This window comes from Bacillus sp. LJBS17 (assembly GCF_019334685.1).
GTDB classification, from domain to species: Bacteria; Bacillota; Bacilli; order Bacillales; family Bacillaceae; genus Bacillus; species Bacillus subtilis.
In genome coordinates this window covers 3831950-3889620 of record NZ_CP079759.1, presented here as the reverse complement: position 1 = coordinate 3889620, position 57671 = coordinate 3831950, and the positions used below count along the sequence as shown (strand labels likewise).

The following is a 57671-nucleotide window of genomic DNA, read 5'->3' as shown; positions in this document are numbered from 1 at the left end:
ATATTTCTGAGCTGCTCGAGAATACAGAAATGTTTATGGTTAGCTTGATTGATGCGGCGCTGGCAGCGCAAAATATGAGCATTGCCGCTGAATCCATGGGGCTTGGCATTTGCTATATCGGCGGCATTCGGAATGAATTGGACAAGGTGACAGAGGTGCTGCAAACGCCTGACCATGTGCTCCCGCTTTTCGGACTGGCAGTAGGCCATCCTGCGAACCTTTCCGGCAAAAAACCGAGATTGCCAAAGCAGGCCGTTTATCATGAAAATACGTATAATGTGAACACAGACGATTTCCGTCATACTATGAATACGTATGACAAAACCATTTCTGATTACTATAGAGAAAGAACAAACGGGCAGCGGGAAGAAACGTGGTCCGATCAAATACTGAACTTTATGAAGCAAAAGCCGCGTACGTATTTAAATGACTACGTGAAAGAAAAGGGCTTTAATAAAAACTAAAGCAAACCTCTCCGTCTGGAGGGGTTTTTATGTTTCACGTGTAACATATTCCGACAAATAGGGACATGCTTTCACAAATAAATGGCGAATGATAGGGGACACTGATAAGCAGTGTGAGCGGCTTTGGAGAAAAAATAGGGGATCAGTGATACGATGAGGATGAGGTGGTAGGGATGGTTTCATTAAGTATATTAGATCAATCTCCAGTATCAGAGGGCAGCAATGCAGAAACGGCCTTACAGCAAACCGTTGCGCTTGCCCAAGCTGCTGAGGACCTTGGATATAAGAGATTTTGGGTTTCTGAGCATCACTTTTCAAAACGGCTGGCAGGGTCCAGTCCTGAGGTGCTAATCAGTCATATAGCAGCGAAAACAAAGCGAATTCGTGTTGGATCAGGAGGAGTCATGCTGCCGCATTACAGTGCTTATAAAGTAGCTGAAAACTTTCGTGTTCTGGAGGGGCTGACACCAGGAAGAATTGACCTGGGGCTTGGCAGAGCACCGGGGGGAATGCCGATTGCATCATGGGCGCTGAATGACGGTGGTAAGCGCAATGCTGATCAGTATCCGCAGCAAATTAAGGAGCTGACCATGTATTTGCATGATTTGGCGGATGACAAACACCGTTTTCCGAATCTGACCGCTGCGCCGCATATTTCAACGGCTCCGGATGTGTGGCTGCTCGGCTCATCTGGAGAAAGCGCGCTGCTCGCAGCTGAATCTGGCGCTGGCTATATGTTTGCCCATTTTATCAATGGAGAGGGCGGAGAGGGTACTGTCAGACAGTATAAGAGGCGATTCAAACCGTCTGTGTTAGGAGATACGCCTCGAGCGGCAGTTGCTGTTTTTGTTCTTTGTGCTGACACGGAGGAGAAGGCAGAGGAGCTTGGGGCTGTGCTTGATTTTACACTTTTGGCGGGAGAGCAGGGTATTCCTTTAGAGGGAGTTCCTTCGTATGAAGCTGTTCGGAAAAATACGTATTCTCCTTATGAACAGAGACGAATTGCTGATAATCGAAATCGAATGATTGTTGGTACGAAAGAACAGGTTAAGGAGCGGCTGTTAGCTTTGAGTAACGCGTATGAAACAGAGGAAATCATGGTGGTGACCATCATGCATCATTTTGAAGATAAGCTCCGATCGTATCGCTTATTGCAGGAGGCGTTTGCTGACTGATCTTTAAAAAGCCCTGCCGAATCGGCAGGGCTTTTTCTTATTCAACAGTGAAAGGTTCTTCGGTCAAAACCTGGCTTGACTTGCCTTTGTTCGCGGCATATGCGAGCAAGTAATACTCTCCGGCCGGAAGTTTGGTTCCGCCATTAATCGTGCCGTCCCAGTCAAAGTACTGGTAACCTTTATCTTGGTTTTTATAAATGCCGGCTTGGCCTGCGAAATCAAGGTTGCTGTCATAGACGAGGAACGCCAGCTCTTCCGCTCCCGCAGGAAGGTAGGTTTCAATTTGATAGGTACCTTGTACAGACCCTTCGCTGACAGAGACAGATGTGACTCTCGGATAATCGGGCTCTTTCACAATCAGCAATGTAGGTACCTTAGCGACCGTTTTTCCGCCTTCTCTGACGATAACCGTTCCTTCATAGGTGCCAGCTTTTGTTTTCTTCGTATTGACCTTTACTTTTGCAGTGGCTTTCCCGGTTTGATGTGCCGGAATCACAACACGGCTTGTGCCGGATGTGGAAATGCCGCTGCCATTAAATGAGTATTCAAGTGTGTATGACTTTCTAATGGAAGATTGATTTTCAATCGTAAACGTTTCATTTTTTGTTTCGTTTCCGTTTTCCTTCAAGAACGTGCCGTATGAATAGCTTCCAGGTGAGACGAGCGAATCGGCTTTGATTGCGTTCATGATTCTTGCGCTGCCTGCGCCTTGAGCGTTATGCGGATATACTTCCCCATCGCTATCCTTTAAAGTGACAGCGGTATTCATGATGGCGGCTTTAATCTGTTCAACGCTCCACTTTGGTTTGGCTTGTTTAATAACGGCAACCGCTCCGGCAATATGAGGCGATGCCATGCTTGTTCCTTGTTTTGATCCGTAGCCGTATGGATGGTCAGGATCGTGTGTTGGGATCGTGCTCACGATATTGACCCCTGGCGCGGAAATATCAGGCTTAATCATCCACGTATCCATAACAGGGCCGCGTGATGAGAAATCAGCGACTTGTTCACCGAGCGCTTTTGAGACCGTCAACTTGAATGTTGTTTTTGTCTCACCAGCTTTCAGGGCGCTGACGAGTTTTTCGCCGTCTTCTAATGAAAGCTTAATCGTTGGGACAGACATGCCTGGCACATTGGCTTCAATTTCTCCAGAGAGGTTGTTATACACAACCATGCCGATTGCACCGGCTTTTTTAGCGTTATCCGCTTTATCCACAAATGCAATGCTGCCTCGTTTGACAACGGCGACTTTGCCTGTCAGGTCTTTCCCTTCAAAATCCTTTGCTTCGCCGATTCCCGCTTCGACAAGCTCAACTTCTTTGTTATTGAGCGCTTTGACGTCGTCCTCTTTGTTGTAGCCCATCACTTTTGCTGAAGAGTAGGAGCCGAAAGTGACGGCGTATTCATTGAGCGGCAGCTGAGTCGCACCGACAGAAATCGCTTCTCTTGATGTGCCCGGCGATCCGACTGTCCAGCCGTTCGGTCCGCTGTTGCCGTTTGAGGTAACAGCGACAACGCCTTCTGACATGGCCCAGTCAAGCGCTGTGCTTGTCGCCCAGTCCGGGTTGTTTAAAGAGTTTCCGAGAGACAGGTTCATCACATCTGCCCCGTCCTGCACTGCACGTTCCACGCCCGCGATGACGTTTTCCGTTGTGCCGCTTCCGCCAGGCCCTAACACACGATAAGCAAGAAGTGTGGCATCAGGCGCTACGCCTTTAATCGTTCCGTTTGCAGCCACAGTTCCGGCTACGTGTGTGCCATGGTCAGTTGCCTCGCCCCTCGGATCGCCGGTTGGTGTTTCTTTTGGATCGTAATCATTGTCCACAAAATCGTATCCTTTATATTGTCCAAAGTTTTTCTTCAGATCTGGGTGATTGTATTCAACCCCAGTGTCAATAATCGCCACCTTGATGCCTTTTCCTGTGTAGCCTAAATCCCATGCATCGTTTGCTCCGATATAAGGCGCACTGTCATCCATTTGCGGAGATACGGCGTCTTCGGAGATTGTGACGTCTTTATCCTTCATATTGTCTGTTTTATATGTGACGTTCGGGTACACTGCCTTAACGTCTTTTACCGCTAGAAGTTTTGGAATCTCATTAGCTGGAAGCTTCATAGAGAAGCCTGAGAATACCTGCTCATATTCCCGGTTTACTTTTCCGTTTTTCACCGCTTTGATTGCTTTGTTTTTTGCTTTGGTGCGAGCGGTTTTCAGCTTGCTTTTCGATTGGCTTTCTCCCGCTTCCTTCGCTTCTGCCAAGGATTTTTCTTTTAATTCCACTATAACGGTTGTTTTTTTGCTTGTCGTCATATCGATATCACCGAATACCTCGGCTTTTTCCAGATCAGCCGACGTTTTTGAAGAAGCCGGAGCTGCCTGAACGCCCGTAATGCCTGTGGATAACGCAAAAAATAAGACGAAACTTACAAGCAGAAAGCGAATGATCCCCTTTTTCAATGTGTTTCCCCCTTTGTATTTAGAAAAAATGTGAAAGATCTAGTATATATTTCTTGAAAATTCAAAAAAATCCTTGTGTCATTTGGACCATTTATTGGATTTTGTTTGTGTATAACGAAGGAGTTATACACAGAACCCTGTGTATAAGTGAATAAACCTGTGTATATATATAGTTAGGAATATACGTTCGTATACAAAATATAGATAGAGTTTGTGGACATGTGGATATCTCTTGTGATTAAGTTGTTCTTATCTTTGGGATAACTTGTGTATAAAGTTTTCAAAGCGGTTCTCCAATTTTCATTTCAATTCTTTCAGCTTTCAACAAAACTTCTAAAAACTAGTTGGTTTTTTCACTCATATTGTGACAAAGAATTCTCTTTCCACGGTCTATCATAGAGTCATGAGTTTTGCTAGAGCCGCTAGTTTGCGAGAAAAGAAATCGGCCGTCTTTTCTTGCGGGCTGCGGCTGAGAAAACGGGCTGCTAAAAAGGCTGCCTGCCAAAAAGAAGCGGAGGGATGTTTTTCTATGAAACGTTTGCTTGTATCTTTACGGGTGTGGATGGTCTTTTTGATGAACTGGGTGACGCCGGACAGAAAAACTGCGGCTGCCGCGGTTTATTCGGCTCAGCGTACATACCAAAGAAAGGCGGCTGTGCAGGCCGCAGGACTCGTTTCGTTTTATGAATGGCGGATGGCTGTGAATGAGGAAGAAAAGCAGAAAGCGAAAGCCGCCGCGCTTTATAAAAGAAGATGTTTGCAAGCCTTCAAGGAATCGCCAAAGCAGGAGAGAGCGGGCCCGCATCTTTACATGGCGGTCAAAAGGAGGTAAAATCCCAGTCAAAAGCAAATTGGCGGGAGAGATAACCTCTTGAAAATCTATAAAGTATTAAACAACAATGCGGCTTTAATAAAAGAGGATGATCAGGAAAAAATCGTGATGGGGCCGGGAATCGCTTTTCAAAAAAAGAAAAATGATCTCATCCCTATGAATAAAGTGGAAAAAATCTTTGTCGTGCGCGACGAGAATGAAAAGTTCAAACAAATCCTGCAAACACTGCCGGAGGAGCATATAGAAATAGCTGAGGATATCATCAGCTATGCGGAAGGAGAGCTCGCGGCGCCGCTGAGCGATCACATTCATATCGCGCTTTCCGACCATTTGTCCTTTGCGATCGAAAGGATTCAAAATGGGCTGCTTGTGCAGAATAAATTGCTGCATGAGATAAAGGCGCTCTATAAAAAAGAATATGAGATCGGCCTGTGGGCGATCGGACATGTAAAAGAGACATTGGGCGTGTCTCTGCCTGAAGATGAAGCGGGTTATATTGCCCTTCACATCCATACGGCGAAGATGGATGCGGAGAGCATGTATTCAGCGCTGAAGCATACGACCATGATCAAAGAAATGATAGAGAAAATAGAACAATACTTTAATCGAAAGGTGGATGAAAACAGCATTTCCTATCAACGCCTTGTCACGCATTTGCGATACGCGGTCAGCCGGTTGGAATCAAATGAAGCGCTCCATCGTATGGACGAGGAGATGCTTTATTTCATCCAAAAAAAGTATTCATTCGCCTATCAATGTGCGCTGGAGCTGGCGGAGTTTTTGAAAAATGAATATCAATTACATTTGCCGGAATCCGAGGCCGGCTATATCACGCTGCATGTCCAGCGTCTTCAAGATCTCTCGGAATAACCGCTTTGACTTGCAGGGAGTGATCTCTGGAAGTTTTTTTATTGATCAGGATTCAGTGTGTAGTACATCCAGCCCATCATAACTATTCCCGCGGTCAGATTGCCGAGCGTAACGGGGATTAAGTTTCTGACTGCTCCCATCAGTGTCACTGTATCAGGGTGCTCGATCAAAAGCGAGATGGCGAATGTGCACATATTGGCAATGCTGTGTTCAAAGCCGGAAATAAAGAAGCAGAAAACGAAAAGCATCATGGTAAAAAGCTTTGCTCCTTCCCCTTTGAGAGACATTGGAATGAAAAAGGCGAGGCACACAAGCCAATTGCACAGCATTCCTCTGAAAAACAATTCGGAAGCCGGCGGCTCCATTTTGTGCTCTGCCAAATGAATCAAAAAGGAATGAACAGAAGGCTCCTCAAAAAGTCCCGTCGCGCTGATCAGGATGGCAAACAGAATGGCGCCGATTAAATTGCCGGCATAGCTTGACATCCACAAGTATAGGGTGTCGCGCCAGCTGATTTTTTTCCGGAGCGCGGTATAGGTGAAATAAAAGGTGTTGCCGGTAAATAAATCTCCGCCTCCGTAAGCAATCATCAGAATAGCGGCCCCGAAAGTGACAGCGGCTGCCGGAAAGGCAAACGGAGAATCAGCCATAAAGAAATAGCTGCCTGTTTTGCTTGCGGCTGTAATGCCAAAACCAATAAACATACTGGCCAAAATGGACCGAAGCACATAACGGATTTTGCTTGAAGCGAATATGTTTTGTTTTTTCAAAGCATACTGTTCAACCTTTTGTAATGCTTGAGTTTCCATTGTCTTTTCCTGCTTTCTTTCATGATTGAGCATAGTATAGCACGATATTGTGAAGTATTTCACAATTAATTTTTACGAATTTTTGTCTACATGTTATATCAAACTATTTAACTAAAAAAATAGTTGACGAAAACGCTATCATGATTTATGATGAAAGCGTATTCTTAATCTGAATAAGCGGGATTGTGACTGGTAAAGCAGGCAAGACCTAAAATTTGCGTAAATGAAAAAGGATCGCTGTGTCCTTTATTCGTTGGCGAATTTTAGGTCTTTTTTGTTTAAATAAAAGGGGGAGAAATAGATGGATTACAAAGAGACTGCAAAACGCCTCATTGAGCTTCTCGGAGGGAAAGAAAATATTATCAGCGCGGCTCATTGTGCAACAAGACTGCGTTTAGTGATGAAAGATGAATCAAAGATAGATCAAGCACAAGTAGAAGAGCTTGATGGCGTTAAAGGGGCTTTCAGCAGCTCTGGCCAGTACCAGATCATTTTCGGAACAGGCCTTGTGAATAAAGTATTCGATGCCTTTTCTAAAGAAGCTGATATCGAGCGTGAAGAACACGTCAATCATCAGGATGCGGCAAAAGAAAAGCTGAATCCCGCTGCGAGATTTGCGAAAACGCTTTCTAATATTTTTGTCCCAATTATCCCGGCTATTGTGGCCAGCGGCCTGTTAATGGGATTGCTGGGTATGATCAATGCGTTTCATTGGATGAGCAAGGATTCTGCAGTTTTTCAGCTGCTTGATATGTTTTCAAGTGCAGCATTCATTTTCTTGCCGATTCTAATCGGAGTAAGCGCTTCAAAAGAATTTGGCAGCAACCCGTACTTGGGAGCGGTCATTGGGGGAATCATGATTCATCCAAACCTTTTGAATCCATGGGGTTTGGCTGAAGCGACACCTGATTATATGCATCTTTTCGGATTTGATATCGCGCTTCTAGGCTATCAGGGAACTGTCATCCCTGTTCTGCTAGCGGTTTATGTGATGAGCAAGGTAGAGAAATGGACGAGAAAAGTGGTTCCACATGCGGTGGATTTGCTTGTTACACCATTTGTTACTGTGATTGTCACCGGGTTTGTTGCTTTTATCGCGATTGGCCCTCTAGGCAGAGCGCTTGGCTCCGGCATTACGGTTGCTTTAACTTATGTATATGACCATGCCGGTTTTGTCGCAGGTCTGATTTTCGGGGGCACGTATTCACTCATCGTGCTGACAGGCGTTCATCACAGCTTCCATGCGATTGAGGCAGGGCTAATTGCAGATATAGGCAAAAACTACTTGCTGCCGATCTGGTCAATGGCGAATGTCGCACAGGGCGGGGCAGGTCTTGCCGTCTTCTTTATGGCGAAAAAGGCAAAGACAAAAGAAATCGCGCTTCCGGCAGCATTTTCCGCTTTTCTCGGCATTACTGAGCCCGTCATATTCGGAGTCAATCTGCGCTACCGAAAACCGTTTATCGCCGCGATGATCGGAGGCGCATTGGGTGGGGCATATGTCGTCTTTACACATGTAGCTGCAAACGCTTACGGGTTAACGGGAATTCCGATGATCGCCATTGCGGCTCCGTTTGGCTTCAGCAACTTGATTCACTATCTGATTGGCATGGCGATTGCGGCAGTGTCAGCGTTCATTGCAGCATTTGTCATGAAGATTAATGAGGATGAGGAGAGGAAAAAATGACAGCACATGACCAGGAGCTTCGTCGCCGGGCTTATGAAGAAGTGGAGAAAAAAGAGCCCATCGCTAACAGCGATCCGCACCGCCAGCATTTTCATATCATGCCGCCGGTTGGGCTGCTGAATGACCCGAATGGCGTGATTTATTGGAAGGGCAGCTATCATGTATTCTTTCAGTGGCAGCCGTTTCAGACGGGGCACGGCGCAAAATTTTGGGGGCATTATACGACACAGGATGTTGTGAATTGGAAGCGGGAAGAGATTGCGCTGGCTCCGAGTGATTGGTTTGATAAAAACGGCTGCTACTCGGGCAGCGCTGTCACGAAAGACGATCGGCTCTATCTGTTTTACACAGGAAATGTCAGGGATCAGGATGGAAACCGGGAAACGTATCAATGCCTTGCTGTATCTGACGACGGACTGTCCTTTGAGAAAAAGGGTGTCGTCGCCCGCCTCCCTGAAGGATACACGGTGCATTTTCGCGATCCGAAGGTATGGGAGCATGAAGGCACATGGTATATGGTGATTGGTGCGCAAACAGAGAATTTGAAAGGGCAGGCTGTATTGTTTGCTTCTGATAACCTGAGTGAGTGGAGATTTCTTGGCCCGATAACCGGCGCGGGCTTCAACGGGCTGGACGAATTTGGATACATGTGGGAATGCCCTGATTTGTTTTCCCTTCAAGGATCGGATGTGCTGATTGTTTCGCCTCAAGGGCTTGAGGCTGACGGTTTTCGTTATCAGAACGTATATCAATCAGGTTATTTTGTCGGCCGTCTCGATTATAACAAGCCTGAACTGAAGCATGGTGAATTTACGGAGCTTGATCAAGGTTTTGATTTTTACGCGCCGCAAACACTTGAAGACGATCAGGGAAGGCGGATTTTGTTTGCATGGATGGCGGTGCCTGATCAGGATGAAGGGTCCCATCCGACCATTGACTACCACTGGATTCACTGCATGACGCTGCCGAGACAGCTGACGCTTTCAGGCCAGAAGCTGATTCAGCAGCCGCTGCCTGAGCTAAAAGCCATGCGCAGAAATGAGAAAAAAATACACATCAACATGCATGGATCATCTGGTGCGCTTCCGGTGGAAAAACCTGAAAGAACTGAGATTCTACTGGAAGACATTCATACGGAGTCTGGCTTTTCAATCAGTATCCGCGGAACGGCTACGTTTTCCTTCCATAAAGACGAGGGGATTGTTACGCTGGAACGAAAGAGCTTTGACGGAAAAAGAACAGAAGCGAGACATTGCCGCATCAAGGATTTGCATACCGTACACATGTTTCTCGACGCGTCATCTATGGAAATCTTTATAAATAACGGAGAAGAGGTCTTTAGTGCAAGATATTTTCCTTTCCCGGGAAATCATGAAGTAACAGCCAGTGCGACCGGGAAATCTGAAATGAATGTCGGAATTTGGACACTTATGTAGAAAATCCTTCTATTTTCTTATGTGAAATCTGAGCCATCTGTGCTATTCTTCAACGATAACCTACTATTTTTTTCTGTAAAAGGAGTTGTTTTCTTGAATATACATGAACAGAAGATAACACCGGAATGTTTGGAAAAGGCTGCTAACCAAGTTGAAGATAAGCGAGAAGAATATAAGGATGTGCTGCTTCAGCTGAAAAAAATGCTTGGCGGAACAACGCCGCACAGTGAAACGGCGGAAATTCTCACGCGGGCATATGAACAAATGAAGGAATATGCACTTTTTGTTCAGTCGATAGAAACATTTTTGAGGAAATCTGCAAACAATTTAAAAATCAAATAAACAGGCTGCCGATGGGATCGGCAGTTTTTTCTGTGAAAAGTCTTCGGTGATTTAAAAAGGGCTGCCTCTCTGTAAGGCAGCCCCTTTTTTTATGATTGTTGATTCAGGCGCAGTGCAGAATGCTTCGTAGGACCAACATACTGGTTTAGCGGGAAGGATTCTTTAATGGCCGCTGTGATGAATTCTTTCGCTGCGTAAATGGCTTCTTTGACTTCCGCACCTTTGGCAAGCTCCGCTGTCACGGCTGCTGAGAATGTACAGCCTGCGCCATGTGTATAAGGCGTATCGATCATTTCGCTTTCAAGGACTTCCGCTGTTTCTCCGTCATAGAGAACATCAACGGCTTTCTCGTGTTTGAGTTTGCCTCCGCCTGTAATAACGACATATTGAGCGCCGAGTGCGTGAATTTTTTTCGCGGCTTCGATCATATCGTCAACTGTTTTTAGTTCATCCATGCCGCTGAGCTGGCTGGCTTCAAACAAGTTTGGCGTAATGACAGTGGCTAGCGGAGCCAATTGCTCACGCAGGGCTTGGGCGTGCTCCGGATAAAGGACTTCATTAGCACCTTTGCAAACCATAACCGGGTCAATTACCACATTTTTTAATTGTTTTTCTTTGATCGTTTTTGCCGCAAGCTCGATAATGTCAACGGTTGGCAGCATTCCTGTTTTCATGGCGTCCACACCGATGCCGTCCGTAATTGTTGCAAGCTGGGCGCGGATTGTATCAGTATCGATCGGGAATACTTGATGGTCCCAGCTGTTTTTTGGGTCCATCGCAACGATCACCGTTAAGGCGGTCATCCCGTATACGTTTTTTTCTTGAAATGTTTTTAAATCAGCTTGAATCCCAGCACCGCCGCTTGAATCTGAGCCGGCAATGGTGAGTGCTTTATGCATAGACATGTCTTGAACCTCCATCATGTTTTGTCTTTCATTATAGTTAGATTTTCTCTGTATCACAATATAGAAGATCTATAGGAATCATTTGACAATCTCAACGGGCTTTCGTAAAATGCTACATAAGAAAACTAGGTAGGGGTTTTGAGATGTTAAATCGTGAGCTGGTTAAGGGAAGCACGGTTATATTGGTATTGACGCTTCTGAACGAGCGGCCGATGTACGGCTATGAGCTTGTAAAAGAAATGGGAAGCCGCAGCGGAAATGAACTGCAGATGAAAGAAGGGACCTTGTATCCTTCTCTTCACAAGCTTGAACGCCAAGGGTATATTTCTTCCTACTGGGAGAAGCAGGAGAAAGGACCGGACCGCAAATATTACCGGATTACAGACGAGGGCAAAGAAGTGCTGGCGGAACGCACGAAGGAATGGAGCGTATTTTCAGCCATGATGGACCGAATACTGAAGTGGAGCGGACAAAATGGATAAAGAAACATATGTATCCGAAATCAAAAGCGGGCTTAAAGGGCTTCCTGAGGGTGAGGCGATGATAGAAGAGATTGAGAGCCATATTGAACATCATCTGTTTCGCTCTTTTCAGGAAGGAAAGAGTGAGGAGGAAGCTATGCAGACTTTATTGCAGGCGTTTGGAACACCAACTGACATTGTTTCTTCGTTTAAGAAAATACAGCCAGTAACGTTCCGTGCGTTTTTGATGTTCCATCTTTTCTGTAACAGTGCCCTATTCGCTGTCGGCATTGCGATTACAATAATGCATGTATGGCTTGAATCACCGTTTGTTCAAGCAGTATGGAAAGGCATTTCTGTTTCTGTTTGGCTGATCTTAGCTGCATATATGATCTACTGGGTGCTGATTGGGTATCAAGGCGTGAAGGAGTTTGGAAAACGTGGAGAAAAGCTTGTTCTACATACGATTCTGATCTCAATGGTGCCAAACGTCATTTTTATGCTTGTTTTTCTATTCAATGTAATTCCTGCTGCGCTGTTTCAATCCTTGTTGACACCTTGGTTTGTTGGAACTTGTGCTTTTGCAACGCTGTTATTTCCGTTATTTGGCCGAATGGGCTGTTATATTGGCAGGCGTCAGCTTGTCTGATTTTTTAGGTGTATACATAGAATTTCTATGTAAAGGAGGTGTATGTCGTGAGGATTAGCTCTTGTTTATATGGTTTTGTAGCTCATGGGGCAGTATTTTTGTTTACTGGTGGCTGCATGCTCTTGGCTATGGCAGCCAGCTTGCCTTTTGTTTTTCTGCTTGATCGGCTGCCTGATGTCGTCTTTACAGCAGGTGCCATTCTTACGCTGCTATGTTCATATGCTTATGTCTGGTTTTGGGCGGTCCGATTTGCATATAACCAGAAAATGCGCCTGTTTGAGGTTCAATTGGGGTCCTTTGTGTTGCTAGCCCTCATGATATCTTTGTTTTTATTGGATGGATCTAGTATGAAAGACATCATGATGAATTGGGACGATGCAGGCTGTGCTTTTGTGCCGCCGGCTTTTACATTTTTGTGTCTTTCTTATGCACTGGTGCTGCTGCCGGTCTATCAATCTAAGCTGTGGCGTCTTATCCTTCCGAATGGCGTCCGCATGAAAGATATCTTTCATGTCTTTGGAGATCTGATGCTGATCATGGTGCTTCTGATCGGAGCCACTTTGCTGTTTCTATCATTGTAGTATGCCGTTTCAGTAGGATATTCCCACTGATCTCCCGTCCAATATATGTTTTAATAGTACATGACTATGAAAATGAGAAGGAGAGCATCATGAAGATTTCTATCGTAATTGTGACCTATAATCGGATTCCGGCTTTGTGTGAGCTTTTGGAGTCGATTTCCCGCCAGACCTTGAAGCCGTATGAAATTATTATTGTGAATGATGCCGGGGAATCGGTCGTGCCGGTCAAAGCACTGTATCCGGAGCTGCCGATTGCTGTCATCAATTTAGAAAAGAACTCGGGGCATGTGGCTGCGAGAAATGCCGGTGTAAAAGAGGCGTCTGGCGATTGCATTATGCTGTGTGATGACGATGATTTCTTTACGCCAGGGCATATCGAGAAAATGGCAAAGGAAATAGAAACGGCAGACTTCGTTCATTCTGATGCGGAAATAGTTTCGTTTGAAGAGAAAAACGGAACAAGATATCCAGTGTCACGGAAATTGTTTGCTTACACCGCTGACTATGAGGATATGAGAGTGTTTTCTACATACGTGCCGTCGGGCAGCATGTACAGACGTTTTCTGCATGATGAAATCGGGTATTTCGATGCTGATGTGCACAATTACTGGGATTGGGATTTTTATCTGCGCGCGGCCAAGGATTACCGGGTGAAGCGTGTCCCTTGCGCCAGTGTGATTTATGCCTTCAGTGACGCGGGAGACAATCAGTCTGCGGACCTTGGCGCCAAGCGGAAGCAATATTTGGATCGTTTAAGTGAAAAGCACGGACTCGGGGAGCTGCCGACGAAAAACTTTGCCGTCCTGCTTGAAGAGCCTGAGATGAAGAGGCGGGAAGCAAAAAGTGAAATGGTTTGGGATGGCGAGCCTGTCTATTCCAGACTTCATCGTTCGTAAGGGGGCCTGAATCTTGAAACAGCTTTTACAAGACAGCTGGTGGAATCAGCTAAAGGAAGAGTTTGAGAAACCGTATTATCAAGAGCTCAGAGAAATGCTGAAGCGGGAATACGCGGAGCAAACGATTTATCCGGACAGCCGGGATATTTTCAATGCGCTGCATTATACATCATATGATGATGTCAAGGTCGTCATTCTCGGACAAGATCCGTATCACGGGCCGGGACAGGCTCAAGGTTTAAGCTTCTCTGTCAAGCCCGGTGTAAAGCAGCCGCCTTCGTTAAAAAATATTTTTCTTGAACTGCAGCAGGACATCGGGTGCAGCATCCCGAATCACGGGTCGCTTGTGAGCTGGGCAAAGCAAGGCGTTCTTTTGCTGAATACTGTGCTGACAGTAAGGCGCGGACAGGCGAATTCCCATAAGGGAAAAGGCTGGGAGCGACTGACGGACCGAATTATTGACGTGCTGAATGAAAGGGAGCAGCCGGTTATCTTTATTTTGTGGGGCCGGCATGCCCAAATGAAAAAAGAACGGATCGACACGTCCAAGCATTTTATCATTGAATCGACGCATCCCAGCCCGTTTTCGGCGAGAAACGGATTTTTCGGGAGCAGACCGTTTTCCCGGGCGAATGCCTATTTGGAGAAAATGGGAGAGGCACCGATTGATTGGTGTATTAAGGATTTGTAAAAAGCGCAGGTGATCTGCGCTTTTTATTTGAGTATTTTTCGAATCATTCGCAGCCCGTTTTTGGAGGAAGGATAACGAAATGCGAAGTCGAAGCGGTTCGTTTGTTTGACGACGCTTTTTTTGTGCGTGAATGTGTTAAAACTGTCAAACCCGTGATAGCTGCCGATGCCGCTTTCCCCGACGCCGCCGAATGGCAAATACGGCGTCGCCACATGCATTAACGTATCATTGACACAGCCCCCGCCAAACGACAGATTTCCTAAAACAGCGCGCTCAATTTCTTTGTTTGTGGTGAAGAGATACAGGGCGAGCGGCTTAGGGCGCGATTGGATTTTTTCAATGACTTCCCCGATATTGCGGTATGTAAAGAGCGGAAGAATCGGCCCGAAAATCTCCTCCTGCATCACTGGAGAGTCATCCCTCACTTGTTCGAGAATGGTCGGCGCAATTTTGTGATGATTGGGATCAGATTGTCCGCCTGTGAGTGGGATGCCGTCATTCAGAAAGCTGAGCAGCCGCTGATAGTGCCGTTCACTGACGATTTTGCCGTACTGCGGATTCCGTTCCGGCTTAGGACCGTAAAATTCTCTGATCGCACGCTTCATTTCTTCTGTGAGCTTCGTTTTGATGTCCTCGTGTACAAATAAATAATCCGGTGCGATGCAGGTTTGTCCCGCATTTGTAAATTTCCCGAAGACGATGCGTTTGGCGGCAAGCTGAATGTCAGCATCTTTATGGACGATGCAGGGACTTTTGCCGCCGAGCTCCAAGGTTACGGGAATTAATTGTTTGGCGGCGGCCTCCATGACGACTTTTCCCACGGCTACGCTGCCGGTAAAGAAAATGTAGTCAAAGGGCTGCTGTAATAATGCCGTGCTGACGTCGGGCCCGCCTTCTGCCATAGCGACATAATCGGTTGGAAAAACGCTGCTGATGAGTTTGGAAAGAATAGCAGAAACAGCCGGCGTATATTCCGATGGCTTGAGAACGACCGTGTTCCCCGCCGCAATGGCTCCAATCAACGGAGAAAGCGCCAGCTGCAAGGGATAGTTCCAAGGCGCAATCACCAAAACGGTTCCATACGGCTCAGGGATGATGATGCTTTTGGAGCCTAGATGAGTCAACGGCGTTTTGACTCGTTTCGGCTTGGACCATTTTCTCAGCCGTTTCATGACAAAGCTGATTTCCTCCAAGACGATTCCGATTTCTGTTGAGTATGCTTCTTGCTCGGATTTATGGAGATCCTGGTAGAGAGCGGCTATGAGATCGGCTTCATGAGTTCTGACGGCTTGTTTCAGCTTTCGCAAAATGTTCAGTCTCGATTCAAGCGGTCTCGTATGTCCCGCCGCAAAATAGGCTTTATGCTTGCTGATGATAGAGGGGATGCTGTTCATTCCTTTTCTCCTTTTTGTAAGGTATGGTGATTTATTATGTGAAAAATCTCTTCTGCTTGTCAATCGCGCAAGGTTTGTCAGAAAAAATAACAAACTCATATCTGCGTTTACAGCAGGAATTTGATAAAATGCAGGAAGACAACATTTATTTTTTTGGAGGGTGCTTCATGAACATTCATATATCTGCATTAATTCAAAAGATGGAAGAGGAGCTGAAAAAAGCAAAAACAGCTGAACGGGATGAGGAGCTGAAGCGTTATGTAGCGGTTGTCCGTTCTCTGTGTGATGTCGTGCTTGATCAGCCGGAGAACGTGAGCGCGCCCCGCATACAGCCGAGCGTTACGCCAAGTCCTGCCGCGCCGCCATCGACAGACCAGCTGATGATGGAAAAAATGATGGGGAGCGCGGGATTAAACAAATATCGAAAGCAAGAAAAAGAGAAGCAGGAAGAGGATGGAAACGGAGAGTCTTTATTTGATTTTTAAAGAGAGAGGTTGAGCTTACGTGAAATTGGTTCTTGGCGCGCTGCAATGGACAGCGTTAATTATTGCTGCGGCGATAGTTGTTCCGGTGGCGGTTGCCCAGTCGTTTCATCTGGATCACTCAGATTCTGCAAGATTGATTCAAAGCACTTTTTTTGTACTGGGAATTGCCGCCGTCATTCAGTGTTTGAAAGGCCACAGACTGCCGATTAATGAAAGCCCAGCCGGCTTGTGGTGGGGAGTGTATACGATCTACGCAGGGCTGACGGGAACTGTGTTTGCGACATATGGAGACACACTGCGGGGTTTGCAGGGAGCTCTTCTTGTAAGCGCTGTATGTTTCTTTTTGTTAAGTGTTTTCAAGGTCATTGACAGACTTGCAAAATTGTTTACTCCGGTTGTAACGGGCGTCTATTTATTGCTTCTTGTCATGCAGCTGAGTCAGCCCATTATAAAAGGAATTCTCGGAATCGGTTATCGACAGGACGGGGTGGACGGTCTTGTATTTGGCCTGGCGCTTGTTGTGATCGCTGCCGCCTTTATAATGACAAATTCGAACATCATGTTTTTTAAGCAATATTCTATTTTATTAGCCTTGTTCGGCGGATGGGTGCTGTTTGCGGCTGCCGGAGCGGCAAAGCCGATTGAAATGCCGGACCGGCTGTTTCAGCTGCCTTCCCTGTTTCCTTTTGGGACACCATTATTTAACAGCGGCCTGATCATCACTTCTATTTTTATTACCATCTTGCTGATCGTGAATATGCTGGCGAGCATGAAGGTCGTGGACATCGCCGTGAAAAAATTCAGCAAACAGCCTGATGGAAAGCATCATGAACGCCATGCCGGTTTTGCAGCTTCATTCAGCCATCTGCTTAGCGGTTTGACGGGAGCCATTGCGCCTGTTCCGATTTCGGGAGCCGCAGGTTTTATTGAAACGACCAAAATGCCTTCTAAAAAACCGTTTATGCTCGGCAGTATTCTGGTTATCGTGATCAGCGTAATCCCGTTTTTTATGAATACGTTTGCGAGCCTGCCGTCACCCGTTGGATTTGCGGTGAATTTTGTTGTGTTCTCCGCAATGGGCGGTCTGGCCTTTGCCGAATTTGATTCATATGAGAAAGAAGAATCAAAAAGGGTGAGGTCTATCATCGGCATCTCGCTGCTGACAGGGGTCGGTATCATGTTTGTTCCTGAAACTGCGTTAAAGGGATTGCATCCGGTATTTATTTCTCTATTAAGCAACGGCCTCGTATTAGGGACGCTTGCTGCAATAGCGGCTGACCAGTTCCAGCTTTGGCGCAGGAGAAAATCCGACAATCTCGTGTCAACGGAGAACAAACATTGAATTTTGGTGCAGGTGCGATAAGATAAATGATATGAGTTTAACGAAAAGGCGGGAGAGATAGATGAAAGTTTTTATCATATTAGGGGCCATTAACGCCCTGCTTGCCGTGGGACTCGGAGCATTCGGCGCTCACGGATTAGAAGGGAAAATACCTGATAAATATCTTCAGGTTTGGCACACAGGCGTGCAGTATCATATGTATCACGCCCTTGGGTTATTCGTTGTAGCGTTTCTGGCTGATAAATTATCCGGCATAGGCAGTGTCACAACAGCCGGATGGCTGATGTTTGCGGGAATTGTGCTGTTTTCCGGAAGCTTATATATTCTAAGTGTGACGCAAATCTCCATTCTTGGAGCGATCACCCCGCTCGGCGGTGTGGCGTTTATTATTTCTTGGATTATGATCGTTGTCGCAGCCGTCAAATATCTATAAACAAAAAAGCCAATCCTCATCATATGAGTGATTGGCTTTTTTCTTATCTTGGCGAATAGGACGCCATGGAATATGGATACGTATAAGCAATTTCTTCATCAAATGTAATGTAATCGAGGTAGATTGTCAGGAGCAGGTAGCGTGTTCCTGATTTCGGGTCGCTGATAATAATGTGATCCCGGCCCGCAGCTTCGATGACGCCGCGAAAAATCTTCGAGCCCCATTCCTTGCTGTTTTCAAATGTCATATAAATGGTGGCCGTTTTTCCCCGATTCAGGCGCAAAATATTCTCGATGTAAGATTCCTCAACAGGCAGCATGCCGGGAACGCTTTGGCCCGGTCCTGACGGTGTAGGCCCCGATGGAATTTGAAAACCGCCGCCCTGCTGCTGGCCCGGGAATCCAAATCCCTGCTGTCCTTGCTGTCCTTGCTGTCCCTGCTGCATTGGCATCATTGGCTGCATCCCCATTGGCTGCATTTGTGAGCCTTGGCCTTGCTGCGGGTACGGGTTGGCGCCAAACTGAGGCTGATACCCCTGCATATTATCAAATGCCTGCATTTGCTGATATTGATTTTTTTTCGGTTTCATATCGTTCCTCCTTTTTATGAAAACCATTCAAAACATGTTCTGGATGTATAGGTGAACGCTCCGCGATGACTCACCTCCGATGGAAAACGATCTTAGTCGCTGGTGCGATTTTTATCTCTTTCACCTTATGAGGCTGATGCTTGGATTATGCTGAAAAAGAACAGCGGACCGATCAGATTTCGCTCTGGGCATCCGCTGTTTTTCAGAGACATACACAAACTTTTCGCATATTGGTTTGTATCCCTAGCGCAACTTGAGCATAAGCAACATAAGATAACGATAGTTTCAGGTGTGAAGTTCCAAGAAGGAGGTGTAGGATTTGCCGAAAGTATCAGTCATTATGACGAGCTATAACAAAAGCGATTATGTGGCAAAGTCCATTTCTAGCATACTCTCACAAACGTTTTCAGATTTTGAATTGTTTATTATGGATGACAACTCCAATGAAGAGACGCTGAATGTAATCCGTCCTTTTTTGAATGATAACCGAGTGCGTTTTTATCAAAGCGATGTATCTGGAGTGAAGGAAAGAACAGAAAAAACGAGATACGCGGCACTGATCAATCAGGCGATTGAGATGGCGGAGGGTGAATATATCACCTATGCGACGGATGACAACATCTATATGCCGGACCGCCTCCTGAAAATGGTGCGGGAGCTCGATACCCATCCTGAAAAAGCTGTGATTTACTCAGCCTCCAAAACCTATCATTTAAACGAGAATCGCGACATTGTAAAAGAAACTGTCAGGCCTGCCGCTCAAGTGACATGGAACGCGCCGTGCGCAATTGATCATTGCTCGGTGATGCACAGGTATTCGGTGCTTGAGAAGGTAAAGGAGAAGTTTGGCTCCTATTGGGATGAAAGCCCGGCGTTTTACCGTATTGGAGATGCCCGGTTCTTTTGGAGAGTCAATCATTTTTATCCGTTTTACCCACTGGATGAGGAGCTGGACCTGAATTATATTACCGACCAATCGATTCACTTTCAGCTGTTTGAATCAGAAAAAAATGAATTTGTCAGGAACCTTCCTCCGCAGCGAAATTGCCGAGAGCTGCGTGAATCATTAAAAAAGCTTGGAATGGGGTGAGAGCTTGTCGGCCTATTTAAGCAATTATTGGGTGCTGTACCGGAAGTACGTGGAGCTTTTTGACAAACTTCGCTACAAAGGGATTCCGCTTGGGCTTATCAGTAATTTTTATCAATACATCAGCCCTGAGCTGAGGGTGATGATGGAAGAAGAACCGGAATTATTCGGATCGGTGGATCAGCATATCGATGAGGGACAGATTCAGCCGTTTTTTGAAGAAAGAATCCGAAAAATCGTTAAAACAAATGTCAAACCTGTTAAAGGGAAAGTCATTTTGCACTTTGATTACCTGCGTTTTTCAAACGAAAATTACTATCAATTTGATCCTGAAAAAACGGCTGTTTTGGCCAGATGGAGTTTGCCGCATTATTGTGATCTGCCTGTAATTAGCAAGCGGGAGATTGCGGATTCATGCCAAAAAGGCGATTCGAAGCAGTATCTCGAAACAGCCTGTTCGCTTCTCGCCCCTTATGATGATCACCCGGCATTTGGTGATCAAGCGTTTCGCGACCGGCTTTTCAAAGATATTCCTTTATTTATAGAGGCCATTGATACAGTTGATGCGCTGTTTGAACAGGAAAAGATTTCAGCTGTTATTGTCGGAACGGCAGAAGACATTTACAGCAGGGTGCTCGCTCTCATGTGTCAAAGAAAAGGGGCCGTCAGCATTTGTCTTCAGCATGGCGCATTGATGGGAGATGAAGCCTTCATTCCTGTTTTTACAACCTATCAAGCTGTTTTTGGTGCGTATGAAGCAGAGTGGTTCATACGAAAAGGCTGTAAACCCGAGCAGATTCTCGTAACGGGACATCCCCGCTTCGATCAGATTTTTAACAGAACGCCTATGGATATGTCCATATTCTATCGAAAACTTGCTTTTCAGCCGACTAAAAAAATTGTGCTCATTGCCACTCAGCCCTTTTCAGAAGATTTTTATTCCGGTGTGCTGCAGGGGCTTTCTGATCAGAAGCAGCTGCAGATTATTATCAAACCTCACCCGTGGGAAATCGGAAAAAACAAGCTTGATCTGTATCACGAGGCGGCGAAAAAACATAAGGCATGCAGAGTCATCAAAAAGGAGCTGGAGCTTTATGATTTGCTGCCGTATGTTGATGCCGCAGTGACACAAACCTCGACAGTCGGTCTTGAAGCAATGCTGTTTCAAAAGCCTGTGCTGATCGGAAAATCGTCCGGAAATCGCTCGTATCCGTATTATGAGTCTCTTGGCGATTTTATGTTTGACCAGCCGGATGAACTGGCGCACACCTTGGTTGAAGTTCTTCGAAGTCCCGACGTGCATCAAAAAGCAGAAGAGGCGCGCCTGGCATTCATAGCGGCTAATTATCCGGTGGCAGAATCAACAAATGCTTTATTTGCGGAACTGAAAGCCAAAACAGGAGTTGATTACAGGCGGGAAGATACTGAATAAAATGATAGGAGCGCAAAGAAATGGTGCAAAAGAGAAATCATTTTCTCCCTTACTCATTGCCGTTAATCGGTAAGGAAGAAATTCAGGAGGTTACAGAAACGCTTGAATCGGGATGGCTCTCTAAAGGCCCGAAGGTTCAGCAGTTTGAAAAAGAGTTTGCCGCGTTTGTCGGGGCGAAGCACGCCGTGGCGGTGAATTCATGTACCGCAGCTTTATTTTTGGCTTTGAAAGCAAAAGGGATCGGACCCGGGGACGAGGTCATTACCTCTCCGCTTACGTTCAGCTCGACTGCCAATACGATTATTCATACGGGAGCGACGCCTGTGTTTGCGGATATTGACGAAAACACGCTCAATATTGACCCGGTAAAGCTTGAGGCGGCCGTCACACCGCGAACGAAAGCAGTTGTGCCCGTCCACTTTGGCGGGCAGTCCTGCGATATGGATGCAATATTGGCTATTGCCCAAAATCATGGTTTATTCGTGCTGGAGGATGCGGCACATGCGGTATATACGACTTATAAGCAAAGAATGATCGGTTCTATCGGGGATGCAACGGCATTCAGCTTTTACGCCACCAAAAACCTCGCGACAGGGGAAGGCGGCATGCTGACGACTGATGATGAGGAGCTTGCCGATAAGATACGGGTGCTAAGCCTTCACGGCATGAGTAAAGCCGCATGGAACCGTTATTCTTCAAATGGCAGCTGGTACTATGAAGTCGAATCGCCCGGCTATAAGATGAATATGTTTGATTTGCAGGCGGCCCTCGGACTTCATCAGCTGAAACGGCTGGATGATATGCAGAAACGGAGAGAAGAGATTGCCGGCCGCTATCAAACCGCTTTTCAGCAGATTCCTGGGCTGATCACGCCGTTTGTCCATGATGACGGCAGGCACGCCTGGCATCTATATGTTCTGCAAGTTGATGAAAAAAAGGCCGGGGTTACGCGCAGCGAAATGATTACGGCTTTAAAGGATGAATACAATATCGGCACTAGCGTTCATTTTATTCCAGTACACATTCATCCGTATTATCAAAAGCAATTTGGATATAAGGAAGCGGACTTTCCGAATGCCATGAATTACTATAAACGAACCCTTTCTCTCCCGCTCTATCCATCAATGTCTGACGACGATGTAGATGATGTCATTGAAGCTGTGCGGGATATCGTAAAAGGGGCTGATTAAGTGTATACGGTAAAAGAAAATGTTTCCAAAGAGGCAATTGAGGAATTTCTCCAAAGCAGAAAGCTTACACTGGATGTTCCGTATCAATTTTCCCTCGGCCTTTTTGAAAACAGCAAGCTCCAAGGCGTATTGCTTTACGAAGATTCTTTGTGGGAAAGCAAGGTGCTTCAGAAGAAAGTCATGAACGTCAAACTTCTTGCGGCAAATAGTACCGGGCAGCTAAAGAGGCTGTTTGAAGCTTTTTATACTGTACGCCAAATGGATGAAACGGATTTTATCTTTGTCCGTGTTCCGGCTGAAGATATCGGAGCCGCGCATGTGATACAGCAGCAGCCATCCTCTTACTTTGTCGGGAGTTTGCTGAAGCTGGCGATGCCTCCGTCTTTTTATGACAAAACACCGCCATTTTTTGAACTGGGCCCGCCTGAGCCCGGAGACACAGAAGCGATATGTGAGCTGGCCCGAGACTCGTTTACAAAAAGCAGATATTTTCAGGATCCTCATCTCAGCCGCGATGCAGCAAACAAAATATTTCAGGAGTGGACACGAAACAATTTGAATGGAAGGGCGGCGGTCAATATTGTCGCTAAACACAATGGCGAGGTCATCGGCTATCTTCAGGGCTTATCAAGAGATGATGAGTGCATTCTCGATTTGATGGCTGTAAAGCCGGGATTTGAAGGGAAACGTATTGCGTTTCATTTATTGGCGAATCTCATAGAACAACCGGAGACCCAGAAGCATAGAACGGTAACAGCGGGGACGCAGCTTCACAATGTAAGGGCGATCCGCCTTTATGAACGAATGGGTTTCACCGCTGAACAATCGTATTACTATTATCATATTTGGCCGGGCAAGGAGGCGAAATAATGGCAGCGTTTCAGATCGCGAATAAAACTGTAGGCAAAGACGCTCCTGTTTTTATTATTGCTGAGGCGGGGATTAATCATGACGGGAAGCTTGATCAGGCTTTTGCGCTGATAGACGCCGCGGTGGAAGCGGGAGCGGATGCCGTGAAATTTCAAATGTTCCAAGCTGATAGGATGTACCAGAAAGATCCTGGTTTGTACAAGACGGCAGCGGGCAAGGACGTCTCTATTTTTTCTTTGGTTCAATCTATGGAAATGCCTGCTGAGTGGATTTTACCGCTATTGGATTACTGCCGCGAAAAGCAGGTGATCTTTTTAAGTACGGTATGTGACGAGGGGTCAGCTGATCTGCTTCAGTCTACCTCGCCGAGCGCTTTTAAAATCGCATCCTATGAAATTAACCATCTCCCGCTGCTTAAATATGTCGCCCGGCTGAACAGGCCGATGATTTTCTCGACAGCCGGAGCTGAAATCTCTGATGTTCACGAAGCTTGGCGCACCATCAGGGCAGAGGGAAACAATCAAATTGCCATAATGCATTGTGTGGCGAAATACCCAGCACCGCCGGAGTACAGCAACCTCAGCGTCATTCCGATGCTTGCCGCCGCTTTTCCTGAGGCGGTAATCGGCTTCTCCGATCATAGCGAGCATCCGACAGAAGCGCCGTGTGCCGCGGTTCGGCTCGGAGCAAAACTGATAGAAAAGCATTTTACGATCGATAAAAATCTGCCGGGTGCCGACCACTCGTTTGCATTAAATCCGGATGAATTGAAAGAAATGGTCAATGGCATCAGGAAAACGGAAGCTGAGCTGAAACAGGGGATCACAAAGCCGGTCTCAGAAAAACTGCTTGGCAGTTCATACAAAACAACGACCGCCATCGAAGGAGAAATCAGAAACTTTGCATACAGAGGCATTTTTACAACAGCTCCGATTCAAAAAGGTGAAGCCTTTAGTGAAGACAATATCGCAGTGCTTCGGCCCGGACAAAAGCCGCAGGGGCTGCACCCGAGATTTTTTGAACTGCTGACCAGCGGTGTTCGGGCTGTAAGAGACATTCCGGCCGACACAGGCATTGTCTGGGATGACATTTTACTGAAGGACAGCCCGTTTCATGAATGATATTCTCTTTATCATTCAAGCAAGAATGGGTTCAACAAGGCTTCCGGGAAAAGTGCTTCGGCCGCTCGGATCGAATCGTTTACTTGATATTCTCGTTCACCGTGTCCGGCAAAGCGCGTTTTACCAAAAGGATCGGGATAATCTTGTCATCGCCACGTCTGACAAAGAAACTGACGACATATTAGAGGCGCACTGTATCAAACAAGGCTTTCGTGTTTTCCGCGGGAGCGAAGAACGTGTCCTCGATAGGTTTGTGAAGGTCATAGAAGCTGTTAAACCGTCAGTCATCATCCGGTTAACGGGTGATAATCCGTTTGTCGATCCGGAGCTGCTCGATGTAATGATTAAGGCGCATTTTGATCAAGGGTCGGATTATACGTATATCCTGAATGCCCCATTAGGGATTTGCGGCGAAGTGGTCAACGCCAACCTGTTAATTGACATCAGCCGTATTCAGAATATGGAGGATCAATATCAGGAGCATGTCACGTTATATATAAGGAATCATCCAGCTCTTTATCGTGTGCAGTTTTTAGAGGCGCCGGAACGATTTCGCGCCCCTCAATATCGGCTGACCATTGATACAAAGGAAGACTATGAATCGATAAAGGCTCTCTATCAAAAAGCAGGCGAGCGCCCCGATGTATCCGCCTCAGAGCTTATCACCCTTCTGAACCGGAATCCCGATGCGGCAATCGAACGAGAGGCTGAATAGCCATGCATGTTGGGATCTTCGCAGACGGCGGCTATGAAAAGGGAATGGGCCATGTTGTCCGGATGAAGAGACTTGCGGAGGGGCTCAAACAGCGATGCTTGATTACGTTTTATACGAATCAGGATTCTGAAGCGTTTCTTCATGAAGAGCATTGGCAGGTCATCGTAAAGCCGGAGCTGCAGCAGCACGAGTTTATTCTCCGGGAAATAAAAAGCAAGAAGCTTGATTTGCTTTTGTTTGATATTCTAGGCGCGCCTGCAGAGCTGTTAAAGAAAATAAAGACGGAGACAGATGCGAAAATTGTTCTTTTTGAAGAGAAAAACGGTAAATCGATTCAATATAGTGACTCAGTCATTAACGGAATTTACGGTGACATCAGAAGCAGGGTGTACGTTCAGGGAAACACACGCATCTATGAAGGTCCGGACTATCTTATTCTTCACCCCGCCTTTCAGGCCGCAAGGGAGGATTACACACTTAAGAAAGACTGCCGCAATATCCTTGTTGCATTAGGAGGAAGTGATCCGAAGCAGCTTATTTTTAAAGTGCTGGCTGCCGCTGATCAAGTCCCCGACATAAAAGACAAAAACATAATGTTTGTGATGGGGAGCGCTTCACCGCATCAAGAGGCAGTCCGAAGGCGGATCGAAAAGAAGCCGCAGTACAAGATGATCGAACAGACAAATGATATGGCAGGTTTGATGAAACAAGCGGACGCAGCCATTGTCGCCGGCGGCATCTCTCTATATGAAGCCATTTGCATCGGCGTGCCGTGCCTTGTTCTTTCTCAGGTTGAGCATCAAACGGCAACAGCAAAAACATTTGCTGGCCAAGGCGCCGCTCTTGATCTTGGTTTGGGTGAGCTTGTACCGGATGAAACACTCATCTATCAGATGTCGCGCATTATGAGCAGCTATCCTCTTCGCCTTTCTTTGCATAAGGGAGGAAGGCCGCTCGTGGATGGCAAAGGCATTATGCGGGTAACAGCTATTCTTCAAGATTTATATGAACAAAAGATATAAAAATGCATGTAAGGAAGTGTTAATGTGAAAGGTGTTATTTTAGCCGGAGGAAACGGCTCACGCCTTATGCCCTTAACGAAAGCCGTCAACAAGCATTTGCTTCCTGTAGGCCCGTATCCGATGATATACTGGTCGATTATGAAGCTGGAGGAAGCCGGAATAAAAGACATTTTACTCATCAGCCAAAAAGAGCATATGCCGCAATTTTATAAACTGCTTGGAAACGGAGAAGAGCTTGGCGTTACTATCACTTATCAAGTACAGCCGGCAGCATCGGGCATTTCGGATGGGCTGTCTTATGCAAAGCGCTTTACGAAAAAAGAGTCTTTCATTTTATTATTAGGTGATAATATTTTTGAAGATTCATTAAAGCCTTATACAGAACGCTTTGAACAGCAGGGGAAAGGAGCAAAAGTGCTTCTGAAAGAAGTTGACGACCCGGAACGCTTCGGGATTGCTGAGATTGATGAGAAAAACAAGCGGATTCGTTCCATCATCGAAAAGCCCGAACAGCCACCGACCAACCTTTGTGTTACCGGCATTTATATGTATGATGCAGAGGTGTTTTCGTATATTGAACAAATATCACCATCAAAGCGCGGCGAGCTGGAAATCACCGATGTGAATAATCTATACATCGAAAACAGCCAGCTTACGTATGATGTGTTATCAGGCTGGTGGGTAGATGCCGGAACTCACGAATCGCTTTTTCTCGCTTCCCAGCTTGTACACCAGGATTTACGGAAAGGACAGGACGAAAAGTGATGGCAAAATCATATTTAATTACAGGCGGGGCCGGCTTCATCGGGCTCACGTTTACAAAGCTCATGCTGAGGGAAACGGATGCGCGCATTACCGTTTTAGATAAACTGACGTACGCCAGCCACCCGGAGGAAATGGAAAAATTAAAGCAAAACAGCCGTTTTCGCTTTGTAAAAGGGGACATCAGCGTTCAGGAGGATATCGACCGCGCTTTTGAAGAGACCTACGATGGCGTCATTCACTTCGCAGCAGAATCGCATGTGGACAGAAGCATTTCCCAAGCGGAGCCGTTTATCACCACAAATGTCATGGGGACATACCGATTGGCGGAAGCGGTCTTGAAAGGAAAAGCCAAGAAGCTGATTCATATTTCAACAGATGAGGTATACGGGGATTTAAAAGCGGATGATCCCGCGTTTACAGAAACGACGCCGCTTTCTCCTAATAACCCATACTCAGCCAGCAAAGCAAGCTCTGATTTGCTCGTGTTGTCTTATGTGAAAACCCACAAGCTTCCGGCCATCATTACACGATGCAGCAACAATTACGGACCTTATCAGCACAGCGAAAAAATGATTCCGACGATTATCCGTCATGCGAAGCAGGGCCTGCCTGTTCCGCTGTATGGCGATGGACTCCAGATCCGAGACTGGCTGTTTGCGGAGGATCATTGCCGCGCGATCAAGCTGATTTTAGAAAAAGGGACCGACGGCGAGGTGTATAACATCGGAGGCGGAAATGAACGCACGAATAAAGAGCTGGCGAGTGCCATTTTGAAGCATCTGGGCTGTGAGGAATTGTTCGCCCACGTGGAAGACCGAAAAGGGCATGACCGGCGCTATGCGATCAATGCATCAAAGCTGAAAAACGAACTGGGCTGGCGGCAGGAAGTGACGTTTGAAGAAGGCATTGCGCGTACGATTCAGTGGTATACAGACAATGACCGATGAGAAGGTGATCTGATTGACAAAGGTATTGGTGACTGGGGCGGGAGGACAGCTTGGCTTGGAACTATGCCGCCAGCTGAAGCAAGCCGGATATGAGGTCATTGCGTTAACAAAGAAGATGATGAACATTGCTGACCAGCGCTCAGTACGGCATTCGTTTGGCCATTATCAGCCGGATATCGTGGTCAATAGCGCCGCGTTTACGTCGGTTGATCAATGCGAGAAAGAGCTTGATAAAGCGTACTTGATTAACGGAATCGGCGCTTATTATACAGCGCTTGAGTCAACCCGCATCGGAGCTCAATATGTTCATATCAGCACGGACTATGTATTCAATGGGAAAGGAACCCAGCCATATAGGGAAGACGATCCCCTCGATCCGAAAACCATTTATGGCAAAAGCAAAAGGCTCGGAGAAGAACTGATACGATTAACGACAAAAGACAGCACGATCATCAGAACATCGTGGGTGTACGGACATGGCGGCAGTAATTTCGTTGAAACCATGCTGAAGCTTGCTGAAACGAAACAAGAGCTTCGGGTTGTCAGCGATCAAATTGGTTCGCCGACTTATACGAAGGATTTAGCAGAAGCGGTCATCAAACTGTTCAGCCATCCGCCGGGCATCTATCATGTCAGCAATTCAGGCATATGCAGCTGGTATGAGTTTGCGACGGCAATTATGGAAGAAAGCGGGCTGGAAACAGCCATTTTGCCTGTAACGACAGAGGAATACGGGAACAAAACGCCCCGTCCGGCTTACTCTGTGCTGAGCCATCGGGCCATTGAAGAAGCCGGCATCCGTCCCCGCCACTGGCGGGAAGCGTTACGGGAGTATTTGCAGGAAAGGAGCAGTGCGTGTGATTGATGGAGTCAAGGTAAAAAAATTGACGAAGCATAGCGATGACAGAGGCTTTTTTGCTGAGCTGGTCCGGGACGATGAGAATCTCCTTGAGCATTTTGGGCAGGCCTCTTGGTCGAAAAGCTATCCGGGTGTGATTAAGGCATTTCATTATCATGAGAAGCAGGATGATCTCTGGTTCTTCCCAACCGGCCACGCTCAGGTTGTCCTATACGATCTTCGAGAGGATTCAAAGACAAAAGGAGAAACGGACGTCTATTATATGGGCGAAGACAACCCGATGCTGTTATTAATCCCAAAAGGGGTGGCTCACGGATACAGAGTGCTGGGAGAGACGCCGCTGACAATTATCTATTTTACCACCATGTCGTATAACCCGGATCAGCCTGATGAAAAAAGAATTCCGTGGAATGATGAGACGATCGGTTTTAACTGGAACACTGAATTCAGATAAAAATAGGAACGTGATCAATCGAAGAGCAGAGGCATCTTCGACTTTTTTTGTCCTTTTTTAAAATAGGATAAAAGATAGGAAATGTCAGGCGGATGTTACTAGAAAAAGAGAGAGAAATCGTCCATTTGAACCTTGTATAAACAGGAAGGAATTCTCAATGAATTCCAAGTGTTAATATTCCTTAAAAAGCATTTACTTCCATGGAAAATGATGATAGATTAATTTTTAAGAAAAAGAAACTGGTAATTCGCGAATTACGAAAAGGCGCTTTTTCTGCAGAGGACGCTCTGGCCAAATTTCAACAATCAAATAGGGGGAAATGTCATGTTAAAAAGAACTTCATTCGTATCTTCATTATTCATCAGTTCAGCTGTTTTACTATCAATCTTACTTCCTTCGGGCCAAGCTCATGCACAGTCTGCATCAATCGAGGCAAAAACAATTAACAGCACGAAAGAGTGGACCACTTCTGATATTGAAGTGACATATAAACCAAATGCGGTGCTTTCTCTCGGAGCGGTAGAATTTCAATTTCCTGACGGGTTTCATGCTACGACAAGAGATTCAGTGAATGGAAGAACACTGAAAGAAACACAGATTTTAAACGATGGAAAAACAGTCAGACTCCCGCTTACGCTTGATTTGTTAGGCGCATCCGAATTTGACCTCGTCATGGTGCGCAAAACCCTTCCGCGCGCAGGCACTTACACGATTAAAGGCGATGTAGTAAACGGTTTGGGAATCGGCAGTTTAAATGCTGAAACGCAGCTTGTGATTGACCCTCGTTAATAAATAGATTTTTAATCAGAGACTGAGATGTTTTCAGTCTCTTTTTTGTTGATAAAAAAAGCTGGTACGGATCTTGCATGATGATAAGGGTGAATCCAATGCAGAAAGGAATTGGCGGGCTGATTTTTTAAAGCGCTTACATTACAGCCGGCCAAAAAAACAATGAGGTGAAAAAGATGTCAGCAAAGCAAGTCTCGAAAGATGAGGAAAAAGAAGCTCTAAATTTATTTCTGTCTACCCAAACAATCATTAAGGAAGCCCTTCGGAAGCTGGGTTATCCGGGCGATATGTATGAACTCATGAAAGAGCCGCAGAGAATGCTCACTGTCCGCATTCCGGTCAAAATGGACAATGGGAGCGTCAAAGTGTTCACAGGCTACCGGTCACAGCACAATGATGCTGTCGGTCCGACAAAGGGGGGCGTACGTTTCCATCCAGAAGTCAATGAAGAGGAAGTAAAGGCGTTATCCATTTGGATGACGCTCAAATGCGGGATTGCCAATCTTCCTTACGGCGGCGGGAAGGGCGGTATTATTTGTGATCCGCGGACAATGTCATTTGGAGAACTGGAAAGGCTGAGCAGGGGGTATGTCCGTGCCATCAGCCAGATCGTCGGTCCGACAAAGGATATTCCAGCTCCAGATGTATACACAAATTCGCAGATTATGGCGTGGATGATGGATGAGTACAGCCGGCTGCGGGAATTCGATTCTCCGGGCTTTATTACAGGTAAACCGCTTGTTTTGGGAGGATCGCAAGGACGGGAAACGGCGACGGCACAGGGCGTCACGATTTGTATTGAAGAGGCGGTGAAGAAAAAAGGGATCAAGCTGCAAAACGCGCGCATCATCATACAGGGCTTTGGAAACGCGGGTAGCTTCCTGGCCAAATTCATGCACGATGCGGGCGCGAAGGTGATCGGGATTTCTGATGCCAATGGCGGGCTCTACAACCCGGACGGCCTTGATATTCCTTATTTGCTCGATAAACGGGACAGCTTCGGTATGGTCACCAACTTATTTACTGACATCATCACAAATGAGGAGCTGCTTGAAAAGGATTGCGATATTTTAGTGCCTGCCGCGATTTCCAATCAAATCACAGCCAAAAACGCACATAACATTCAGGCGTCAATTGTTGTCGAAGCGGCGAACGGCCCGACAACCATTGATGCCACTAAGATCCTGAATGAAAGAGGCGTGCTGCTTGTGCCGGATATCCTGGCGAGTGCTGGCGGCGTCACGGTTTCTTATTTTGAATGGGTGCAAAACAACCAAGGATATTATTGGTCAGAAGAAGAGGTTGCAGAAAAACTGAGAAACGTCATGGTCAGCTCGTTCGAAACAATTTATCAGACAGCGGCAACACATAAAGTGGATATGCGTTTGGCGGCTTACATGACGGGCATCAGAAAATCGGCAGAAGCATCGCGATTCCGCGGATGGGTCTAATTTGAGAAGCCTCCGCAAAATAATTTTGCGTTTGTTTTTTGCCTAAAGAGCAAAAATCGCAAAATAAATTTGCGTTCAAGATCGGAAATAGAGAAAGATGATCACCTGTTAGACAAATTTCTGTTCGATTCAACAAGTTTTTTCAGCAAAAGACAAGAAAATGGCATGATTCTTGCATTTTTATTCATATGCGAAGATATATTTCATAACACGAGGGGGACTACATATGACAGTCACATACGCGCACGAACCATTTACCGATTTTACGGAAGCAAAGAATAAAACTGCATTTGGGGAGTCATTGGCCTTTGTAAACACTCAGCTCGGCAAACATTATCCGCTTGTCATAAATGGAGAAAAAATTGAAACGGACCGCAAAATCATTTCCATTAACCCGGCAAATAAAGAAGAGATCATTGGGTACGCGTCTACAGCAGATCAAGAGCTTGCTGAAAAAGCAATGCAAGCCGCATTACAGGCATTTGATTCCTGGAAAAAACAAAGACCGGAGCACCGCGCGAATATTCTCTTTAAGGCAGCGGCTATTTTGCGCAGAAGAAAGCATGAATTTTCAAGCTATCTTGTGAAGGAAGCGGGAAAACCGTGGAAGGAAGCAGATGCGGACACGGCTGAAGCGATAGACTTTTTAGAGTTCTATGCGCGCCAAATGTTAAAGCTCAAGGAAGGGGCTCCGGTGAAGAGCCGTGCTGGCGAGTTCAATCAATATCATTACGAAGCGCTTGGCGTCGGCATCGTCATTTCTCCATTTAACTTCCCGCTCGCAATTATGGCGGGAACAGCGGCGGCAGCGATTGTGACAGGAAATACGATTCTCTTAAAACCGGCTGACGCAGCCCCGGTAGTGGCAGCAAAATTTGTCGAGGTCATGGAGGAAGCGGGCCTGCCAAACGGCGTTCTGAATTACATTCCGGGAGATGGAGCGGAGATCGGTGATTTCTTAGTTGAGCATCCGAAGACACGGTTTGTCTCATTTACAGGTTCCCGTGCAGTCGGCTGCCGGATTTATGAGCGAGCCGCCAAAGTGCAGCCGGGCCAAAAATGGCTCAAACGGGTAATTGCAGAAATGGGCGGAAAAGACACAGTGCTTGTCGACAAGGACGCTGATCTTGACCTTGCTGCATCCTCTATCGTGTATTCAGCATTTGGATATTCAGGACAGAAGTGTTCTGCGGGCTCCCGCGCGGTCATCCATCAGGATGTTTATGATGATGTGGTGGAAAAAGCTGTGGCGCTGACCAAAACGCTGACTGTCGGCAATCCAGAAGATCCTGATACGTATATGGGTCCCGTGATTCATGAAGCATCCTACAACAAAGTGATGAAATACATTGAAATCGGCAAATCTGAAGGCAAGCTATTGGCCGGCGGAGAAGGCGATGATTCAAAAGGCTACTTTATTCAGCCGACGATCTTTGCAGATGTTGATGAAAACGCCCGCTTGATGCAGGAAGAAATTTTCGGTCCGGTTGTTGCGATTTGCAAAGCGCGTGATTTCGATCATATGCTGGAGATTGCCAATAACACGGAATACGGATTAACAGGCGCGCTTCTGACGAAAAACCGTGCGCACATTGAACGGGCGCGCGAGGATTTCCATGTCGGAAACCTATATTTTAACAGAGGATGTACCGGAGCAATTGTCGGCTATCAGCCGTTCGGCGGTTTTAATATGTCAGGAACAGACTCAAAAGCAGGGGGTCCCGATTACTTAATTCTTCATATGCAAGCCAAAACAACGTCCGAAGCTTTTTGATTTGAGAGAAATAAAATCGTGCGATTCTTTAGAGGATCGCACGATTTCAACTTTTTGATCAGGAGGACAATTTATGCAGTATACAAAAATCAGTCACATGAATCCGGCTGAAAGAGTGGAGGCGCTGACAGCATCTCTGGTCAGCCTCAGCAGCGTGAACGGCACCGTTGGAGAAGGGACAAAAGCAGATTTCATCAAAGAAGTGATCACGAGCTATCCATATTTTCAGGAAAACCCCAGTCATGTGTGGGAACAGGCCATTCCCAATGACCCATACAATCGCAAAAATATTTTTGCGTTTATTAAAGGACATGGAGAAAGCCGAAATACAGTCATTTACCATGCCCATCTGGATACAGTTGGAATTGAAGATTTCGGCCCTTTAAAGGATATCGCTTTTGATTGTGAGAAATTGGCCGAGTATTTCAGCCGCTATGAGTTCGATCAGGATGTTCAGCGGGATGCCAAATCAGGCGATTGGATGTTCGGAAGAGGATCTGTCGATATGCAAAGCGGCATCGCCGTGCATTTAGCCAATCTCCTGCATTTTTCGGAGAACCTTGAGACGTTGCCGGGAAATGTATTGTTTATGGCCAATCCCGATGAGGAGAGCCAGCATTCGGGCATTCTCGCCAGCATTTCAGAGCTGAACCGGCTAAAAAAAGAAAAACAGCTTCACTATTTGGCTGCTATTAATACGGATTTTATTACCCCGCTTTACGATGGTGATCAGACAAGATATATCTATACCGGAGCCGCGGGAAAACTGCTGCCGTGCTTTTACATCCACGGGCGGGAAGTCCATGTTGGCGATACACTGGCAGGGATTGACCCGAATTTCATTTCATCTGAAATCACAAGCCGTCTCCACAATAACATCCATCTGGCAGAAAAGGTTGAAGGGGAGTTGGTTCTGCCACCATCCTGTTTGTATCAGCGTGATAACAAGGAATCCTATAATGTGCAAACGGCTGTCAGCACCAGCTTGTATTTCAATTGTTTTATTTATGAAAGAACAGCAAAAGAAATGATGGATTTGCTTATTGAAGTCACTGAGGAAGCATGCCGAGAGACACAACAAAAATTATCAGATTATTATGAAGAATATGCAAAAAGAGCCAACCTGCCAAAGAAACATTTATCATGGGACATTCAAGTGTATAGCCTGGAGCAATACTTAGAAAAGCTGAGAAACCGGGGGATTGATCCCGAGCAGTGTATCGAGCAGACATTCAAAGCCAACGAGCACCTTGAACTTCGCATGAGATGCTTTCAGGCAATCGAAGAGCTTCAAAAGCTTGACCCCGATCAAGGCGCAAAAGTCATTCTATTTTACGCACCTCCTTACCTGCCGCATAACTATTTGAAAGAAGATAGCACAAGAGATCAGCTTTTGCAGCATGTGATTAAAGAAGCGGCTGACAAAACAGCTGAATCGACAGGCGAAACATTTGTCTTCAAAAAGTTTTTCCCCTACTTGGCAGACGGCAGTTTTTTATCACTGCACGAAACCGATGGCGAAATTGATTCTTTTATCAGGAACTTTCCTGGGTGGAATAGGATTGGGACCATTCCGTTCAAAGACATACGCAAGCTGAATATTCCATCCATTAATATGGGTGTGTACGGAAAAGACGGCCATAAATGGACAGAACGAGTCTATAAACCGTACACATTTCATGTATTGCCTCTCCTCATACAGCAAACCACCGTTCACCTTTTGCAGAGCTACCGGATGACCATCACGGCAAAAGAATCAAAGGGGGAAGGATGATGCAGAATCATAAAAATGAATTGCAGCGCAGCATGAAAAGCAGGCATTTGTTTATGATTGCTTTGGGAGGGGTGATTGGCACTGGGCTGTTTCTAGGCTCTGGCTTTACCATTAGCCAGGCGGGACCGCTCGGCGCCATTGCCGCTTATATCATCGGCGGATTTTTAATGTATCTCGTCATGCTTTGTTTAGGAGAATTGGCTGTTGCCATGCCGGTGGCCGGATCGTTTCAGGCCTACGCCACTAAATTTCTGGGACCGTCGACAGGCTTTATGATTGGCTGGCTGTATTGGTTCAGCTGGGCGAATACAGTGGGGTTAGAGCTGACGTCAGCAGGCATTTTGATGCAAAGGTGGCTGCCCTCCGTTCCGATCTGGATATGGTGCCTCGTGTTCGGCATCGTCATCTTTTTGATTAATGCGCTCTCTGTCAGAAGCTTTGCAGAAATGGAATTTTGGTTTTCAAGCATCAAAGTGGCGGCGATCATATTATTTATTGTGATTGGCGGAGCCGCTGTGTTTGGCTTGATTGACTTTAAAGGCGGACAGGAGACACCCTTTTTGTCTAACTTTATGACTGATAGAGGACTTTTCCCTAATGGGGTGCTGGCCGTTATGTTTACGCTGGTCATGGTGAACTTCTCCTTTCAGGGAACGGAGCTTGTCGGCATTGCGGCAGGGGAAAGTGAAAGCCCGGAAAAAACACTGCCAAAGTCCATTCGAAATGTCATTTGGCGCACGCTGTTTTTCTTTGTGCTCGCTATGTTCGTCTTGGTTGCCATCCTTCCGTACAAAACGGCGGGGGTGATTGAAAGCCCATTTGTAGCGGTACTCGATCAAATCGGCATCCCATTTTCGGCAGATATCATGAACTTTGTCATCTTAACAGCCATTTTATCTGTTGCTAATTCGGGGTTGTATGCGGCGTCGCGTATGATGTGGTCACTTTCATCAAATCAAATGGGTCCATCCTTTCTCACCAGACTGACAAAAAAAGGCGTGCCGATGAATGCCCTGCTGATTACGTTGGGCATTTCAGGCTGTTCGCTGCTGACAAGTGTCATGGCCGCAGAAACAGTGTATTTATGGTGTATCTCAATCTCGGGCATGGTGACAGTTGTCGCGTGGATGTCCATTTGTGCGTCGCAATTTTTCTTTCGCAGACGTTTCCTTGCTGAAGGCGGAAATGTGAATGATCTGGAGTTCAGAACGCCGCTTTATCCGCTAGTCCCGATGCTCGGATTTTGTTTATATGGCTGCGTGTTGATCAGCCTTATTTTCATTCCGGATCAAAGAATCGGCTTATACTGCGGTGTGCCGATCATTATTTTCTGCTATGCATACTATCATCTAAGCATCAAAAAGCGTATAAATCATGAACCGATTGAAAAAAAGCAGACAGAGGCGCAATAGAAAAAGCTCTCCGGGAGGCCGGAGAGCTTTTTCTACGTGTTACATCCTCATGTATTTTTAGAATGAAATATAGAAATATATAATGGGGTTTAAATGAAAATAATAAATGTTATAAAGATTTCGTTCGAATTGTAAATAATGAAAAAACAATGCTAAACTATAATACAACTTTATGATAAGAAGATTATGGAAGAGGTGTTTGAGAAAGAATGAACAGCAATCAAAACAATGACATCAAAACAAAACATCATTTTCCGTTATTGTTGGCACTGGCTTTAACGATGGGGGTATTTGCAGCCGGATCTGAAGAGCTTGTGATCTCACCGCTGCTGCCGGATTTAGCAAAAGCCTTCAGCTCAGATGTCAGTGTCCTTGCATTATCTATCAGTATTTACGGCATTATGATTTTTATCGGTGCGCCGCTTTTGGTTCCATTAGGCGATAAATACTCCAGAGAACTGAGCTTATTGGCCGGGCTTATGATCTTTATCATAGGAACGGTGATATGCGCTTTGGCTCAAAATATTTTTTTCTTCTTTTTAGGCCGGGCGCTCTCGGGATTGGCTGCGGGAGCGTTTGTTCCGACCGCATACGCAGTTGTCGGTGATCGTGTTCCTTATACATACCGGGGCAAGGTGATGGGACTGATCGTTTCAAGCTGGTCGCTGGCGCTGATTTTCGGAGTGCCGCTCGGATCATTTATCGGCGGCGTCCTGCATTGGAGATGGACGTTTTGGATTTTCGCCTTGATGGGCGTTTTAGTTGTCCTGCTGATTCTCCTTGAAATGCGCCGCCATGCCCAACATAAAAACAGCGGCAAGGAAGAAATAGAAGAGCCGGCAGGAACATTCCGGGATGCGCTGAAAGTTCCTCGTGTACCTGTTTATATCACGATAACCTTTTGTAATATGATTGGTTTTTACGGTATGTATTCCTTTTTAGGCACCTATCTTCAGGACGTTTTTACCGGAGGAAACACGGCTGCGGGCTTATTTATCATGATTTATGGAATCGGGTTTTCCATGAGTGTGATTACAGGAAGGATAGCCGACCGCATCGGAAAAATGCGCTCCCTTTTGATTGCGTTGGGGGTCATCAGCGTACTGCTGGCGTGTTTACCATATGCGCCGGCGTCAATGTTTCTGTTAATCGTCAGCCTATTTATTTGGGGATTAATGCAAAGTTTGACGGTGACGCTGCTCAGCACCATTTTGAGTGACTGCTCAGAGCGTCATCGCGGAAAAGTCATGGTGTTTTACAGCCTCGCCTCGAATCTGGCCGTGACATTAGGTTCTGCTTTAATGGGACCCGTTTATGTGGCATACGGCTATGCAGCTGTCGGATTGATTTGCGCAGCCATCACAGTCCTCGGATTTATGCTCAGTATATTCGCATATAAAAAGTACGGCAAACTTGAGCAGAAGGCCGATCAGTCCTTATCTCAATAAACAAAGTTTCTAAATTCCTATAATTAAAAACCCTTTATAAAGGGTTTTTTTGTTTGTATGGGAATAATTATCAATATTTTCAAAAAACATTGACAGTTCAATTGCCGCTGGATAAAATTTACTTAAAATTTTAAAAGATTGGTTGGTGCTCATGATTATATTGGATAATAGCATTCAGACAAAAAAAAGAACTGATTCACTATCCAAACTCATTACAGTCAACACGCTCGGCCCTGAGGGGACAAGCAGTGAGTACGCAGCAAAGCATTTCATTTCCAATTTTACTCTTCTACAAGGGCTGAACAGTAAATTGTCCTTGCATGATACTTTTGAATCATGCATCGAAAGGACGCTCCAAAGCCCGCTGGAATATACCATCGTCCCACATGCTTACGATGGCATTAAGCATTTCTACATGAGGCCGGATTTGCAGCTATTGCAGATCTTCAGGTGCGATACACCGATGTACGGCCTGGCTGTTCGTCCTGATTTTGAATTCAGAGACGATATGCTTGATACATCTGTTATTGTTTCACATCCTTCACCTATTAATTTAATCAAATATTTTACCCGCAAAGATGTTCGTTTCAAACTAGTCAATTCAACCAGTCAAGCTGCAAGAAAAGTAAAAGAAGGTTTGTATGACATTGCCTTAACCAATGAGCTTGCACGGCAAAAGTACGGGCTAACCTTTGTAAAAACATTCAAAAGCATTCCAATGAGCTGGTCATTATTTGGAAAAGGAGACGTTGATGATGAAAACTAAAGAAGATATGCAGGAGCTTTATTTCCCGACACCGAAATTAATTGAATGGGAAAACGGAGTGAGGCAGTATTCAACCGTACGAGGGGATACTGAAGTATTAATGTCTTACGTCCCGCCGCATACCAATGTTGAACCCCATCAGCATAAGGAGGTCCAAATCGGCATGGTCGTTTCTGGCGAGCTGATGATGACTGTCGGAGATGTGACAAGAAAAATGACAGCCTTGGAATCTGCCTATATCGCGCCGCCGCATGTGCCTCACGGGGCAAGAAACGACACAGACCAAGAAGTGATTGCTATTGATATCAAGCGGCTGAAAGCTGATGAAACATATACAAGTCCTGAGGACTACTTTTTGGATATTTTCAAAACAAGAGACCTGCTGCCGGGCATGGAAGTCACGTTCTTTGTTGAGGATTGGGTAGAAATTATGCTTGCCAAAATCCCTGGAAATGGCGGAGAAATGCCTTTCCATAAACATCGGAATGAACAAATCGGCATCTGCATCGGCGGCGGCTATGACATGACGGTCGAAGGCTGCACAGTCGAGATGAAATTCGGCACAGCCTATTTCTGTGAGCCTCGTGAAGATCACGGTGCCATCAACCGTTCGGAAAAAGAATCAAAATCGATTAATATCTTCTTCCCGCCGCGCTACAACAGAGCAAAAGCAAAAAAAATGAAGGCGGATGAATGATCATGAACCTCACCGATAAAACCGTCCTCATAACAGGAGGCGCATCAGGCATTGGTTATGCTGCGGTTCAGGCTTTTTTGGGCCAGCAGGCCAATGTGGTTGTGGCGGATATTGATGAAGCGCAGGGAGAAGCAATGGTACGAAAAGAAAATAATGACAGGCTGCACTTTGTGCAAACGGACATTACAGACGAAGCTGCCTGCCAGCACGCAGTTGAATCGGCGGTTCATACATTTGGCGGACTCGATGTCTTGATTAATAATGCAGGCATCGAAATCGTGGCGCCTATTCACGAGATGGAGCTCAGCGATTGGAACAAGGTGCTGCAAGTCAATTTGACCGGCATGTTTTTAATGAGCAAACATGCACTCAAGCATATGCTGGCCGCCGGCAAGGGCAACATCATTAATACGTGCTCTGTCGGCGGACTCGTGGCATGGCCTGATATTCCTGCCTATAACGCCAGCAAAGGCGGGGTTTTGCAGCTGACTAAATCAATGGCCGTTGATTATGCGAAGCATCAAATTCGCGTGAACTGCGTATGCCCGGGGATCATCGACACACCGCTGAATGAAAAATCATTCCTTGAAAATAACGAAGGCACACTTGAAGAGATCAAAAAAGAAAAGGCGAAGGTAAATCCGCTGCTGAGGCTTGGGAAACCTGAAGAAATCGCAAACGTGATGCTGTTTTTAGCCTCGGATTTATCAAGCTATATGACCGGAAGCGCCATCACCGCAGACGGAGGATACACCGCACAATAGAGAAGGAGTGTTTTACATATGGAGAGAAAAACAGTATTGGTCATCGCTGATCTTGGAGGCTGCCCGCCGCACATGTTTTATAAAAGCGCTGCTGAAAAATATAACCTGGTCAGCTTTATTCCAAGACCTTTTGCAATTACAGCCTCCCATGCAGCATTGATTGAAAAATACTCGGTCGCGGTCATAAAAGATAAAGACTATTTTAAGAGTTTAGCTGATTTTGAGCATCCTGACTCCATTTATTGGGCGCATGAGGATCATGACAAGCCTGAGGAAGAGGTCGTCGAGCAAATCGTCAAGGTTGCCAAAATGTTTGAGGCGGATGCCATCACAACAAACAATGAATTATTCATTGCCCCGATGGCGAAAGCCTGTGAACGTCTGGGCCTGAGAGGTGCCGGCGTGCAGGCAGCCGAAAATGCCAGAGATAAAAATAAAATGAGGGACGCTTTTAATAAGGCCGGAGTCAAATCGATCAAAAACAAACGAGTCACAACTCTTGAGGATTTCCGTACTGCTCTTGAAGAGATCGGCACACCTCTTATCTTAAAGCCTACATACTTAGCGAGTTCAATCGGTGTAACGCTGATTACGGACAATGAGACGGCAGAAGATGAATTTAACAGAGTCAATGACTATCTGAAATCAATTAACGTGCCAAAGGCGGTTACGTTTGAAGCGCCGTTTATCGCTGAAGAATTTTTACAGGGTGAGTACGGAGACTGGTATCAAATAGAAGGGTACTCCGACTATATCAGTATAGAAGGCATTATGGCTGACGGTGAGTATTTCCCGATCGCCATTCATGATAAAACGCCGCAAATCGGGTTTACAGAGACATCCCACATTACGCCGTCCATTCTGGATGAAGAGGCAAAAAAGAAAATTGTCGAAGCTGCCAAAAAGGCAAATGAAGGGCTTGGCCTGCAAAATTGCGCAACACATACAGAGATCAAGCTAATGAAAAACAGAGAACCGGGTTTAATTGAATCGGCAGCCAGATTTGCCGGTTGGAATATGATCCCTAACATTAAAAAGGTTTTCGGCCTTGATATGGCGCAATTATTATTAGATGTCCTCTGTTTCGGAAAAGACGCCGATCTGCCGGACGGATTATTGGATCAAGAGCCTTATTATGTTGCCGACTGCCATTTGTACCCGCAGCATTTCAAACAAAATGGCCAAATTCCTGAAACTGCTGAGGATTTGGTCATTGAAGCGATCGATATTCCGGACGGGCTTTTAAAAGGGGATACTGAAATCGTTTCTTTTTCGGCCGCAGCACCAGGCACTTCAGTTGATTTGACATTGTTTGAAGCTTTCAATTCCATTGCTGCATTTGAACTGAAAGGCAGTAATTCACAGGATGTGGCTGAATCAATCAGACAAATTCAGCAGCATGCAAAGCTGACGGCAAAGTATGTGCTGCCAGTATGAAACAGCTGAAACCCAACTCTAAATACTTGCTTTACGGGCAGGCGCTATCGTTCATGGGAGACTATTGTGTTCTCCCTGCCCTGCTCATTTTGTCTACATATTATCACGATTATTGGGTGACGTCCGGGGTCATCGTGGTCAGAAGCATTCCGATGGTGTTTCAGCCGTTTTTGGGGGTTCTGGTCGACCGGTTAGACAGAATTAAGATCATGCTGTGGACGGATATCATCAGAGGCATCATCTTTTTGGGGCTCACATTTCTTCCAAAAGGCGAGTATCCGCTGATTTTTCTGGCCCTGCTGTTTATTTCTTATGGAAGCGGCGTGTTTTTTAATCCCGCCCGTCTCGCTGTCATGTCGTCCTTGGAATCAGATATTAAAAGCATCAACACGTTATTTGCAAAAGCGACAACCATCTCCATTATCGTCGGGGCGGCTGCCGGAGGGCTCTTTCTGTTAGGGGGATCTGTAGAGCTGGCTGTTGCCTTTAACGGTGTGACATACCTGGTTTCGGCATTTTTTATCAGCCGTATCAAGCTGCAATTTGTGCCGATTCAATCTGAAAACATTAAAGAGGCCTTTCAGTCTTTTAAGGAAGGACTCAAGGAAATCAAAACCAATGCATTCGTATTAAACGCCATGTTTACGATGATTACAATGGCTTTGCTGTGGGGAGTTGTGTACAGCTATTTTCCGATTGTCAGCCGCTTTTTGGGTGACGGGGAAATCGGCAACTTTATTCTCACATTCTGCATCGGTTTCGGCGGCTTTATCGGAGCGGCGCTTGTCGGCAAATGGGGCTTTAACAATAATAGAGGCCTGACGTACTTTACCGTTTTATCCATTGTCTCGCTGGCGCTGTTTTTATTCACGCCGATTTTCGCTGTTTCTGTCATCGCGGCGATCCTCTTTTTCATCGCGATGGAATACGGGGAAGTGCTTGCAAAAGTGAAGGTTCAGGAAAATGCGGCAAACCAGATTCAAGGGCGCATTTTTTCAGTGGCTGAAGCGTCTATCGGATTATGCATTTCTATTGGTTCAATGTTCATTAACATCCTCAGCGCTCCGGTCATTATGGGGCTGATTGTCGTGATCGTATGCGGTTTGTTTCTGCATACGAAGCTCGTCAACAAATCGTTTTTGGAACGGGATAACAAAACGGAGCAAAAAGGAGTCTTTTAGATGGAAATAACACCGTCCGATGTCATCAAGACACTTCCAAGGCAGGAGTTTTCTCTCGTTTTTCAAAAGGTAAAGGAATTGGAAAAAACGGGGGCCCATATCATTAATCTCGGACAGGGGAACCCTGACCTTCCCACTCCGCCGCATATTGTGGAGGCTTTGCGGGAGGCGTCTTTGAATCCTTCGTTTCATGGATACGGCCCTTTCAGGGGCTATCCTTTTTTGAAAGAAGCAATCGCTGCTTTCTATAAAAGAGAATACGGCGTGACAATCAATCCTGAAACGGAGGTCGCGCTTTTCGGAGGCGGGAAAGCCGGTTTGTATGTGCTGACACAATGCCTGCTCAATCCCGGAGACATCGCTTTAGTCCCGAATCCAGGCTACCCTGAATATTTATCAGGGATTACGATGGCGCGAGCTGAGCTTTACGAAATGCCGCTGTATGAAGAAAATGGCTATCTGCCGGATTTTGAAAAGATTGATCCAGCCGTGCTGGAAAAAGCGAAGCTTATGTTTTTAAACTATCCGAACAACCCCACTGGAGCTGTGGCTGATGCGGCTTTTTATGCAAGAGCTGCTGCTTTTGCAAAAGAGCATCATATCCATTTGATTCATGATTTTGCATACGGAGCGTTTGAATTCGATCAAAAACCGGCCAGCTTTCTTGAGGCAGAGGATGCCAAAATTGTCGGAGCAGAGCTTTATTCATTTTCAAAAACATTTAACATGGCCGGCTGGAGAATGGCGTTTGCGGTTGGGAACGAAAAGATCATTCAGGCCGTCAATGAATTTCAGGATCATGTATTTGTCGGCATGTTCGGCGGGCTGCAGCAGGCAGCGAGTGCGGCGCTTTCTGGAGATCCGGAGCATACGGAATCGTTGAAACGAATTTATAAGGAACGAATTGACTTTTTTACGGCGCTTTGCGAAAAGGAACTGGGCTGGAAGATGGAAAAGCCAAAAGGAACCTTTTACGTATGGGCTGAAATTCCGAATACGTTTGAGACATCTCACCAATTTTCCGATTACTTGCTGGAGCATGCCCATGTCGTAGTCACACCGGGCGAAATTTTTGGAAGCAACGGAAAAAGGCATGTCAGAATCTCAATGGTGTCGAAGCAGGAGGATCTGCGGGAATTTGTCACGCGGATTCAAAAGCTGAACCTGCCGTTCGGGTCATTACAAGAAACATCCCGCTAAAAAGCGGGATGTTTTTATATGCTTTTCATGCTGCCGCCGTCAGCGGAAATTTGTTGCCCCGTGATGTAGGAGGCTTCCTCAGAGGCAAGAAATGCGGCGAGCGCTGCGGTTTCTTCGGCTGATCCGACCCGTTTCATCGGAATCCCGGAAGCAATCTGTTCTTCTGCTTTCTGTTTGGATATGCTGTTCTTTTTCATCACATTTTCCACAAATTGATGATAACGGTCTGTAGCGATAAAACCAGGATTCAGACAGTTGACAGTAATGTTGTGAGGAGCAAGCTGGATGGAAATATTTTTACTGGCGTTAATTAAAGCGGCATTCATCATACTGTTTGTGAACATGTTGGCGCTGGGTTCCTTCCACAGATTTCCGACAATGTTGATGATTCTGCCAAACTCGTTTTGTTTCATCAGTGAGGAAGCACGCTTGATTGCGTCAATATAGGCAACGGTCTTTTGAGTGAACGTGGCCGTCATATCCTCTATATTGCAGTTATCAAATGTGTCAGGCGCGCCGCCCGGGATATTATTAATCAGAACATCAAGCCGTCCGCATTGAGATTCGATTGCCTGAAAAATGGCCGCTCTCGTATGCTGGTCAGACATATCGCCCGCAAGGACAATGACGCTCGCCTCAGGATGCTTGGCCAAAATGTCTTCTTTGACAGATTCAATATTATCCAAATTTCGCGAATTAATGACGAGGGAAAAGTGCTGGTCTGCTAATTTCAGAGCGATTGCTTTCCCAATCCCTTGACTGGCTCCCATAACAAATGCGTTTCGTTTTGACAAATAACTGCACCCCTTTGAAAAAAATGGATTATTATCTACATCGTAAGAAAAAACGAAGAAAATAGCAAATTTTATTTAAATTCTGATAAAGGAGAATTGAAAAACTCCCGCCGGATAGGGCGGGAGGGGATATTATACATATAAGAATTGAGGAAGTGTATCAAGCGAAAGGTGATTGCCGACAAAGAATGAACCAAATTCGCCATAGCGAGCGCTGACTTCGTCAAAACGCATTTCGTACACTAGCTTCTTGAATTGAAGGACATCATCGCTGAATAATGTAACGCCCCACTCGTAATCGTCAAAGCCGACAGAGCCGGTGATGATCTGTTTGACTTTGCCCGCATAGCTGCGGCCGATTAAACCGTGGCTTCTCATCAAGTTTCTGCGTTCCTCCATTGAAAGCATATACCAGTTGTCGTTGCCGGATCTTCTTTTATCCATTGGATAGAAGCATACATATTTTGATTCCGGCAGTTCAGGGTAAAGGCGCGCGCGCACATGCGGATTTTCGTAAGGATCGCCGTCACCGCTTGCCAAGTAGTTGCTCAGCTCTACCACTGATACGTAGGAGTATGCCGGAATGGTGAACTCAGCAAGTCTTGATTTGTTGAATTCAAGCTCAATTTGATTTAATTCTTCCATTGTAGGACGAAGGATCATCAGCATAAAATCAGCTTTTTGGCCGACGATGCTGTAAAGAGTTTGGGATCCTTTTCCTTCTTTTTGGGCTACGCCCCATTTTTCAAGCAACCCGGTGAATTCATGTATGATAGATTGGCGCTCATCACTGGACAGAAGCTTCCAGGAAGCCCAATCCATTGTGCGGAAATCATGAAGCGCATACCAGCCGTCAAGCGTTTTTGCCGCTTCATTCGTCATTTGCTGTTCACTCATTTATCTTCACTCCCATTATCTTTTCATGATTGCCTTCACTATACCATAGTTTATCCGATTCTACTGTGGAGAAACCTTGAACATCCCTTCCGTATAACTCCAACAAAATAGAAGAACCTATAAAGGAAGATTGAGTCACTTAAATTAGTTAGAAAAATAAGATTTTTTTATGAAAGCGCTATAATGAAAGTTGGCTGTTTGAATTTGATTGGAAGAAGAGTATGCTAGTAAAAGAAAGCGTTTTTGTAACTTTTTGAGGAGGTTTTATTGTGGCAGATTTATTTTCAACAGTGCAAGAAAAAGTAGCTGGAAAAGACGTTAAAATTGTATTTCCTGAAGGCTTAGACGAGCGTATTTTAGAAGCGGTCAGCAAGCTTGCAGGAAACAAAGTGCTGAATCCGATTGTGATCGGCAATGAAAATGAGATCCAAGCAAAAGCAAAAGAATTGAACCTTACGCTGGACGGCGTTAAGATTTATGATCCTCATACATATGAAGGCATGGAAGACCTTGTACAAGCATTCGTAGAACGCCGCAAAGGCAAAGCGACTGAAGAACAGGCTCGTAAAGCATTATTAGACGAGAACTACTTCGGTACAATGCTGGTGTATAAAGGACTTGCAGACGGACTTGTAAGCGGAGCTGCTCACTCAACTGCTGACACTGTCCGCCCGGCTCTTCAAATCATCAAAACAAAAGAAGGCGTGAAAAAGACTTCCGGCGTGTTCATCATGGCTCGCGGAGAAGAGCAATACGTATTCGCAGATTGTGCGATCAACATTGCGCCTGACAGCCAAGATCTTGCCGAGATTGCGATCGAAAGTGCCAATACGGCAAAAATGTTCGACATTGAGCCTCGCGTGGCAATGCTCAGCTTCTCTACAAAAGGCTCAGCAAAATCTGATGAAACAGAAAAAGTAGCGGATGCAGTGAAAATCGCGAAAGAAAAAGCGCCTGAACTGACTCTTGATGGCGAATTCCAATTTGATGCTGCATTTGTTCCATCTGTAGCTGAGAAAAAAGCGCCGGATTCTGAGATCAAAGGGGACGCTAACGTATTCGTATTCCCAAGCCTTGAAGCAGGAAACATCGGCTATAAAATCGCTCAGCGTTTGGGCAACTTTGAAGCGGTAGGACCAATCCTGCAAGGTTTAAATATGCCTGTAAACGACCTTTCAAGAGGATGTAACGCTGAAGATGTTTACAATCTCGCATTAATTACAGCGGCGCAAGCACTGTAATAAAAATGAAGACGATGGCAGCTCTCGACCGAGGGCTGCCTTTTTGCGCTTCCGTATAGCCTTCTTTACCAAGACGGATGATATGAGTACAATAAAGAAAACTAATCATAACCATATATTTCATTAATGACAGGGGTGGGGTTTTTGTATTACGACGTGCTGAAAACGTTTATAGCGGTGGTAGAAGAAAAAAACTTCACAAAAGCGGCGGAAAAGCTGATGATCTCCCAGCCCAGCGTCAGTCTGCATATCAAAAATCTTGAGAAAGAATTTCAAACGGCTCTTCTGAACAGGTCGCCAAAACACTTTACGACAACACCGACAGGAGACATTTTATATCAAAGAGCAAAGCAAATGGTGTTTCTCTACGAACAAGCCAAGGCTGAAATCTATGCGCATCATCACTATGTGAAGGGTGAATTGAAAATAGCTGCAAGCTTTACAATCGGTGAGTATATTCTTCCGCCGCTATTGGCCCAGCTGCAAAAGCTGTATCCAGAGCTGAACCTCGATGTCATGATTGGCAATACAGAGGAGGTCAGCGAGCGTGTGCGGATGCTTCAGGCTGATATCGGGCTGATTGAAGGACATACAAACGAGAATGAGCTGGAAATTGAACCGTTCATGGAGGATGAAATGTGCATTGCCGCTCCAAATCAGCATCCGCTCGCCGGGCGGAAAGAGATTTCGATCAGCGATTTGCAGAACGAAGCGTGGGTGACAAGAGAGAAAGGCTCCGGGACGAGAGAATATCTCGATCATGTACTCAGTTCAAATGGACTTCGGCCGAAATCAATGTTCACCATCAGCAGCAATCAAGGTGTAAAGGAAGCGGTGATTAACGGCATGGGACTTTCGGTTCTATCCAGAAGCGTACTGCATAAGGATTTGATCCACCGCGAAATTTCAATTCTGCATATTAAAGATTTCTCGTTAAAGCGCAAGCTGTCTTACATTCATTCTCCTCTCATGGAGAATACAAAAAATAAAGAAATTTTTATTACGATGCTGAAAAGCAATTATCAATCACAGCTGCTGAAATGATATAATAGTTTTCGTTCAATAAGCCTAACATGAAAGGGTTTTACATAGATGGCAAACCAACCGATTGATTTACTGATGCAGCCGAAATGGAGAGTCATTGACCAATCCAGTCTCGGCCCTTTATTTGATGCGAAGCAATCCTTCGCAATGGATGATACGCTGTGCATGTCCGTCGGAAAAGGCGTGTCGCCGGCGACAGCGCGCTCATGGGTGCACCACGATACAATTGTCCTTGGAATACAGGATACACGCCTCCCGTTTTTGCAGGATGGCATCTCCTTGCTGGAGAGCGAAGGATACCGTGTGATCGTACGCAATTCCGGCGGTCTTGCCGTCGTATTGGATGACGGTGTTTTAAATATCTCTCTCATATTCGAGGACGAAAAGAAAGGCATCGATATAGACAAAGGATATGAAGCGATGGTCGAGCTGATGAGACGAATGCTGAGACCGTACAACGCAAAGATCGAAGCCTATGAAATTGAAGGGTCTTATTGTCCCGGCAGCTATGACCTCAGTATAAATGGCAAAAAGTTCGCCGGCATCTCTCAGAGACGCGTTCGCGGCGGAGTCGCTGTTCAAATTTATCTCTGTGCGGATAAAAGCGGCAGTGAAAGGGCCGACTTGATCAGACGATTCTATCAAGCGGCGCTGAAAGACAAACAAAACGATAAAAAAGGCGTCTATCCGGAAATACGTCCGGAAACGATGGCGTCCTTAAGTGAGCTTCTGCAAAAAGACATCTCCGTACAAGACTTAATGTTCGCTTTATTGACGGAATTAAAAGCGTTAAGCACTCATCTTTACTCTGCCGGACTGTCCACTGATGAGGAAATGGAATTTGAGAAAAACCTCGTCCGGATGGCTGAGCGGAATGCAAAGGTATTTGGGTGAACGTTCTTCGCATGCCGGCTGTATATGCCGGCATGCATTTTTTATCACAAGCGGCATTTTACCCCAATAATCTTATTTTCAGATAAATCCTTCTTACATACAGATAACCACAGCAAAAAGAAAAACGATAAAATGACATCAGCATCCATATTAAAGGGGAGAGGCAGATGAAAGGGAATATTTACAGCCTTTTTGTATTGATTGCGGCTTTTTTCTGGGGGACCACGGGAACCGTTCAGGCATTGGCTCCAGAAAGCGCCACACCGCTGGCATTTGGAGCGTTCAGGTTATTAATAGGAGGAAGCGCCATGCTGCTTGCGGTTTGGATCAGCCGGGAGCTTCACGTGAAAAATTGGTCATGGCCGCTCGTATTTTTAGCCGCTGTTTGTATGGCGTGTTACCAGCCGCTGTTTTTCACAGCGGTTAAAGAAACGGGAATTGCAGTGGGAACTGTGATTGCCATCGGCAGTGCGCCTATCATTGCCGGGACCCTCGAATGGGCTGTATTGAAGAAACGCCCGCGAAACTCCTGGTGGATTGCGACTGTGCTGGCTTTAGCGGGTTGCTGGCTTCTGTTTTCCGACAGTTCCAATGTTCGGATTGATGTGGCTGGTGTTCTTATGGCGCTTGGAGCGGGTGCTTCTTTTGCAGGCTATACGCTCATCAGTAAAGCGATGATGAAAACCCAGCCTCCGCGAGCGACCTCCGCCGTTGTATTTATGATCAGCGCCATCTTGCTGACGCCGCTATTATGGCAGTCAGATATCTCGTGGATATGGACCCCTAGAGGACTGGGAACAAGCCTTTACATCGGGTTAATTGCAACATGTGCCGCATACTTTTTGTTTGCGAAAGGGCTTACCGGGGTTCCGGCCTCGGCGGCGGTCACGCTGTCTTTAGCTGAACCGCTGACGGCTTCATTGCTTGGTGTGTTTTTCATAGGGGAAATGCTTTCGCCTTCCTCGTGGCTGGGCATTGCGCTTATGATGCTGGGGCTTTTGGTCATTTCTGCTGCGCCTCGGAAACAAAAAACGGCCGAGGCAGCTCACATGTCTTAATAGATTCACATAAGCTTGGCCTCATTTTACAAGAATAGCTGATCCGGCTGCAAAATGAGGAAATTCTCTTTTCTCAATAGAAAAGAGGATTTTGTACATGGCGAAAATCCCAAAACAGCTGCCCGTTTTGGGATTTTTCTATGTCATTCCGCTAATTTTTCTAAATTGCCGTTCCGGTCCATTTTGAAGGACGGAGAGGCATGTTCATCTTCTTCAAATAAAACTAGCTTTCTGGCTCTGTTCATAATTTTCACCAAGGTTTCATAATCTTCTTGGATCGTTTTTTGGTCTTTTTCAAGCTTTTGAACTTCTGCCTCTAGCTGCTCTGTTTTGTTTTGCAATTCCTGATTTTCTTTCTTTAAACGCTCGTTTTCCATTTTTAATGCTGATGATTGCTCGTTATTGCCTTCGTAATTCTGCAGGAAGCGGATCACATCATTCATCGTCATCTCAGGCGCAGCTGCAGGCGTTTGAGGAGACAATAAGTGTGATAGACTAGCTAACTCTTCCTTAAAGCTTTCATCAACAAAAGGCATATGTTCGCCAGACATTAAAGGTTGCTCATTTTCGACAGATGGTGTTTCCATTTTAACCGGCTCTTCTGCAGCGGTTTCTTGAATGATTTCAGGATCAACGGCAGGAGGCTGATATAATAATCTTTTTTTCGCGGGCTGCCCGTTTCCGAGCGCTCTCATCCGCTGTTTTCGTTGTTTCTTCGCAAGCTGGAGCGCTTTTTCATATTGATGGCGGACCACTGCATTCCATCTGAATCCGCAGGCTGCGGATGTCCGGTTTAATTTATCGCCGACTTCTTCAAAGGCGTTCAGCTGAGTGCTGCCCTCCCTCACATGCCGAAGCACTGTTTCGGCTAAAAGCAGATCGTTTTCCTCTGACCAAGCGTCTTGTCGCTGTTTTGTCATTTATCTCAACTCCCATTTTTCTATTCATGGTATTAGAATGTCCAGGTTGGAAAATATTTATACAAATTGGCTGAAAGAATAGGAGATACGAAGGATGGAGCGGCTTGCAGGAACAGTCGAATCCTTGTAAAATGAAGAGTGATGTGATTTTTTTTTGAAACGTGATTTTAGGTTATTCACATAGATGAACATAGAAATGAAGGGAAGCGTACGTCATGGCTAATGAATTTCGAGTGTGTGATGATTGCCAAGCCACTAATATCAAAACATTGCTGCCGCGTTTGAAAGAAGTGGACCCGGACGCAAAGGTTGAGGTAGGATGCCAATCTTATTGCGGGCCCGGACGGAAAAAATCATTTGCTTTTGTGAACAATCGCCCGCTGTCAGCTCCGACAGAGGATGAGCTGATTGACAAAGTAAAAAAGAAAATAAAAAAGTAAAAACATATTTTTTCTTAGCCTCGGCCCTCAGGTCAGGCTTTTTTGCTTCACAAGATGTGTTTTTCATGAAGATGGAACAAATCGCCGGGCAAATTCAAGGATGTTTTCAAAGAATAGAGTCGATATAATAGAAACACGGCTAAAAAAAAGAGGGAATGACGATGGCGTATCCAAATGGAAAATTATCAGAAGAAAAAGTGTTTAAAGATCCGGTGCACCGCTATGTTCATGTTCGGGACAAGCTGATATGGGATTTAATCGGAACCCGTGAATTTCAGCGTCTCCGCAGAATTAAGCAGCTCGGAACGACCTATTTGACGTTCCATGGGGCTGAGCACAGCCGGTTCAACCATTCTCTCGGTGTCTATGAAATTGTCAGAAGAATGGTTGATGACGTCTTTAAAGGCCGCCCTGAATGGGATGACAGTGAGCGCGAACTCTGTTTGGCTGCGGCGCTGCTTCATGACCTCGGGCACGGGCCGTTCTCGCATTCATTTGAAAAGGTCTTTCACCTTGACCACGAGGATTTTACAAGAGGTATCATTTTGGGAGACACGGAGGTTAATCAGGTGCTCAGAAAGGTGAGCCCGGGTTTCCCTCAGGATGTTGCTGAAGTCATTGCCAAAACATATAAAAACAAGCAAGTGGTCAGCCTGATTTCGAGTCAGATTGACGCAGACCGCATGGATTACCTCCAGCGCGACGCATATTATACGGGCGTCAGCTACGGCCATTTTGATATGGAGCGGATTCTTCGGGTGATGCGGCCGCGCGAGGATCAGATCGTCATTAAAGAAAGCGGAATGCACGCTGTCGAAGACTATATCATGAGCCGTTACCAAATGTACTGGCAGGTCTACTTCCATCCTGTGACCAGAAGTGCAGAGGTCATTTTAACGAAGATTCTTCACAGGGCGAAGCAGCTGCACGATGAAGGCTATGTCTTCACTCACGCTCCGGTTCATTTCTATTCTATTTTTGAAGGGAAATTGACACTGGAGGATTATGTAAAGCTGGATGAATCTATTATTTTGTATTACTTCCAGGCCTGGGAGGATGAAGAAGACGTGATTTTATCCGACTTGTGCCGCAGATTCATTAACCGCCAGCTTTTCCAATACGTTGAATTCAATCCTAATGAAGAAATGTCGGCTTATTTTGAGCTGACTTCATTGTTCAAAGAGGCGGGGATCGATCCGAGCTATTATTTGGTCGTTGATTCTTCATCAGATCTGCCATACGATTTTTACCGACCGGGAGAGGAAGAGGAGCGTCTGCCGATCCATCTCTTGACGCAAAACGGCCAAATTAAAGAGCTGTCCAGGCAGTCGGCTATTGTGGAATCCATCTCAGGTAAACGGCGGACGGACCACAAGCTGTACTATCCAAAGGACTTGATTTGTGACGGCTCTAAACATCCGGAAGCGAAAATGAAAATCCGGCAGCTGCTGGGACTGACATAGAAATTGGAAAGAAGGAAAAAGGAGATGTCGGGAATTTGTTGAAAGAACATGCAAAACTGATGAAGGTGTTCTCGGATTCTGGAGAAATCATCGGGCGAAAGAAGCTGCAGAAAATGATTTATATCGCCAAGAAAATGCAGTTACCTTTCTATGAGAAATATGATTTTCACTTTTACGGACCATATTCAGAGGAACTGACGCTCCAGATTGAAGAGCTGTGCAACCTTGGATTTCTGCATGAGGTGAAGGAAAAAAAGGGCGGCTACTTTCAATACCGGTATTCGCTGACTGAGACAGGCTCCGCATTTTTAGACCATGCTGATCTGGACATGCCGGATATGAAAGGCTATATCGACAGTGTAAACAGCCGTTCATCACGGTTTTTAGAGCTGGTTTCCACGATCCTTTACTTTGACGGGCTTGAGGATGAGGAAAAGAAAGAAAAAGTCTTTACCATCAAAAGTAAGCAAAAATATACAAATGAAGAATATGACGAAGCGCTTCAATACATAGAGGAACTGAAGCAGATTTGTTAACCATACCAAGCAAAAGAAATGAATCGTTTCTTTTGCTTTTTATATTGACAAAAGCTGCTAAGAGATTCATTATGGATAATAGTTATCCATAATGAATCAGGAGTGAATAGGATGAAAATGAAATCAGGAATGGAGCAGGCGGTTTCTGTGCTGCTGTTACTGTCACGGCTGCCTGTACAGGCTTCTTTGACGTCAGAGGCTATAAGCCAGCGATTGCGCGTGTCTCCGTCTTACTTGAAGAAGCTGATGAGAACATTGGTTCAAGCCGGTTTGGCAGAATCCTTACCAGGGACGAAGGGCGGTTTTACCCTGACGAAGCCTTTGGCTGACATTACGCTTTATGATGTTTATCAAGCGGTCGAAGGCAGAGGTTCGATGTATCAGGGGAAAGGCCTGCTGCAATCTGTATTTGAGGGTGAAAGTCACTGTGTGCTGGAGACAGTCATGGGGGAAATCGAGGATAAATGGTCCAATCTCATGAAAGAAGAATCCTTGCAGCATGTCATGGACAGAGTCGCGGAATTGTATGATCTTGAAAAAATAGATGAGTGGGTAATCAAGCAAGTGAAAGGGCAATTGTAATGAAAAATAGCGGGTCTATACAAGAATCAACATCATCAACAGGCATATCCGTGCTGATCGTGCTCGCACTTGGTTTCCTCATGGCAACTCTTGATGTGACCGTTGTGAATGTGGCGATGGCTGATATGAAAAACACTCTTTCAATGTCACTTTCAGGTGTAACGTGGGTTGTGGACGGGTACATTCTTACTTTTGCGTCGCTTCTGCTGGCGGGCGGAGCCTTGGCTGACCGTTTCGGCTCGAAGACGATCTATATCTTGGGTCTAGCCGTTTTTGTTCTGGCCTCCTGTTTATGCGCTGCATCTATAAATGGGCAGATGCTGATTGCCGGACGTCTCATACAGGGAATTGGAGCAGCTTTGTTTATGCCAAGCTCACTCAGCCTTTTGGCTGCCTCTTACCCTGATGAGCGGGTGCGGGCGAGAATGTTTGGGCTGTGGGCCGCGCTTGTTTCCGCCGCTTCAGGCCTTGGGCCCTTTATCGGGGGCGTGCTGGTAGAGTTGGCGGGCTGGCAGAGTATTTTTCTAATCAATGTGCCAATAGGGGCTGCTGCGCTCATTTCAGCTTACCGAATCCTCAGCCGCGTTCCGGGAAAAAGCAGCCGCGTGAACATCATCGGGCATCTGCTTGGCATGATGGCTCTCGGGTTTCTTTCCTATGCTTTGATACAGGGGCCTTCAGCGGACTGGCGCTCGCCAGTGATTCTTGCAGCATTTACTGCAGCGATTTTGGCATTTGTGCTGTTTTTGCTGCGGGAAATTTCTGCAAAAGCACCCATCCTGCCGGCGTCCTTATACAAAAACGGCCGCTTCTCAGCTGCCCAATTTATCGGGTTTTTGCTGAATTTCGCCCTTTTTGGCGGCATGTTTATGCTCAGCCTTTTTTTGCAGGAAGCAGGAGGGGCAAGTTCCTTTATGGCTGGAGTGGAGCTGCTCCCGATGATGGCGGTCTTCGTGATCGGCAATCTGCTGTTTGCCCGTCTGGCGAATCGGTTTGAAGCCGGTCAGCTTATGTTTGTATCAATGTCGGTCAGCTGTATCATTGCATTGCTGTTGTTTGTGCTGATTTCTCCGGATTTTCCTTATTGGCAGCTGGCGGTGTTGATGTCTGTTATGAACCTCTGTACCGGTATTACAGTTCCTGCCATGACAACTGTGATCATGCAGGCTGCCGGGCAAAGACATGCGAATATCGCCGGTGCGGCGTTAAATGCAAACCGGCAAATCGGAGCCTTGGTCGGCGTAGCGATAACCGGGGTGATCATTCATCTGTCCGCCACTTGGTATGCTGGTGCCGGGTTTACGTTTTTGATGATGGGAGCGGCATACAGCCTCGCTGCATTACTTGTATGGCTGTTTCTGGCTGCCCATAACGGGACTGCCGCGTCAGAAAAAAATGTAAATCACTGATTGCGCTTTGTGGGAATATATAGTAAGATATAAAAAATTATTGAAACAACAGGCACTGATAAGGACACGAGATGCTTTTTACGGTTTCCAGAGAGGGAAGGACAGCTGAGATCTTCCTAACGCAGGGAAAGCAGCTTACCGCCTTTGAGCCGTATCGGGGAAAACAAGTATCTGATACCGTCATGCTGCGTTACAGCATCTTTAAGCCGATCACCATGTGTAATTGATCGGGAATTTGGGTGGAACCACGGATGATCAACACATTCGTCCCTTTTAGAGGGATGGGTGTGTTTTTTTATATGAACTACATAAATGCGTTGAAAAGGACACGAATGATAGTTACGGTTTTCAGAGAGGGAAGGTAAGGTGAGAGCTTCCCAGCTTAGGAATATCATTTACCGCCTTGGAGCAGCATTGGGGAACTGAAGTATCCAATGCCGTCTATGCTGCGTTACAGCACCGAGCCGACAATATAGTATTTGTCGGGAACTTGGGTGGAACCACGGGTTAATCACACACTCGTCCCTATCTGTGGGACGGGTGTGTTTTTTTATGAATTGAATACATGCGATGAAAAGGACATGAATGATAGTTACGGTTTTCAGAGAGGGAAGGAAAGGTGAGAGCTTCCCAGCTTAGGAATATCATTTACCGCCTTGGAGCAGCATTGGGGAACTGAAGTATCCAATGCCGTCTATGCTGCGTTACAGCACCGAGCCGACAATATAGTATTTGTCGGGAACTTGGGTGGAACCACGGGTTAATCACACACTCGTCCCTATCTGCGGGACGGGTGTGTTTTTTTATATACAACAATGAATAAGGAGTGTTCTAAAATGAGCAAACATGTACACATTCAGCTTCCGGACGGACAGATCCAGGAATATCCGAAAGGCATCACAATCAAAGAAGCGGCTGGTTCTATCAGTTCCAGTCTGCAAAAGAAGGCGGCCGCAGGTCAGGTCAACGGCAAGCTTGTTGATCTCAGTTTCAAGCTGGAGGAGGATGCTGAGCTTTCGATTGTCACACTCGATTCACAAGAAGGCTTGCAGGTGCTTCGCCACACAACAGCTCACGTGCTGGCCCAAGCAGTAAAACGGCTGTACGGCGAAGTGTCATTGGGGGTAGGGCCTGTGATTCTAGACGGCTTCTACTATGACATGAAGCTGGGGAAAAGCTTGGCATCAGGAGACTTAGAGGCCATCGAAAAAGAAATGAAAAACATAATAAATGAGAACCTTGAAATCAAACGTATAGAGGTTTCTTACGAAGAAGCTGAAGAGCTGTTTGCACAAAAAGACGAGCGGCTCAAGCTTGAGATTTTAAAGGATATTCCGCGCGGGGAGGATATCACACTGTACCAGCAAGGGGAATTCGTTGACCTGTGCCGAGGGCCGCATCTTCCTTCTACAGGGATGATCAAGGCGTTCAAACTGACAAGAGTATCAGGCGCTTATTGGCGCGGAGACAGCAAAAATGAAGTCCTGCAGCGGGTGTACGGGGTTGCGTTTCAAAAGAAAAAAGATTTGGATGCGCACCTGCATATGCTGGAAGAAGCGGCAAAACGAGACCATCGCAAGCTCGGCAAACAGTTAGGACTGTTTATGTTTTCTGAAGAAGCGCCGGGGATGCCGTTTTATTTGCCGAAAGGGCAGATTGTCCGCAATGAGCTGGAGCGCTTCTCGCGTGAGCTGCAAACAAATGCCGGCTACGATGAGGTGCGTACGCCGTTTATGATGAATCAGCGGTTATGGGAGCAGTCAGGCCATTGGGACCATTATCGCGACAATATGTACTTTTCAGAAGTGGATGATACAAGATTCGCAATGAAGCCGATGAATTGCCCCGGCCACATGCTCATCTTTAAAAACAGCCTGTATTCTTATCGGGATCTGCCGATTCGCATGGCGGAATTCGGACAGGTGCACCGCCATGAATACAGCGGCGCTTTAAACGGAATGCTTCGCGTTCGGACGTTCTGTCAGGATGACGCCCATATTTTCGTTCGGGAGGATCAGATTGAGAGTGAGATCAAAGAAGCGATTCGGCTGATTGATGAGGTATATCGGACATTTGGTTTCGAGTATTCAGTTGAGCTTTCGACTCGCCCGGAGGATTCATTGGGCGATGACAGCCTTTGGGAAGCATCGGAACGTGCCTTAGCACGCGTCCTTGAGGAGCTTGGCCTCTCTTATGAGATCAATCAAGGTGATGGAGCGTTTTACGGGCCGAAAATTGATTTCCACATAAAAGATGCCTTGAAACGCAGCCACCAATGCGCGACAATTCAGCTTGATTTTCAAATGCCGGAAAAATTTGATTTAACATATATCAACGAACTCAATGAGAAGGTTCGTCCCGTTGTCATCCACAGAGCGGTTTTCGGCTCAATCGACCGTTTTTTCGGCATTTTGATCGAGCATTACGGCGGGGCTTTTCCAGTCTGGCTCGCACCGCTCCAGGTTCAAATCATACCGGTTTCGCACGTTCACTTAGACTATTGCAGAAAGGTGCAGGCGGAGCTGAAGCAGGTGGGGATAAGAGCCGGCATTGATGAGCGCAATGAGAAGCTGGGCTATAAAATCAGAGAATCGCAGGTGCAGAAAATCCCGTACGTGCTGGTGCTTGGAGATCATGAGGAGCAGGAGGATGCGGTAAACGTCCGCCAATTCGGATATCAGCAGAATGAACACGTTCCTTTTCAGACATTTAAAGATGAGCTTGTGAAACAGGTGGAAA

At 46.0% G+C, this 57671-nt stretch carries 56 protein-coding genes and 3 other annotated features (2 of these 59 running past the window's edge); of the genes, 48 read left to right on the top strand and 8 right to left on the bottom strand.

What is annotated here, in order from left to right; genetic code table 11:
- A protein-coding gene (nfsA, locus tag KXZ66_RS20095; RefSeq protein WP_014478349.1) for an oxygen-insensitive NADPH nitroreductase crosses the window boundary here: on the top strand, nt 1-464 show its 3' portion. It extends 286 nt beyond the left edge of the window; 464 of the gene's 750 nt are visible here — the last part of the coding sequence; its start codon lies off the left edge, out of view; the stop codon is at nt 462-464.
- Between the two features lie 173 nt (nt 465-637).
- Nucleotides 638-1639: an LLM class flavin-dependent oxidoreductase gene (locus KXZ66_RS20090; RefSeq protein ID WP_070548044.1), complete on the top strand. Its 1002-nt coding sequence runs from the start codon at nt 638-640 to the stop codon at nt 1637-1639.
- Between the two features lie 37 nt (nt 1640-1676).
- Here KXZ66_RS20090 and vpr read toward each other — a convergent pair whose 3' ends face one another.
- Nucleotides 1677-4097 (bottom strand): serine protease Vpr, encoded by a 2421-nt coding sequence (vpr, locus tag KXZ66_RS20085; protein ID WP_003227419.1) that lies wholly within the window; start codon nt 4095-4097, stop codon nt 1677-1679.
- Between the two features lie 529 nt (nt 4098-4626).
- Here vpr and KXZ66_RS20080 point away from each other — a divergent pair.
- Both KXZ66_RS20080 and sacT read left to right on the top strand, forming a co-directional pair.
- Nucleotides 4627-4929: a hypothetical protein gene (locus tag KXZ66_RS20080; protein WP_003222155.1), complete on the top strand. Its 303-nt coding sequence runs from the start codon at nt 4627-4629 to the stop codon at nt 4927-4929.
- 39 nt (nt 4930-4968) lie between these two features.
- Complete coding sequence (sacT, locus tag KXZ66_RS20075) at nt 4969-5799, top strand: sac operon transcriptional antiterminator SacT (RefSeq protein WP_003227423.1); 831 nt, start codon at nt 4969-4971, stop codon at nt 5797-5799.
- A 38-nt stretch (nt 5800-5837) separates the two neighbouring features.
- Here sacT and KXZ66_RS20070 read toward each other — a convergent pair whose 3' ends face one another.
- Nucleotides 5838-6608 carry a formate/nitrite transporter family protein gene (locus KXZ66_RS20070; RefSeq protein ID WP_133954549.1) on the bottom strand — a complete coding sequence of 257 codons (771 nt, stop codon included), beginning with the start codon at nt 6606-6608 and terminating at the stop codon, nt 5838-5840.
- A 301-nt stretch (nt 6609-6909) separates the two neighbouring features.
- Between KXZ66_RS20070 and scrA the strand changes: the two genes are divergently transcribed.
- From scrA to KXZ66_RS20055, 3 genes are all read left to right on the top strand, one after another.
- Nucleotides 6910-8295 carry a PTS system sucrose transporter subunit IIBC gene (gene scrA / locus KXZ66_RS20065; protein ID WP_151869984.1) on the top strand — a complete coding sequence of 462 codons (1386 nt, stop codon included), beginning with the start codon at nt 6910-6912 and terminating at the stop codon, nt 8293-8295.
- Complete coding sequence (gene sacA / locus KXZ66_RS20060; protein ID WP_151869985.1) at nt 8292-9731, top strand: sucrose-6-phosphate hydrolase; 1440 nt, start codon at nt 8292-8294, stop codon at nt 9729-9731. The genes scrA and sacA overlap by 4 nt, the downstream gene beginning before the upstream one ends.
- 93 nt (nt 9732-9824) lie before the next feature.
- Nucleotides 9825-10073: a hypothetical protein gene (locus KXZ66_RS20055; RefSeq protein WP_003243437.1), complete on the top strand. Its 249-nt coding sequence runs from the start codon at nt 9825-9827 to the stop codon at nt 10071-10073.
- A gap of 89 nt (nt 10074-10162) precedes the next feature.
- On the opposite strand, the gene KXZ66_RS20050 is transcribed toward KXZ66_RS20055, so the two are convergent.
- Complete coding sequence (locus KXZ66_RS20050; RefSeq protein ID WP_151869986.1) at nt 10163-10978, bottom strand: bifunctional hydroxymethylpyrimidine kinase/phosphomethylpyrimidine kinase; 816 nt, start codon at nt 10976-10978, stop codon at nt 10163-10165.
- A 143-nt stretch (nt 10979-11121) separates the two neighbouring features.
- Here KXZ66_RS20050 and KXZ66_RS20045 point away from each other — a divergent pair, with 143 nt between their 5' ends.
- From KXZ66_RS20045 to KXZ66_RS20025, 5 genes are all read left to right on the top strand, one after another.
- Nucleotides 11122-11460 (top strand): PadR family transcriptional regulator, encoded by a 339-nt coding sequence (locus KXZ66_RS20045; RefSeq protein ID WP_003227432.1) that lies wholly within the window; start codon nt 11122-11124, stop codon nt 11458-11460.
- Nucleotides 11453-12088: a permease prefix domain 1-containing protein gene (locus KXZ66_RS20040; protein ID WP_003227434.1), complete on the top strand. Its 636-nt coding sequence runs from the start codon at nt 11453-11455 to the stop codon at nt 12086-12088. The genes KXZ66_RS20045 and KXZ66_RS20040 overlap by 8 nt, the downstream gene beginning before the upstream one ends.
- Nucleotides 12089-12135: 47 nt before the next feature.
- Nucleotides 12136-12669, top strand: coding sequence for a hypothetical protein (locus KXZ66_RS20035; RefSeq protein WP_009968358.1), 534 nt, complete (start codon nt 12136-12138; stop codon nt 12667-12669).
- An 89-nt stretch (nt 12670-12758) separates the two neighbouring features.
- Nucleotides 12759-13565, top strand: coding sequence for a glycosyltransferase family 2 protein (locus tag KXZ66_RS20030; protein WP_015250953.1), 807 nt, complete (start codon nt 12759-12761; stop codon nt 13563-13565).
- A gap of 13 nt (nt 13566-13578) precedes the next feature.
- A complete protein-coding gene (locus KXZ66_RS20025; protein WP_015384978.1) occupies nt 13579-14256 on the top strand; it encodes a uracil-DNA glycosylase in 678 nt (225 codons plus the stop codon).
- Nucleotides 14257-14279: 23 nt separating this feature from the next.
- Here the strand turns inward: KXZ66_RS20025 and KXZ66_RS20020 are convergent, their stop codons facing one another.
- Nucleotides 14280-15650: an aldehyde dehydrogenase gene (locus tag KXZ66_RS20020; protein WP_219144705.1), complete on the bottom strand. Its 1371-nt coding sequence runs from the start codon at nt 15648-15650 to the stop codon at nt 14280-14282.
- A gap of 167 nt (nt 15651-15817) precedes the next feature.
- Between KXZ66_RS20020 and KXZ66_RS20015 the strand changes: the two genes are divergently transcribed.
- The 3 genes from KXZ66_RS20015 (at nt 15818) to KXZ66_RS20005 (ending at nt 17910) form a co-directional block, all read left to right on the top strand.
- Nucleotides 15818-16135 (top strand): YwdI family protein, encoded by a 318-nt coding sequence (locus KXZ66_RS20015; protein ID WP_041351304.1) that lies wholly within the window; start codon nt 15818-15820, stop codon nt 16133-16135.
- A gap of 19 nt (nt 16136-16154) precedes the next feature.
- Nucleotides 16155-17477 (top strand): purine/pyrimidine permease, encoded by a 1323-nt coding sequence (locus KXZ66_RS20010; RefSeq protein WP_219144704.1) that lies wholly within the window; start codon nt 16155-16157, stop codon nt 17475-17477.
- 61 nt (nt 17478-17538) lie between these two features.
- Entirely contained in the window at nt 17539-17910 is a 372-nt protein-coding gene (locus KXZ66_RS20005) for a DUF423 domain-containing protein (protein WP_003227446.1), read from the top strand.
- Nucleotides 17911-17953: 43 nt separating this feature from the next.
- Here the strand turns inward: KXZ66_RS20005 and gerQ are convergent, their stop codons facing one another.
- On the bottom strand, nt 17954-18499 hold the full coding sequence (gene gerQ, locus KXZ66_RS20000; RefSeq protein ID WP_014481253.1) for a spore coat protein GerQ: 546 nt from the start codon (nt 18497-18499) through the stop codon (nt 17954-17956).
- A 319-nt stretch (nt 18500-18818) separates the two neighbouring features.
- Between gerQ and spsA the strand changes: the two genes are divergently transcribed.
- From spsA to bacF, 23 genes are all read left to right on the top strand, one after another.
- Nucleotides 18819-19589: a spore coat dTDP-glycosyltransferase SpsA gene (gene spsA, locus KXZ66_RS19995; protein WP_029946239.1), complete on the top strand. Its 771-nt coding sequence runs from the start codon at nt 18819-18821 to the stop codon at nt 19587-19589.
- Nucleotides 19590-19593: 4 nt separating this feature from the next.
- Nucleotides 19594-21018, top strand: a complete 1425-nt coding sequence (locus tag KXZ66_RS19990; protein WP_163117058.1) for a CDP-glycerol glycerophosphotransferase family protein — start codon at nt 19594-19596, stop codon at nt 21016-21018.
- A gap of 20 nt (nt 21019-21038) precedes the next feature.
- Entirely contained in the window at nt 21039-22208 is a 1170-nt protein-coding gene (locus tag KXZ66_RS19985) for a DegT/DnrJ/EryC1/StrS family aminotransferase (RefSeq protein WP_048654797.1), read from the top strand.
- A complete protein-coding gene (locus tag KXZ66_RS19980) occupies nt 22209-23078 on the top strand; it encodes a GNAT family N-acetyltransferase (protein WP_101502530.1) in 870 nt (289 codons plus the stop codon).
- Nucleotides 23078-24199 (top strand): N-acetylneuraminate synthase family protein, encoded by a 1122-nt coding sequence (locus KXZ66_RS19975; protein WP_049140930.1) that lies wholly within the window; start codon nt 23078-23080, stop codon nt 24197-24199. The genes KXZ66_RS19980 and KXZ66_RS19975 overlap by 1 nt, the downstream gene beginning before the upstream one ends.
- Entirely contained in the window at nt 24192-24914 is a 723-nt protein-coding gene (locus KXZ66_RS19970; protein ID WP_032725144.1) for a glycosyltransferase family protein, read from the top strand. Before KXZ66_RS19975 ends, KXZ66_RS19970 begins: the two co-directional genes overlap by 8 nt.
- A gap of 2 nt (nt 24915-24916) precedes the next feature.
- Nucleotides 24917-25936, top strand: a complete 1020-nt coding sequence (locus KXZ66_RS19965; protein WP_124047840.1) for a PseG/SpsG family protein — start codon at nt 24917-24919, stop codon at nt 25934-25936.
- Between the two features lie 24 nt (nt 25937-25960).
- A complete protein-coding gene (locus KXZ66_RS19960) occupies nt 25961-26701 on the top strand; it encodes a sugar phosphate nucleotidyltransferase (protein WP_159377124.1) in 741 nt (246 codons plus the stop codon).
- Nucleotides 26701-27648 (top strand): dTDP-glucose 4,6-dehydratase, encoded by a 948-nt coding sequence (gene rfbB, locus KXZ66_RS19955; RefSeq protein WP_021480913.1) that lies wholly within the window; start codon nt 26701-26703, stop codon nt 27646-27648. The genes KXZ66_RS19960 and rfbB overlap by 1 nt, the downstream gene beginning before the upstream one ends.
- Nucleotides 27649-27661: 13 nt before the next feature.
- A complete protein-coding gene (gene rfbD / locus KXZ66_RS19950; protein WP_015250965.1) occupies nt 27662-28513 on the top strand; it encodes a dTDP-4-dehydrorhamnose reductase in 852 nt (283 codons plus the stop codon).
- A complete protein-coding gene (locus KXZ66_RS19945) occupies nt 28506-28961 on the top strand; it encodes a dTDP-4-dehydrorhamnose 3,5-epimerase family protein (RefSeq protein WP_003222100.1) in 456 nt (151 codons plus the stop codon). Before rfbD ends, KXZ66_RS19945 begins: the two co-directional genes overlap by 8 nt.
- A 324-nt stretch (nt 28962-29285) precedes the next feature.
- The gene (bslB, locus tag KXZ66_RS19940; RefSeq protein WP_014478326.1) at nt 29286-29750 is read left to right on the top strand and encodes a biofilm surface layer hydrophobin BslB; all 465 of its coding nucleotides are present in this window, start codon (nt 29286-29288) and stop codon (nt 29748-29750) included.
- Between the two features lie 176 nt (nt 29751-29926).
- Nucleotides 29927-31201: a glutamate dehydrogenase gene (gene rocG / locus KXZ66_RS19935; RefSeq protein WP_219144703.1), complete on the top strand. Its 1275-nt coding sequence runs from the start codon at nt 29927-29929 to the stop codon at nt 31199-31201.
- Between the two features lie 226 nt (nt 31202-31427).
- The gene (gene pruA, locus KXZ66_RS19930) at nt 31428-32975 is read left to right on the top strand and encodes an L-glutamate gamma-semialdehyde dehydrogenase (RefSeq protein WP_031315430.1); all 1548 of its coding nucleotides are present in this window, start codon (nt 31428-31430) and stop codon (nt 32973-32975) included.
- A gap of 73 nt (nt 32976-33048) precedes the next feature.
- Nucleotides 33049-34749, top strand: coding sequence for a M20 family metallopeptidase (locus tag KXZ66_RS19925; protein WP_163138414.1), 1701 nt, complete (start codon nt 33049-33051; stop codon nt 34747-34749).
- Nucleotides 34749-36161 carry an amino acid permease gene (locus KXZ66_RS19920; RefSeq protein WP_021480909.1) on the top strand — a complete coding sequence of 471 codons (1413 nt, stop codon included), beginning with the start codon at nt 34749-34751 and terminating at the stop codon, nt 36159-36161. The genes KXZ66_RS19925 and KXZ66_RS19920 overlap by 1 nt, the downstream gene beginning before the upstream one ends.
- A 209-nt stretch (nt 36162-36370) precedes the next feature.
- The gene (locus tag KXZ66_RS19915; RefSeq protein WP_049140935.1) at nt 36371-37609 is read left to right on the top strand and encodes an MFS transporter; all 1239 of its coding nucleotides are present in this window, start codon (nt 36371-36373) and stop codon (nt 37607-37609) included.
- Nucleotides 37610-37760: 151 nt separating this feature from the next.
- Nucleotides 37761-38375, top strand: coding sequence for a prephenate decarboxylase (bacA, locus tag KXZ66_RS19910; RefSeq protein WP_009968341.1), 615 nt, complete (start codon nt 37761-37763; stop codon nt 38373-38375).
- Nucleotides 38365-39072: a 3-((4R)-4-hydroxycyclohexa-1,5-dien-1-yl)-2-oxopropanoate isomerase gene (gene bacB / locus KXZ66_RS19905; RefSeq protein WP_003244300.1), complete on the top strand. Its 708-nt coding sequence runs from the start codon at nt 38365-38367 to the stop codon at nt 39070-39072. Before bacA ends, bacB begins: the two co-directional genes overlap by 11 nt.
- Before the next feature lie 2 nt (nt 39073-39074).
- Entirely contained in the window at nt 39075-39836 is a 762-nt protein-coding gene (gene bacC, locus KXZ66_RS19900) for a dihydroanticapsin 7-dehydrogenase (RefSeq protein WP_003243359.1), read from the top strand.
- Between the two features lie 18 nt (nt 39837-39854).
- Entirely contained in the window at nt 39855-41273 is a 1419-nt protein-coding gene (gene bacD, locus KXZ66_RS19895; protein WP_133954535.1) for an alanine--anticapsin ligase, read from the top strand.
- Nucleotides 41270-42454, top strand: coding sequence for a bacilysin exporter BacE (gene bacE, locus KXZ66_RS19890; protein ID WP_019712823.1), 1185 nt, complete (start codon nt 41270-41272; stop codon nt 42452-42454). Before bacD ends, bacE begins: the two co-directional genes overlap by 4 nt.
- Nucleotides 42455-43654: a transaminase BacF gene (bacF, locus tag KXZ66_RS19885; protein ID WP_021480907.1), complete on the top strand. Its 1200-nt coding sequence runs from the start codon at nt 42455-42457 to the stop codon at nt 43652-43654. It abuts the gene before it with no gap.
- A gap of 14 nt (nt 43655-43668) precedes the next feature.
- On the opposite strand, the gene bacG is transcribed toward bacF, so the two are convergent.
- Together bacG and hemQ are read right to left on the bottom strand one after the other, a co-directional pair.
- The gene (bacG, locus tag KXZ66_RS19880; RefSeq protein ID WP_049140936.1) at nt 43669-44448 is read right to left on the bottom strand and encodes an NADPH-dependent reductase BacG; all 780 of its coding nucleotides are present in this window, start codon (nt 44446-44448) and stop codon (nt 43669-43671) included.
- A gap of 132 nt (nt 44449-44580) precedes the next feature.
- Nucleotides 44581-45345, bottom strand: a complete 765-nt coding sequence (gene hemQ, locus KXZ66_RS19875; protein ID WP_003242896.1) for a hydrogen peroxide-dependent heme synthase — start codon at nt 45343-45345, stop codon at nt 44581-44583.
- A 269-nt stretch (nt 45346-45614) separates the two neighbouring features.
- On the opposite strand from hemQ, the gene pta reads away from it, so the two are divergent.
- From pta to KXZ66_RS19855, 4 genes are all read left to right on the top strand, one after another.
- On the top strand, nt 45615-46586 hold the full coding sequence (gene pta, locus KXZ66_RS19870) for a phosphate acetyltransferase (protein ID WP_003235941.1): 972 nt from the start codon (nt 45615-45617) through the stop codon (nt 46584-46586).
- Between the two features lie 144 nt (nt 46587-46730).
- Entirely contained in the window at nt 46731-47630 is a 900-nt protein-coding gene (gene cysL, locus KXZ66_RS19865) for a cysJI operon transcriptional regulator CysL (protein ID WP_014481233.1), read from the top strand.
- A 48-nt stretch (nt 47631-47678) separates the two neighbouring features.
- Nucleotides 47679-48524, top strand: a complete 846-nt coding sequence (gene ywfL / locus KXZ66_RS19860; RefSeq protein ID WP_021480904.1) for an octanoyl-[GcvH]:protein N-octanoyltransferase — start codon at nt 47679-47681, stop codon at nt 48522-48524.
- 167 nt (nt 48525-48691) lie between these two features.
- Nucleotides 48692-49582 carry a carboxylate/amino acid/amine transporter gene (locus KXZ66_RS19855; protein ID WP_072173266.1) on the top strand — a complete coding sequence of 297 codons (891 nt, stop codon included), beginning with the start codon at nt 48692-48694 and terminating at the stop codon, nt 49580-49582.
- Nucleotides 49583-49725: 143 nt separating this feature from the next.
- Here the strand turns inward: KXZ66_RS19855 and rsfA are convergent, their stop codons facing one another.
- Complete coding sequence (gene rsfA, locus KXZ66_RS19850; RefSeq protein WP_019712820.1) at nt 49726-50502, bottom strand: prespore-specific transcription regulator RsfA; 777 nt, start codon at nt 50500-50502, stop codon at nt 49726-49728.
- Between the two features lie 215 nt (nt 50503-50717).
- Between rsfA and KXZ66_RS19845 the strand changes: the two genes are divergently transcribed.
- From KXZ66_RS19845 to thrS, 6 genes are all read left to right on the top strand, one after another.
- Entirely contained in the window at nt 50718-50942 is a 225-nt protein-coding gene (locus KXZ66_RS19845; RefSeq protein WP_003222050.1) for a YuzB family protein, read from the top strand.
- Between the two features lie 161 nt (nt 50943-51103).
- Entirely contained in the window at nt 51104-52405 is a 1302-nt protein-coding gene (locus tag KXZ66_RS19840; RefSeq protein WP_064671823.1) for an HD domain-containing protein, read from the top strand.
- A gap of 35 nt (nt 52406-52440) precedes the next feature.
- Nucleotides 52441-52941, top strand: coding sequence for a YwgA family protein (locus KXZ66_RS19835; RefSeq protein WP_151869987.1), 501 nt, complete (start codon nt 52441-52443; stop codon nt 52939-52941).
- Nucleotides 52942-53052: 111 nt separating this feature from the next.
- Entirely contained in the window at nt 53053-53523 is a 471-nt protein-coding gene (locus tag KXZ66_RS19830; protein ID WP_032727081.1) for an Rrf2 family transcriptional regulator, read from the top strand.
- Nucleotides 53523-54932, top strand: coding sequence for an MFS transporter (locus KXZ66_RS19825; protein ID WP_151869988.1), 1410 nt, complete (start codon nt 53523-53525; stop codon nt 54930-54932). Before KXZ66_RS19830 ends, KXZ66_RS19825 begins: the two co-directional genes overlap by 1 nt.
- 46 nt (nt 54933-54978) lie before the next feature.
- Nucleotides 54979-55207 (top strand) — a binding site (T-box leader).
- Between the two features lie 33 nt (nt 55208-55240).
- Nucleotides 55241-55462 (top strand) — a binding site (T-box leader).
- Nucleotides 55463-55493: 31 nt separating this feature from the next.
- Nucleotides 55494-55715: a binding site (T-box leader), on the top strand.
- A gap of 53 nt (nt 55716-55768) precedes the next feature.
- On the top strand, nt 55769-57671 hold the 5' portion of the coding sequence (gene thrS, locus KXZ66_RS19820) for a threonine--tRNA ligase (protein WP_064671453.1). Its footprint extends 14 nt past the window's final position; only the first 1903 of its 1917 coding nucleotides appear in the window; it begins with the start codon at nt 55769-55771; its stop codon lies beyond the right edge, outside the window.

Bases quoted from the DNA above. Each gene is read 5' to 3' on its own strand.
- KXZ66_RS20090 (WP_070548044.1), top strand. From the start codon at position 638: ATGGTTTCATTAAGTATATTAGATCAATCTCCAGTATCAGAGGGCAGC.
- KXZ66_RS20080 (WP_003222155.1), top strand. From the start codon at position 4,627: ATGAAACGTTTGCTTGTATCTTTACGGGTGTGGATGGTCTTTTTGATG.
- KXZ66_RS20070 (WP_133954549.1), bottom strand. From the start codon at position 6,608: ATGGAAACTCAAGCATTACAAAAGGTTGAACAGTATGCTTTGAAAAAA.
- scrA (WP_151869984.1), top strand. From the start codon at position 6,910: ATGGATTACAAAGAGACTGCAAAACGCCTCATTGAGCTTCTCGGAGGG.
- sacA (WP_151869985.1), top strand. From the start codon at position 8,292: ATGACAGCACATGACCAGGAGCTTCGTCGCCGGGCTTATGAAGAAGTG.
- KXZ66_RS20050 (WP_151869986.1), bottom strand. From the start codon at position 10,978: ATGTCTATGCATAAAGCACTCACCATTGCCGGCTCAGATTCAAGCGGC.
- KXZ66_RS20045 (WP_003227432.1), top strand. From the start codon at position 11,122: ATGTTAAATCGTGAGCTGGTTAAGGGAAGCACGGTTATATTGGTATTG.
- KXZ66_RS20040 (WP_003227434.1), top strand. From the start codon at position 11,453: ATGGATAAAGAAACATATGTATCCGAAATCAAAAGCGGGCTTAAAGGG.
- KXZ66_RS20030 (WP_015250953.1), top strand. From the start codon at position 12,759: ATGAAGATTTCTATCGTAATTGTGACCTATAATCGGATTCCGGCTTTG.
- KXZ66_RS20020 (WP_219144705.1), bottom strand. From the start codon at position 15,650: ATGAACAGCATCCCCTCTATCATCAGCAAGCATAAAGCCTATTTTGCG.
- KXZ66_RS20015 (WP_041351304.1), top strand. From the start codon at position 15,818: ATGAACATTCATATATCTGCATTAATTCAAAAGATGGAAGAGGAGCTG.
- KXZ66_RS20005 (WP_003227446.1), top strand. From the start codon at position 17,539: ATGAAAGTTTTTATCATATTAGGGGCCATTAACGCCCTGCTTGCCGTG.
- gerQ (WP_014481253.1), bottom strand. From the start codon at position 18,499: ATGAAACCGAAAAAAAATCAATATCAGCAAATGCAGGCATTTGATAAT.
- KXZ66_RS19985 (WP_048654797.1), top strand. From the start codon at position 21,039: ATGGTGCAAAAGAGAAATCATTTTCTCCCTTACTCATTGCCGTTAATC.
- KXZ66_RS19975 (WP_049140930.1), top strand. From the start codon at position 23,078: ATGGCAGCGTTTCAGATCGCGAATAAAACTGTAGGCAAAGACGCTCCT.
- KXZ66_RS19970 (WP_032725144.1), top strand. From the start codon at position 24,192: ATGAATGATATTCTCTTTATCATTCAAGCAAGAATGGGTTCAACAAGG.
- KXZ66_RS19965 (WP_124047840.1), top strand. From the start codon at position 24,917: ATGCATGTTGGGATCTTCGCAGACGGCGGCTATGAAAAGGGAATGGGC.
- rfbB (WP_021480913.1), top strand. From the start codon at position 26,701: ATGGCAAAATCATATTTAATTACAGGCGGGGCCGGCTTCATCGGGCTC.
- bslB (WP_014478326.1), top strand. From the start codon at position 29,286: ATGTTAAAAAGAACTTCATTCGTATCTTCATTATTCATCAGTTCAGCT.
- rocG (WP_219144703.1), top strand. From the start codon at position 29,927: ATGTCAGCAAAGCAAGTCTCGAAAGATGAGGAAAAAGAAGCTCTAAAT.
- pruA (WP_031315430.1), top strand. From the start codon at position 31,428: ATGACAGTCACATACGCGCACGAACCATTTACCGATTTTACGGAAGCA.
- KXZ66_RS19925 (WP_163138414.1), top strand. From the start codon at position 33,049: ATGCAGTATACAAAAATCAGTCACATGAATCCGGCTGAAAGAGTGGAG.
- KXZ66_RS19920 (WP_021480909.1), top strand. From the start codon at position 34,749: ATGCAGAATCATAAAAATGAATTGCAGCGCAGCATGAAAAGCAGGCAT.
- KXZ66_RS19915 (WP_049140935.1), top strand. From the start codon at position 36,371: ATGAACAGCAATCAAAACAATGACATCAAAACAAAACATCATTTTCCG.
- bacA (WP_009968341.1), top strand. From the start codon at position 37,761: ATGATTATATTGGATAATAGCATTCAGACAAAAAAAAGAACTGATTCA.
- bacB (WP_003244300.1), top strand. From the start codon at position 38,365: ATGAAAACTAAAGAAGATATGCAGGAGCTTTATTTCCCGACACCGAAA.
- bacC (WP_003243359.1), top strand. From the start codon at position 39,075: ATGAACCTCACCGATAAAACCGTCCTCATAACAGGAGGCGCATCAGGC.
- bacD (WP_133954535.1), top strand. From the start codon at position 39,855: ATGGAGAGAAAAACAGTATTGGTCATCGCTGATCTTGGAGGCTGCCCG.
- bacE (WP_019712823.1), top strand. From the start codon at position 41,270: ATGAAACAGCTGAAACCCAACTCTAAATACTTGCTTTACGGGCAGGCG.
- bacF (WP_021480907.1), top strand. From the start codon at position 42,455: ATGGAAATAACACCGTCCGATGTCATCAAGACACTTCCAAGGCAGGAG.
- hemQ (WP_003242896.1), bottom strand. From the start codon at position 45,345: ATGAGTGAACAGCAAATGACGAATGAAGCGGCAAAAACGCTTGACGGC.
- ywfL (WP_021480904.1), top strand. From the start codon at position 47,679: ATGGCAAACCAACCGATTGATTTACTGATGCAGCCGAAATGGAGAGTC.
- KXZ66_RS19855 (WP_072173266.1), top strand. From the start codon at position 48,692: ATGAAAGGGAATATTTACAGCCTTTTTGTATTGATTGCGGCTTTTTTC.
- rsfA (WP_019712820.1), bottom strand. From the start codon at position 50,502: ATGACAAAACAGCGACAAGACGCTTGGTCAGAGGAAAACGATCTGCTT.
- KXZ66_RS19845 (WP_003222050.1), top strand. From the start codon at position 50,718: ATGGCTAATGAATTTCGAGTGTGTGATGATTGCCAAGCCACTAATATC.
- KXZ66_RS19840 (WP_064671823.1), top strand. From the start codon at position 51,104: ATGGCGTATCCAAATGGAAAATTATCAGAAGAAAAAGTGTTTAAAGAT.
- KXZ66_RS19830 (WP_032727081.1), top strand. From the start codon at position 53,053: ATGAAAATGAAATCAGGAATGGAGCAGGCGGTTTCTGTGCTGCTGTTA.
- KXZ66_RS19825 (WP_151869988.1), top strand. From the start codon at position 53,523: ATGAAAAATAGCGGGTCTATACAAGAATCAACATCATCAACAGGCATA.